Below are 57,671 nucleotides of genomic sequence, written 5' to 3' on the forward strand. Positions count from 1 at the left end.
GAAACAATAACGGCTCTCACGTCCCTTGAATCGACTTGTTCAGACCTTCCTTAACGCTCCCGCAATGGCCGCAGCAGCGCTCATCCCCCCAGGCGGCATCTTCCATCCACTTCACGGCGGATTCCTCCGTGGGGAACATGTCGGCGAGCTCCAGCATTCCGGTTCTACCATTGCGATGCACTGCCTTGCTGGCACAAGCGCAAGCACCTGGAGCACTGGAAGCCAGCGTTGGACACGGCCCGCGAAATCAACCCGGCCAGCACGAAAGCGACACCGGGAGCCAAGGAGTGCCAAGCCTGGTTTCTGAACGGCGATCAGATCCAGTACGGGATTGTCTCCAGGCCCGGAAAAAGATCATATTCGGTCCTCCAGATCACTCCGCCCAGCCAGCGGGGCCGTCCACAGACGATTGTACGAGCACTGGGACGCGGCGGCTTGCCCACCGCGCCGTTCCGCACCGCACCGCCACGCGCTCAGACGATCCAAACCCCTTCCCGGCAGGGATAATTTGGACGGGAGCGACCCCCCAAGGCGATGGCACGGTCAGTGCACATCAGCCTGCCCCGCATTGCCGCTCCGGGAGGCAAAAAGGGGGGGTCGCTCCCGTCCACCTCCGCTTTCCCCGTGCGGGCACGGCGAAGCCGGGAATGTGGCCGTAACGGCATGAGCGACAAAGAGATCGGGGAAATCGGAGGTGTAAGTCAAAAGGCTTCCGGAATGTAACTCGCGTCCTTTGTCTCCCTTACACCTCCCGATCGACACCGGGAAGCCCTTTCGCCTCCCCATGAACCTCGTCGATCCGCAGGTGACGCAGCTGTTGCAGGCGCTGGAGGCGCTGGGCCTTTCCCGGCGGCTGTTCCCGTACCGCCACTATTCCGGCCATGCCCAGGGACGGAGCCGGTACTTCCCCCGCAAGCTCCCCCTGGCCTTGGAGGAGGACCGGGCGACCTTCGTCTACGTCGACCCCGGCCGGGACACCGACTCGGAACTGCTCTCGTGGGAGGCGGAGCACGCCCGGCTCTGGGCCGCGCTATGCGTACAAGACCATCCGGTGCACGTGGTCGCGGTGGCCCGCGACGACCTCCGCCGGGAGCGGGCCGGGAAGGTCCTGCGCCGCTGGGCCAGCCCGGGTCCCGAGGCCGTGTTCCACCTCCGGGGGCCTGTCCGGCGAAGTCCCGGGGTGTGAAACACACATGGGGGGGTGTGTTCCACTCCCGGAGCGGCGAGTGTTGCAAGCTCCCTTTCCGCCATCTTGTTGAGCCCCTTCGGGTTGTCCCCGCCCTTCCGGAGAAGGCGCGCCCGGACGGGGAGTCCGGGGAGGAGAAGTGAGCGACCCCCCTGTTTTCGTGCCTCGCACGTCACGCAAGCGCTGCCAGTGTTCCACTCCGTTGGACACCGGCGCGGCATGCGCGGGGGGGGTCGCTCACTTCTTCATTGATCCCTGCGGGAAGGCCTCTGCGAAGATGGGGAGGGGAGAATTCCAGTCTGTCGTGAGAGAATGCGCCGCATAGGAGAGGACAACGGAAACTTACAATGGGAGGCCAAGCAAGCGTCTCAGGCGCTTGTCGATGGTCACCCCGACGGCGCGACCTGTTGCCAACGGTTCCAACTCGATCACCCGCTTCAGAGCGGGCCTCACCCCACCGTAGGATTCGAGCCGCGTGTGCTGGATCGCTTGCGGAAACGCGAGTAACATCAAGTTGGTGATGCAGAGTTCGCAGACCACAAAACGGACTGCGGCCGTTTGGAGATATCCCCGCTCCGGCAGCGCCTCGCGGTGGATCCTGGACAACGTCCAAGGGCCTATCCCGAACCCTTGGTCCGCCCTCACCAAGCCAACACAGGCGAAATGGCGGGCTTGTTTTTTCGGGAGTTCTCAAAGATTGCGCCTGAGTGGGTTTCAGGCGGCATATCGGCGGACTATGGCTTCGCGTAGACCTTCAAGCTGGCGCTCTACGCACGGCGTATCAATGGAGCCGTCCGGCCGCCGGGTCTCGACTCTCGCCAGCCAGGTAGTCCGCCCAGTCGTCCATAAGTCGGCGCCGGCGTTCGAACAGGTCCGTGCGCCGGTAGGCGGCCTCGATCGGGTTGCGCACCTTGTGCGCCAGCGCCGCCTCCGCCACTTCGCGCGGATGATCCGTCTCCTCCGCCGCCCAGTCCCGGAAACTCGACCGGAAGCCGTGCGGCACGGCCGCGATCCTCAACCTCCGGAGCAACTCCGCCATCGCCGTGTTCCCGACTGGCTTGCCGCGCACGCTCGGAAACACGAATGGGCCGACGCCACCGACCGCCCGCGCCTCCTTGAGGATCTCCAACGCACGGCGACTGAGCGGGACCCGGTGCTCCCGATTCCCCTTCGTGCGTCGGGCAGGGATGGTCCACACCCCTTCGTCCCGATCGATCTCCGTCCAAGCCGCCCTGCGGACCTCGCCGGAGCGTGTCGCCGTCAGCACCAGGAACTCGAAGGCCAGCTTCAACACCGGCCGCGCGTTGGATGCCTGCACCGACTGGAGCGCGGCCGCCACCTTCCGGTGGGGCAACGCCCGCATGTGACGCACCACCTTCCCCTGCGCACCGAGCACCGGGCCGATCCGGTCACAGGGGTTGTCGGGCCGAAGATCCATCGCCACGGCCCACTCCAGGACCGCGCGGATGCGCTGGCGCAGCTTGCGGGCGGTGGAGGCCTTCTCGTGCCAGATCGGAGCGAGGATGCCGATCAGGTCGGCGCTCGTCACCTCCGCAATCGGCATCTTCCCGATATGAGGCAGGACGTGGCGCTCCAGGCTTCCCAGCCAGAGCTGCGCATGCCGGGGGGAGCGCCAGCCCGGACGCAGCTGCTTCCAGACCGTCCGGGTGGCGTCCGCGAAGGTGGGCATCGACTTGGACTCCCGCTTCCCGGCCCGGGGGTCGCCCCCCTCGCGGGCCAGCTTCCGGTTGGCGAACGCCTTCTCGCGCGCTTCCTTGAGCGAGACGAGGGGGAATCCACCGAGTCCGAGTTCGGCTCGGCGGCCACGGATGGTGAGACGTTGAATCCAGCCCCGGCTGCCCGTGGGCCGGACGTCGAGATAAAGGCCCTGGCCGTCGCAGTAGCGTCCGGCCTGATTCACATTGCGGACGAAGACCGGGGTCAGGGCGTTGAGGGGATGCCGCCCGCGCGGCTTGCGTTTCGGGGGACGTTTCACAAGTGTCATACCCACCACTATACCCCCACAATATCGTGGATGCAAGGGGATGGAGCGGATCGGCATGGGACATCAGCAGACGTCAGAAATCCTGGTAAGTCACGGATAAACAGACACTTATGTACAGTACTGGACATATCTGGACGTTATGTCCATCTCACAAACTACAGCCCGGCGGACTGCGTTGCTCCTCGGTCACATATTCCCGATATGCTCCCTCAGAGCGCCTTGTCCGGCGGGCGCAGCCCCGGTCTCGGTGCTCGCGGGACTTTTTCCACGGACTGTTAACCATCAGACCGGCGGAGCTTCTGGTGAAGGGCGCTCACCAGGATTCCCACGAGCAGATTCGCCGCCAAGGCGAATGGTCCGATCCAGATGAAACTCACCGGGTCGTATCCGGTTTCCGGGTCGAATCCGAAGATCGGTCCGGAGTAGGCCACCAGGACCGCCGTCGTGATGCCGGTCACGGTGCCGAAGACCACTCCCAGAGTGGTCGCGAAGCGGACGAAAAAGGCGAAACAAAAGAGACCGAACAGGGGTGTCGAGAGCAACCCCGACGTCTTCTGGCCGACCGCCCAGATGTTTCCCGGCACGTTGTCAATGAGGGAGCCGACCAACACCACGATCGCCCCGACGGAGAACGCAATGATCTTGGCCAAGCGGGTCCGGGCGCGCCGGCTGGCCGGCAATCTCCCGAAACGGTGCAGAAAATCGCGGCTGACCACGGCGGTAATGGAGTTCACGCCCGAGTCGACGCTGGACATGCCGGCGGCGAACATCGCCGACACCACGAGACCCGAGATGCCGGGGGGCAGCACGTAGGCAATGAAATAGGGAAAGACACTGTCGGCGCCTTGACCGACGTTGATGTGGGAAGGAAGCGTCTGGGCCGCCTGCTGCACGTACCCCAGAAGGGCGAGCCCGGTGATCCAGAGAGTGAGGACGACGGCGAGACCCGAAAGAATATTGGCAATCATGGAGCGCCGGGCGGCCTTCAGGCTCCCCGTGGCCATGTATCTCTGGACATGGGTCTGGTCGGAGGCGGCTCCACAGATGCCCTCGAGGGCGACGTAAATCACCGATCCGAAGACGGTGACCCGGACTGCCGGGTCGAGGCTGAACCACGGCTGGTGGTCCCAATGAGGCTGCCAGGAGGTTGGGACCCAGGTGACGCCCCCCAGGTGGTAGGTCACGATCCCGATCACGAGCCAAGCTCCCCCCAGCATGAGGGTCAGTTGGAGGGTGTCCGTAATGACGACGGTTCTCAGACCCCCCACCGACGTGTAGAGCACGGCGACGAATCCCGTGACCAGAATAACGACGGGCACCCACGATTCGTCCACGCCCAGCATGACGACCATGGCCCGGGCGGAGAGGTAGACGAGAAGCGACATCCAGATCAGACGCGAAAAGACGAATATGACGGCTCCCAGGAGCCGGATCCGCAGCCCCAGCCTCTCTTCCAGGTATTCGTAGGCACTGGTGACGCGCCGGCGCATGTAGAGGGGTAGGAAGACGTAGCCGATGACCAGGTAGAGGATGGGATAGACCATGAAGTTGTTGAACATGGCGCCCGGACCCTTGCCGATGGCCTCGCCGGGGACCGCCAGGTAGGAGATGGTGCTCAGGCCGGTGGCGAAGATGGAGAACCCCACCACGATGGAATTCATGCGTCCGCCGCCGGTGAAATACTCCTTGAGGCTGTTCTGACGGCGCCCGTAGAAATATCCCAAGGCGACCGTGCCCAGCGCGTAGAGGACGATGATCGCCCAGTCCACGGCTGCGAGTCCGCCGCCCGGACTATTCATGGAGGTCCTCCTGCTCTCCGGTGGGGGACTCGGGAGCGGCGACGTTCTTGTCGCCGTCTTCGGTGCCGGCTTTCAGGGAGCGGTCCCGCAGGCTGAGACCAACGCCCCCGGCTACGGACGCCAGGAAGGCGCCCAGGATGACCGGTTCCAGAACCGGATCCGGGACCTCCAGGCCGGTCCCTTCCCTGATCAGAAAGCCGATGTAGTTGTGGGGCAGGTTGAGGTCACCCAGCGACCGCCGCACCTGCCAGTGCCAGTCAGTGCAGATGCAGTAGCCCCACCCCCGCCAGTAGCCGAATCCGAACCACGAAATCGTGGTCAGCGCCAGCGCCGCCAGGCACAGGCGGCGGGTCCGGGACCAGATCCAACCCAGGATCACCAGGAGGATCCAGAGGGAGTGGAAGAGGAGGAAGAAGATGTCCAGAAGATGGAGAAGACTCATCGTTTCCTTCCATCCGCAACGCCGCCTCTCGTTCCAGCCAGTTCACCTGGTCGTGGTCGAAAGATACTGTACGGAAGGGCGATTTCCAATCGCCCGGTCTGCGTCGCCAAGTTGTCACACAGGAGTTCGTCGGTTAGGAAACCGCCGCTCCCATCCTCATCCGCGCCTTGAATTCGGCCCGCGAAATGTGGCAAGATTCGCGCCCAAATATGGACGCATTGAAGTGTGATCTTCTGATCGTGGGCGGCGGGGCGGCCGGGCTGCGGGCGGCGGTGGCGGCGGTCGAGGTCCAGCCGGACCTGGATATCGTCGTGGTCTCCAAGGTCTACCCCATGCGCAGCCATACCGTGTCGGCCGAGGGCGGCACGGCAGCCGTGCTGCGCGATTACGACAGCCACGACCTGCATTGTTTCGACACGATTCGCGGAAGCGACTACTTGGCGGACCAGGACGCCGTGGAGCTTTTCGTGGACACCGCTCCGAAAGAGGTCCTTCAACTGGAGCACTGGGGCTGTCCGTGGAGCCGGGACCGGGACGGGCGCATCAGCGTTCGGGCGTTCGGGGGCATGAGCGTCAAGCGGACCGTGTTCGCCTCGGACAAGACCGGGTTCCACATGCTCCACAGCCTCTTCCAGCACTCGCTGCGTTTTGCCAGGATCCGCCGGTACGACGAGTGGTTCGTCACGTCTCTGCTGGTGGACGACGGCGAATGCGTGGGGGTGACCGGCTTGGATCTGGCCACCGGACGGATCCAACCCATCCTGGCCAGGTCCGTCATGCTCTGCACCGGCGGCGGCGGCCGGATCTTCCCCTTCACCACCAACGGCAACATCAAGACCGGCGACGGGATGGCCATGGCCTACCGGGCGGGAGCGCCGTTGAAGGACATGGAGTTCGTCCAATACCATCCCACAGGCCTGCCCGGGACCGGGATCCTGATCACGGAAGCCTCGCGCGGCGAAGGAGGATATCTCTTCAACAGCGAGGGCGAGAGGTTCCTGGAGCGCTATATCCCCGGGAAGATGGAACTGGGACCCAGGGACATCCTCTCTCGCGCCATCATCTCTGAGCGCCAGGCGGGCCGGACCTATGAAGGCCGACACGGCGAGTACGTCCATCTCGATCTCACCCATCTGGGTGAAAAGGTCATCGACGAGAAGCTTCCCTTCGTCCGGGAGCTGGCGTCCAAGTACGTGGGGATCGACCCAGTCTATCAACCCATTCCGGTCCGGCCGGTGGTGCACTATATGATGGGAGGCGTGAGTACCGGAAACGATGGGAGCACACCCCTGCGAGGCCTCTACGCAGCCGGCGAAGTCGCTTGTGTCACCATCAACGGCGCCAATCGTCTGGGGTCGAATTCCCTGACCGAATGCCTGGTCTTCGGCGGATTCGCCGGCGAGGCGGCTGCCCGCCACGCCCAGTCCACCGGCCTCGTCGATCCGAGCCGGGTCCGGGCGGCGGCCCGCAGGGAGGAGCAGCGGATCGAGCAGGGATTCCTCCGTCGGGAAGACGGGACCGAGCGCATCAGCGGTCTGCGGGGCGAGATGCAGACGGCCATGGAAAAGGGTTGCGGGGTCTTCCGCACCCGGGAGAGCCTGCTGGAGACCACCAGGGAGCTGGCGGAGTTGAGAGAGCGATTCGCCGACGTGCGCATCGACGACCGGGGCAAGGTCTTCAACACCGACCTGGTGGCGGCCCTGGAGCTGGACTTCATGCTGGACGTGGCCCGCTGCATTGCCGGCGCCGCCTTGACCCGCGAGGAGTCACGCGGGGCTCAGGCCAGGGTCGACTTTCCCGAGCGCGACGACGAGCGGTTCCTGCATCACCAACTGTCCCTCATCTCCGAGGAAGGTCCAAGGTTGGAGACCCAGCCGGTGCCCATCACCCGTTGGGCGCCCGAGGAGCGGAAATATTGAGCCAGGAGCGAGATTCCGGCATGAAGACCATCGACATCACCGTCACCCGGTACGATCCGGAGAATAGTCCCGTCCCGTACGAGCAGACCTACACCATCCCCTACGACGATGAGATGGTGGTCCTGGACGGCCTCAACTACATCAAGGACCACGTCGACGGGAGCCTGAGCTACCGTTGGTCCTGCCGCATGGGGGTGTGCGGAAGCTGCGGCATGACGGTCAACGGAGTTCCCAAGCTGACCTGCGCCGTCTTCCTGAAGGACTATCCCCAGGGCGTGCGGGTGGGTCCCATGGACCATTTCCCGGTGGTCCGGGATCTGGTCATCGAGATGGACGATTTCATGGACAAGCTCCGGGCGGTGAAGCCCTGGATGATTCGTGAGCAGGAAAAGCCGGTTGAAGAGGGGGAGTATCTCCAGTCTCCCGAGGAGTTGCAGCTCTTTCGGCAGTTCAGCATGTGCATCAATTGCGGTCTCTGCTACGCGGCCTGCCCGGTCTACGCGGCTGACAAGAGCTTCATCGGACCTGCCGCCATCGCTTTGGCGCACCGGTATGACATGGATTCCAGGGAGGAGGGCCAGGACCAGCGGGCCGAGGTCATCGGAAGCCACGAGGGGATCTGGGAATGCTCCTTTGTCGGCGAGTGCTCCGTGGTGTGTCCCAAGCATGTGGACCCGGCGGCGGCGATCCAGCGTTCCAAGGTGCAGTTGACCAAGGACCATATCCTTGGGTTGCTCTGGCCCTGGGGGAAATCGTGAGCGTGACTCCGGCACCAGGTCCGCCCCGCCATCAGCCCCGGCGGTCGTCCCTCTGGTGGCTGAGCAACGGACGGTATTTTCTGTTCATGCTCCGGGAGCTGTCGGCGGTGTTCGTAGCGCTCTACGCGCTCAGTTACCTGGGGGGCCTGTACCGGCTGTCCCAAGGGAAGGACAGCTATGAGGCGTACCTGGCCATGCTCCACCACCCGGCCGTCCTCGTCTTCCTGGGAGTGTCCCTGGCGTTCTGCCTGCTTCACACGGTGACCTGGATCCACCTGACGCCCATCGTGATGGTGGTTCGGATGGGCCGCAAGGTGATCCCTGCCAAGTTGGTGCTGGCGGGGAATTATTTGGTCTGGATCCTGCTTTCCGGGGTCCTCTGGTATCTGGTGGTGAACTGAGATGGGGGTCCGGCTCAAGACAACCGACCCCATCTGGTGGGGACTCTTTTCGGCGGGCGGCACGGTGGCGGCCTTCCTGGTCCCGGTCCACATCCTGGTGACCGGCTTGGGCATCGGCCTGGGCTGGATTCCAATCGAGACGCTTTCCTACGAACGGGTTCGGGAACTCCTGGAGAACCCGTTGGTTCGGCTCTACCTGCTGGTTCTCATTTCATTGCCTCTCTTTCACGCGGCCCACCGTCTCCGGCACATCCTGATCGACCTGGGAGGCGGAGCCGTCAAGACGCCCATTTCGGTCCTCTGTTACGGTTCCGCCATTGCGGGGACGGCGGCTGCCGTCTGGCTGCTCCTGTAGAGAGGGGCGAAATCCCGGTGACCGGGTGGGGGGACGTGCGTGTCCGCCCGTATTCTCTGTTGTTGCGCGATTCGGCGTCCGGGAAGCGTCGAGGGCGGAAGTCGTAAAGGGGGACTGCCGTCCCCCATGATCCCCTTCCGGCGACAAGAAAGTCGCCGCTCCTTCTCCATCGAAACGAAACCTTTTCTGCCGAGAATCCGTCTACTACACAGGACGTCATTCAAGGCAGGTGACCGATATGATGAAATCGAGATTTGGCGCGAATCGTGGCGGCTACGGGAGCGCGGGCTCTGTCTGGCGACGGAATACCGGCTCGAATCCATGGGATCAGGACGGAGTCCTGGGGCGGGCGTCGGATGCGAACCGGGGAAGCCACGGGGACGACACCATCTTTGCCTACCTCAAGGAGATGGGATCGATCCCTCTGTTGACGGCCAGGCAGGAGACCGAGATCGCCAGCCGGTTGGCAAAAGGAAGGGAGCGGCTCGCCGATAGTCTCTACCGTTGTCCGCTGGCCGTCGGAGAACTGATTTCCTGGGGGCCGCGGCTGCAGGTCGGAGAGATGCGGATCCGGGAGATCGCCCGCCCGGATGCCAAGGCCACCTCCGGGGTCAAGGCGGGGGAGTGGTTCCGGATCCAACTGGGGGCCATCGCCCGTTTGGACCAACGCGCCCGGCGGCTCTGGCGCCGATGGCGGCAGGTTGTGCAGGAGGGCGAGCCCGGCTTCCGGGAACTGCTGGGATTGGCCCGCGTCCGCCGCGCCATCGCCGGGCGGATTCGCACTCTGGGACTGAAGGAGGAAGCGAGAGACCGCCTGCTCAAGTCGCTCAAGGCCTCTCTGGAACCGATGCTGGACCTGGTCAACACGAGCGAGCGGCTCCGGGAGAGTCCCGCGGCGGAGGACCAGGGCAGATATCGGCAGGTATGCAGCGAACTGGAGCGGTGGGAGCAGTCCCAGTGCGTGACCCGGGAACAGGCGCGCCGAACCTTCGGCCGCATCTGCGACGCGGAGGCCCGGGCCACCGATGCCAAGCAGGAGCTGGTGCAGTCGAACCTGCGGCTGGTCGTGTCCGTGGCCAAGAAATACCGGGGCCGCGGGCTGGCTTTCCTGGATCTGATCCAGGAGGGGAACATCGGCCTGATGAAGGCGGTCGACCGCTTCAACTACCGTCTGGGCTTCAAGTTCTCCACCTACGCCCACTGGTGGATCCGGCAGGCGATCCAAAGATCCATCTCCGAGAAGGGGAGAACCATTCGACTTCCCGTCCACATCTCCGAAGTCGTCTACAAGTCCGTCCGAACGGCACGCGAGTGGACCCGGATCTATGGCCGCAAGCCCAGTACGGAAGAGCTCGCCGGAGCCGTGGGACTACCGGCGGACCGGGTCCAGCGCATCCTGGAAATCGCGCGAAAACCGGTGTCCCTGGAAGCCCCCATCGGCCGTGACGAGGAGGGTAAGCTGCAGGATATCCTCGAGGACTGCAGCAGCGAGTCTCCTTCCGACGAGTTCCTGCGTCTGAGCCTGGCGGATGAGACTTCAGGCATCCTCAAGAACCTGGATTCCCGGGAGGAGCGAGTGCTGCGCCTGAGGTTCGGGATTGAAGAAGGCCGGGAGCATACGCTGGAGCAGATCGGGCGCGTTTTCTCCCTGACGCGGGAGCGAATCCGGCAGATCGAGGCCTCCGCTCTCCGGAAGTTGCGGCGCGCATACGTCGAGCGGGAGCCGATTCACGCGGATTCGCGATAGTTGGATCCGCCTTCCCCTTCCTGCGGAGGGGAAACCGCCCTATTCGATGGTCACCAGGACAGGGTAAGAGGCGTAGTCGACCGACTCTTCCAGGATTCCCAATCCTCGCATCTTCTCGGTGCGTTCGCTGCGGTGCCGGGTGACGACGTAGATGGGCACGGTCATGGGCTCCAGCGATTCCTCCGCCAGAATATTCAGGATGCGGGAGTGTTCGCCCTTGCTGATGACCAGACCCGCATTGGTGGACCGACCGTCGACGAACAGGCCGGGGGGGCGATTTTTCACTTCGATGCCCACCTCATGAGCGAAGTCATCCGGACAGGCGATCCGGACATGGAGGCGGCCCTGGGAACCCCGCTTCAGGACCAGGTGTTCCGGTTCGACGAGAGGCCGGATGGTGGGGGGAGGGACCACGGTGACCAGGTTCAGCCCACTGTCCGGGTCCACCGCGGCGTGGATTCTCTCCACACCTCCGATTCGGGCGCGCCCTTGGATCTTGAGCCTGTGATCCGGTGGCGCCGGAGGCGCTGAAGCGTCCGCGGTGAAAATCAGCGTCGTCTGGAACTCGTCCCGGCGAATGGCTCCCGGTTCGGACCCGACGCCGGGCGGCAGATCCAGGGCTTCGATCCGGATTTCATCCCGGAACCCGTCCATCCGCAGTGCCGACACCACCAGAGGCACGCTCCCGTCGCGGGGGACGTTGGGGCTCCTGGCGCCTGCTCCCCTCAAGTCCCGCTGTTGCATGAAGCCGTCGTCCAGGTAGAGGCGGAAATCGGGTCTGGCGGGGCGGACCGTGAGGCGGTAGGTATGCCGGAGTCCTCCCGAACCGCTCAGATCCCGCAGGCGAACCAGGTATTCTCCGTCCGCCGGAGGGTCGAACAGTAGATACGAGTCCTTGCCGTAGACGGGACCACCGTCGTCGTTTCGATAGAAGAGGGTCAGGATGGAGGAATCTCCCGGGGCCGGAGCCTCGGGAGGGAGGATTTCCACTTTTCGGGCGTTGTAGTTCTTGGGATGGTTCTGGGGGCTGGTTCCCAACCAGGCCAACCGCTGTCCCATGAGGCCCTGGGCCAGGGAGAAATCGTCCGAGTGGCGGAGCCCCTCTTCCAGGCGGACCAGCTCACGCTCGCTCAGGAGGACGAAGTCTCTTCCCCGAAACGCCGTTCCGTTGGCCAGGTCGAACCGCTGCAGTTGCAGGGAACGGGACGCCAGGGGTTCCAGGTGGCTTCCTTCGAAGACGGTCCTGAGCCGGGCCCGGGGCAGGGAACCTCCCTGGAGGTCCAGGATTTCGATATGGGAATCCAGCGGAGAATCGAGCCGCTGAGCCGCCACCTCCAAGGCCAGAGGCCTCCCCCGGCGAGCCGGAAACCGGAAGACGTCAACGTCCTGCGACGAATCGATCCGGCCGTTGACGATGATGGGAACGGAGACCGGCTGGGCCGTCTCCGGGTCGTCGTTGTGCTCCGACTCCAGGGTCTCGTCATGGTTCCCCACGGCGATCCGGACGGGGTTGAGGGACGGTCCGTGGGCCGTGCGGATTGTCAGGTCCCGAAAGCCGTCCTCCCGGGGTGGCCGATCCCCGCGGAGCCGGATCCGGGTCTGACCTCCCAGATTGAAGCCCTCCAGCCGCGCTTCCACCTCTTCACCCCGGCGCACGCCCGCGGGAAACAGGTGGGTCACATAGGGTACTGCGCCCAACGTCAGGCGGTAGAAGCGTCGCGAGCCGCCACCGCCGGGGAAATCGGTGACCCGGACGGTGTAGCGGCCTGATCGGGGCAGACGCATTCCCAGCATGGCGTCGAGGTTTCGTGGAGAGGCGTTGTTGCTGGTGGCCAGGACGCGCCCATCCGGTCCCATGAGCGTGAGAGCCGCGTCCATCCGGGACCCCAAGGGGTGGGCTTGTAGTTGGAGCACCAGCTCTTCACCCTGGCGCCCATCCAATTGGAAGTAGTCTTCCTCTCCTCCCTTGGCGATCCGGCCGTTCACCGTCACGGGAAGGGTGACGGATTGGGCTTCGGAAACGGTGTGGTTGCCGTCGGACTCGCGGATCTCGGGGAACCGCCCGACGGCGAAGGGAATCCAGTTGCTGGCTCCGTGCCCGGTCTTGACTCGAAATCCGTAGATAGCGGGAGGCGTATCCTTGTGAACTTCGACTTCCAGTCGCAACCGCTCCAGCGGGGTCTGGAACCGCCCGTTGGGACCGTCCCATTCCTCGAGGATGCTCGCCGAAATGTTCGAGGAGTTAAAAACTATATTATCCGACCCTTTGAGATGTATTCCCTCCAAATTCACTTCAACTGTGGATCCGGCCCGGGCTCCGTTGGGGTCGGCGAAGTAGATCACCGGAACAAAAGGATAGTAGGTCGTGGCCATGCCCCACGAAAGGGTTCCGAGAAGGATGAGGATCAGAGTTGCGGGTTTCGCCTGCATCAGTGATTGAAGAGGAATTCCTTGCTCATCATCACGCCCGCCCAGAAATCCTCCAGGAGTTCCCGGCGGACCCGATCACCGGAGGAGGCCGAGCCTCCATCCGGGCCGAACATTTCCAGGACCTCCGCCTCTTCGCTCGGGGACGGCGGCCGGGAAAGCGAACTCCAGAAGATCCGGCGGACGATCTCCCGATCCGTGAACCCCTGGTCGAGCATCCGCTGAAGGTTTCCTTCGGGGGAGCGTAGCTTGGCGCTCAGGAGCTCCCCGTTGAGGAGGTGCAGGACCTGGGGAACCGTGGAGCTTCGGACCCGCTCCGAGTAGGCGTTGATTTCTCTGGAAGGGCGTCCGAAGAGGGTCAGGGCATAGGAGCTCACGCGGGAGTCGGGCAGTTGCAGGGCCCGGACGCCCTCAGGATGCCCGGCGAAGCTCTCGGGCACCCCCAGGGCCTGGGACACCACGTCCAGCAGGACCTCGGCGGGGAGTCTCCGGATCAGATAGTGGGAGTAATACTTCCGGTCATGGCTGTTGTCCTGGGGCCGGGAGCTCCTCTGGTAGGCGGCCGAGTTCACTATGGTTCGGATCAGAGACTTGAGATCGAATCCGCTCCGCACGAACTCGCGCCCCAGGGCGTCCAGGAGGCGCGGGTTGGAGGCCACATTGGTTTCCCGCATGTCGTCGGCGGGATGGACGAGGCCCCGGCCCATTAAGTGATGCCAGACGCGGTTCACGACCGCACGGACGAAGTAGCGATTCTCGCCCGATGTGAGCCACTGGGCGAGAGGGAGGCGCCGGTCTCTCCCCGGCCGGTCGCTGATCGTCTCCGCCGACTCCAGAGGACGGGGAGGCAGGGGCCGGCCCAAGAGCGGGTGGATCACCTCGCCGCGGCTGGCGGTGAAAATGGTGGTCTCCTTCAAAGAGTTGGGATTGTCGGTAAAACCGTAGCCCAGGTCGTTCTTGCGGCCGACTCGGGAAAAGAAGCTGGAGAGGTGGTAGTAGTCGTCCTGCGTCCATTTGTCCAGGGGGTGGTTGTGGCACCGGGCGCAGTTGATGGCGATCCCCATGAAGGTGAGGGTCATGTTCTCCGCCAGCACGGTGGGCCCGTCGTGAAGCAGGTAGTAGTTGGCGGCGCCGTTGGTCAAATTGCTTCCGGAGGCGGTGATGATCTCCCGGACGAAGCGGTCCCAGGGCTTGTTTTCGGCGACCGCCTGTCGAATCCAACCATGGAAGGTGCGGGTCGCGGCCGGAGTGAGCTTGGAACTGGAGACGAGAAGGAGGTCGGACCACTTGTAGGCCCAGAGGTCCACGAACTCGGACCGTTCCAGCAACGCGTCCACAAGACGGCGTCGTTTTCCAGGGTCCGGATCGGCCGCGAACCGTTTCGCTTCTTCGCCGCTGGGCAGGATTCCCGCCGCGTCCAGGTAGGCTCGCCGGAGAAACTCCGAATCGGTGCAGAGCTCCGACGGGGGAATCCTCATCTGTTGCAGCTTCTCCAGGACCAGGTCGTCGATGAAGTTGTGGCGTGCCGCCTTGCGGAAGACCTGCTCCCGAAGCCGGGCCGGAAAGGGAACGGAAACTCTCGCCGTGGCGATCCGATCCAGGTACCAAACTGAAAGGTTGGCCTCGCCGTGACCCGATGTCTCCACCATTCCATCCGGCCCAACCTTGGCCACGGAGGCGTCGCTGCTGGTGTACTTGCCCCAGCGGGTGACGTCCTCGGTCCGTCCGTCGGAATAGAACGCCCGGACCACCAGCCGGTGCCGGACCCCGGGCCGCAGCATCGCCTGCGAAGGGTAGACCTCCAACCGCTCGACCCTGGGATCGTCGGGAGCGGGACCCTTGGCTCCGCCCGCGATCCAGTCGGCCATGATTCGATAGTCGAGGGAGTCCGGTTCCAGCAGCTTTCCGCCCCCGTGGGAGACGGCCAGGGTGGGTTTCAGCAGGACCAGACTCCGCGACGGCTCCCGGCGGGAGATTCTGCGGCCCCCGGCTTCCCGGGTCAGGGCTCGGAAGTCCTCCTGCAGGGAATAGCCTCTCAGCGAGAGCTTGAAGAAGTTCTGTCCCGCTCCCGCGCCGTGGCAGGGTCCCGAGTTGCAACCCGACTTGGTCATGACCGAGCGGACCTGGTTCCGAAAGTCCCGGCGCGGCGGTTGGCCGGCCGATTTTACCTGGACAAGGACGGATGTCTGGCGGCCGTCGGGCAGCCGGGCGGTGATTCGGGCCTCTCCGTCGCCCACCGCCCGCACCACCCCTTGAGCGTCCACTCGGACGACGCCGGGAGAAGAAGAGGTAAAAGCCGCTTCCGGGGTCATGTCGGCCTCGGAGCCGCGTTGGGGCGTCCGCTGGATCAGGATGAGCCGCTGTGTCGCATCCTGTCCCTCAAGCGTGATGTCGGATGGGATCAGCGCCAGCGGACCGGCTCCGGAAACCGTGAGAGTGGACGCGGCCAGCAGCAGAGTCGCGATCATGCGGTGCCGAATAGCTCCCGGATCGGCTCCACACCGATCTCCACCACGGGAACGGGCCGGTTGCCCGGTCCGTCCAGTTCGGTGTGAACGCTGATGCCGAGGGCCTGATACAGGCTGGCGAGAATTTCCATGGGTTCGACGGGACGGTCCCTGGGTTCGCTGGCCGTGCGGTCGGAGGAACCGATGACCTGCCCCCCCACGACGCCTCCGCCGGCGAGGATGAGCGTGCCGCAGGCCGGCCAGTGATCCCGGCCGCCCGCGGGGTTGATCTTGGGAGACCGGCCGAACTCTCCCATGGCCACCACCAGGGTCTGTTCCAACAGGCCGCGCTGCTGGAGGTCTTCGAGCAGGGAAGAGAAGGCGTGGTCGAACATGGGCCCCAGCGTGTCGAGTGCGCTCAGGGAGGTGAAAGGCGACTGGCCATGGATGTCCCAGGACCCGGCCAGATCGTCGAACATGTTGACGGTCACGAAGCGGACGCCGCGCTCCACGAGGCGGCGGGCCAGGAGGCAACTCTGCCCGAATCGGTTCATGCCATAGCTTCGCCGAAGCGGCTCCGGCTCGCCGGTCAGATCGAAGGACTGGCGGGCCTGACGTGAGGAGACGATCCGGTAGGCCTGGGAGAAATTGGCGTCCAGGAGCCGGCTCTCGGCACAGTTCTCCTCGAAATCGCGGAAGCTCCGGTCGATGAGCCGGCGGAAGGAAATCCGTCTCCCGGCTCGAACCGCCGAAACGTAATCGGGTGGCCGGAGGTCCCGGACCCGAAAGGAAGGGTCGGAAGGGTCGGAGTCGATGACGAACGGCTCGTGGGTCTTGCCCAGGAAACCGGGCCCCTGACCGTCGTCCGGCCGGTAGGGGAGAAGGACGTGCGCGGGCAGGTCGCCCCGGGCTCCCTTCAGCTTGTCGACGACGCATCCCGGATGAGGGTACTGAATTCCGGGGAGCGGAGGCCGTCCGGTTTGCATCCAGGTCTTGGCCTGGGGATGGGCCGGATTGGTGTGGTAGTAGGAGCGGATCAACGCGAACTTGTCGGCGTGGCGGGCCATGCGGGGAAACAGTTCGGTGATCCGTACCCCGGCCACGTTGGTGGGAATCGGCTTGTAGGGTCCCCGAATCTCGGCCGGTGCATCCGGCTTCGGGTCCCAGGTGTCCATTTGGGGGGCGCCCCCCTCCAGGAACAGGAGGATGCAGTTCACGTCCTTGTCGGAGCTGGTCCGGCCCGCGGCCTTGAGCTCCAGGAAGCCGGGCAGGGTGAGGCCCAGGAACGCCAGAGAGCCGGCGTGAAGGAAGTCCCTGCGGTGGACTGCCTGGCAAAGATGGGGCGATGTCGGGCCGTCGAGACGAAGCATGGATCCGGATCCCAAGTTTAGCAGTCCATGGCAAATGTCGGGAGGGGCGATTTCCAATCGCCCGCTCTTCGGTCACCGGATTGGTAGAGGGGGGACTGCCGTCCCCCATACCCCCCCCTCATCGGCGGTAGGAAAACCGCCGCTCCAGTCGGCGACAGGAGAGTCGCCGCTCCATGACCTGCGTGTTATGATCCCCGCCGGGAGTGACGGCATGAGATTGAATTCCACCCTATGCTCGGCAATTTTCCTGGGAGGCGTCCTGTTGCCCGGAGTCTCCTGCGCTCCGGGTCCCGCGGCGGATCCTCCCATTCGGCTGGACGATCGGGTCCAACTGTTCGCGGATGACCTGCTCGTCGAACGGATGGACCGGGTCTGGCGGAGTCTGGGGCGGGGAGGAAAGGTAGCCGGGAACCCCCTGATCCGGTCCGACCGTCCCTGGGAAGGTTATCTGATACTTCAACCGGGGAGTGTTATCTACTCTCCGGAAAAGAAAATTTTCGAGATGTGGTACAACACGTTGCCGCGAACCGGAGAATCCGGCATCGATCAGTTCGTCTGTTACGCCACCTCCGAGGACGGGATCCGGTGGGAGAAGCCGGAGTTGAACCACCTGGAGTTCCGCGGCTCCAAGGCCAACAACATTGTCCTGCGTTGGAACAATTGGAACCATTCGGTGATCCTGGACCCGGAGGACCCGGACCCCTCCCGCCGCTACAAGATGGGCTACTGGCAGACCCGGGACCGGGAACGGTGCGGCATCTGGGCCGCCTTCTCACCTGACGGCATCCGCTGGACCGACTACGAAAAGAATCCGGTGGTGCCCTGCTGGGCCACGGGAGACACCTTCGCGGTGATGCGGGATCCCGTTTCCCGGCAGTACTGGCTCTATCACAAGACCAATCCCGGAGGTCCCCGGAAGGTGTCACGGCTGGTCAGCGACGACTTCATCCACTGGACCGACGATCGCCTGGTGCTGGAGCCGGATGCCCATGACCGTCCCGGGACCGAGTTCTACGGGCTTTCGGCCTTCCCCTACGGCAGCCAGACCCTGGGTCTGCTCTGGGTCTTTCACACCAACATCCAGACCATGGACGTCCAGTTGGTCTCCAGCCGGGATGGCATCAAGTGGGATCGGAGCGTCTACCGGCGGCCGCTGATCTACCTCGGCTACCAGAGAAACGAGTATTCGGGCAAGAGCTTCGACAGCGGGATGATCTGGCCCATCACGGCTCCCGTGGTCAAGGATGGAATGGTCTGGATCTACTACTCCGGGTTCGACAACCTCCACAACGCCCCGTCGGAGGACCACACGGGAGAGATCGGATTGGCCCGCATGCGGCAGGACGGCTTCGTTGCCCTCGACGCCACTGCCGAGGGCTCGGTTCTAACCAAGCCGCTGCAGTTCTCGGGGAGCACACTCCAAGTGAACGCCCGCCTGCTCCGGCGGGAGGGGGACGCGTCGGAGGCGCCGGGGGAGGTGACCTTCAACGACAGCCCCAACCAGGAAGGCTATCTGAAGGTGGAGATCCAGGACGCGGCAGGGAACCCCATTCCCGGGTACGAAGCCGATGCTTCCAGTCTGGCACCGGCAGACGGGGTCTATTCCAAGGTCTCGTGGGAGGGGAAGGAGAGCCTGGAAGAGCTTCAAGATCGACCGGTTCGTTTGAAGTTTATTCTGAGCAGAACCCGTCTATATTCCTTCCAAATCAACTGAATTGAGGGGGGCGTTCCTGGCGGCGAAAGTAACATTCTCCCTGGTGCTCATGATCCTGGCGGCCCTGGCCCGGGCCGGTGCGGAGCCGGCTGGCCGCGAGTGCTCGGTGGAGCTTCGCATCACCTCGTCCCTCCCCTTTGCCCAGATCCCCGTCGACCCCTGGATCGATTTCGCCTCCCTGGCTGCGGACGCCGGAATCGAAGGCGTTCTCGATCCCAACTCGATTCAGGTCGTGGATGCGGTATCGGGGGGTCCTGTGCCTCATGCGCTGAGCCGCGACTTCCACCACGGACATCAGGGACGGGTCCAGTGGGTCGTGGAGGACCCGGAGCGACGAGATTACCGAATCCGGTTTCGGACGGATCCCGTCCGGCCGCCTCTGAACCCCCGCCCGTACATCCCCATGATCGGTACCGGCGATCTGCTTCGCTACAACGCGGGGAAACCGAAACCCATTTCACTCCCCATTCTGGGCGCCTTGGTGGACTTGACGGGGGACGGCAAGCGGGACTTGGTGGGAACGGTGATCTACACGTATTCGCCTGACCGTCCGCCTGGAGGAATCGTTTGCTATCCCCGGGTCGGCGGTGTCGACGAGTTCCAGTTCGGAGAACCGGTCGCCATTCGCTACCTGGAAGAAGCCGGCTCGCCGGAGCCGCGTCACCTGCGGGCCGGTTATCTCCATCTGGACGCGGGAGACCTGAACGGCGACGGCCTGGTGGACCTCGTCTATTCCTCGCCTGCCGACGGCTCACATCAGAATCCCCGCAGCGCCGAAGGTTGGATCGTCTTCCTCATCAACACCGGGCGCCGGGACGATGGAGGACTTCCCCTCTTCCGGGACCACGGCCGCATTTCCCGTCCGCCGGACTGGTGGGGTCCAGTGAGAATCGTGGACCTGGACCAGGACGGAACCCAGGACCTGTTCGTCGGATCCATGTTTCGAGGTCAGGACATTCCACCTGACGGCCGGGGTTACTTCATTAGAAATAGGAATCCCGAGGGCTGGCCCTTTCGGCCGGGGTCTCCTGTACGAATCGATCCGGGAGTCCGGGCCAGTTTCTACGACGTGGACCAGGACGGCCGTCCGGACAGCGTCTGCCTGGTCACCGATCCCGACGCCGAGAGGAAGAAACATTTCTACCGGGTGGCGTGGCGCCGGAACCAGGGTGGAACGGTTCCAAGGTTTGGTTCGCCTCGCCTGTTGGAACAGATCGGAGCCCGGGCCGCCTATTTCACCGCGTCCGTCCCGTCGGGCCGCCGCCAGGGGTTGCTGGTGGCCTACGACCACCTCCGAAAGTTGGCCTTCTTCGAACATCTTCAGGATGATGCCGAAAAGGAACCGGCTTTCCGCCGCCACGAGGCACTGTCGTTGTCTGCGCATGCGATTCTGGGAGAACAATCGACGCCTTATCCCTGCGACTGGGACGGAGACGGGGACTGGGATCTGCTGGCCGGCGACGGATTCGGCTTCGTCCGCGTCCTGATCAACCAAGGCACCGAGTCCCGGCCGGTATTCGTCCGGGAAGAGCCGGTCCGGTCCCAGGGGGAACCGATCCGCCTCTTCATGAGCCAGGTCTTTCCCGGGCTGGAGGACTACGGGCACAATATGGGCTACACGCACCCGGTCTACGTCGACTGGGACGGAGACCGGCTGCCGGACCTGTTGTTGCCCAACCTCACCAACCGGATCTACTGGTACCGGAACATCGGCACCCGGAGCCGCCCCAGGTTCGGTCCCCGGCTCCAGGTTTTGTGCGAGGGGTATCCGGACGGAAAGGACCTCTTGCGCGCGACGGCCAAATTGTTGGGGGCCGGAACCGGCCAGTGGAGGAAACGGGTTCCCAACCGCCATCAGCCGTTTCGCTGGAGGGCCCGGGCCGCCTTTGCCGACCTTACCGGTGACGGTCTCACCGATCTCGTGACGGCTGCGTCCGTCACTTGGGATACCCGCCTGTTCCGAAGGTTCCGGGACGGGGAGGGGAGGCTTCGGCTCCGGGACGACGGACCCTTTCGCCTTCCCGGAGGCGAAACCATCCAGGCAGTCGATCTCCAGCCGAGCCAGTTCTTCCTGGTGGACTGGAACGGGGACGGACTGCTGGACCTCTTCTTCAACGAATGTTGGCGAAGGACGGCGGAGTGGGACCACAATCCAACCCGGCCTCTGATCTATCCCAACATCGGCACCCCCACGGAACCGCGCTTCGGACGCCCGCAGGTTCTGTCCCTCTTCGGAAAACCGTTGGAAGGGCTTGGCTCGCACGGTCCCTACTACGGATTTCGGGACCTGGACGGCGACGCAAAACCGGACATCCTGGCCTCGCCGGAAATGGGAACCTACTACTTCTACCGGCACACGGCGCTGGAACTGGACGAACGCCCCGCCGTCCGCCTGGGCCGCACCGTGGTGTCGGATCGCTAAGCACGGATGCAGGTTCCCGAGAGACGCCCGTTCGCATCACGAAGGGTGAGGGCCGCCGCCCGCACCATCATCCGAACGTTGCTGTTGGCCCTTCTCACCGGCTCGGCGGCGGAGTCTGCATCGCCGCCACGGCCGAACATCATCCTGATCATGGCGGACGATCTGGGCTACTCGGACCTGGGCTGCTACGGGGGGGAGATCCGGACGCCGAATCTGGACCGCCTGGCCCGCGACGGGCTCCGTTTCTCGCAGTTCTACAACAACGCCATCTGTCCGGCCAGCCGGGCGTCGTTGCTCAGCGGACTCTATTCCCAACAGGTGGGAGATCGGCGTTTCCTGGGATGCGTCACCTTGGCGGAAGCACTCAAGGCCGCCGGCTACCGGACCCTCATGTCGGGCAAGTGGCACCTGGACGGCCATCCGTTGAAACGGGGGTTCGAGCGTTACTACGGACTCCTGACGGGAACCTGCAATCACTTCAATCCGGGCCGGAGACGATCCGGTGAGCCGGAGCCGGGCAAGAAGTTTGCCGGCGACGAGCAACCCTTCTCCATCGAAGGGAAGGTCTTTCGCCCCTACACGCCGGACGACCGCCGGTTCTACAGCACCGACGCCTTCACCGACCACGCCATCGGCTATCTGAAGCAGTACGGCCGGGAGAAACGCCCCTTCTTTCTCTACCTCGCCTACACCGTTCCCCATTATCCGCTGCATGCCTGGCCGGAAGACATTGCCCGCTACCGGGGCCGTTTCATGGCGGGTTGGGACACTCTCCGCCGGGAACGCCACCGGCGTCTGGTCCGCGAAGGTTTGATCTCCGACCAATCGGAACTGCCTCCTCGCAGCCCCCACGCGCCGGCCTGGGACGAGGTGCCGGACAAGGAAGCCTGGGACCTGAAGATGGCGGTCTACGCCGCCATGGTGGACCGAATGGACCAGAACATCGGCCGCCTCATGGAGACCGTGCGGTCGCTGGGCAAGGAGAGGAACACTCTGGTTCTGTTTCTGTCCGACAACGGCGCCAGCGACGAGGACCGGACCCGGACGCCCGGCCTGCGGCCGGGTCCGGTGGAATCCTACCGATCTGTGGACCTCCCATGGGCCAATCTCAGCAACACGCCATTCCGCCAGTTCAAGCGATGGAACCACGAAGGCGGCATCGCCACGCCCCTGGTGGCGTACTGGCCCCGGGGAATTGCGCGGCCGGGAAGGATCAGCCCGGAACTCGGCCACCTCATCGACATCATGGCCACCTGCCTGGAGGTCGCCGGAGCCGACTATCCGTCAGAGGTGAACGGGATGAAGATCCCGCCGTTGGAGGGCCGGAGCCTGCTTCCCATCTTCCAGGGAAGCACTCGGGAGGGCCACGAGGCGCTCTTCTGGAATCAACGGGGTCTCTGGCGGGCGGTGCGGCAGGGGAGGTGGAAGCTGGTTTCGCCCGACCACTGGATTCGCTACCAGCCTTGGCGGCCTTCGGGGACAGACTGGACCGTTCCTCCCGCCCCGGAAGATGCGGAAAGCCTGTGGCAGCTCTTCGACATGGACGCGGACCGAACCGAGAAGCGAAACCTTGCGTCCCGGCATCCAAAGCGGGTGAAGGCGATGGGCCGCCTCTATCAGGCTTGGAAACAGAGGGTTTCGAAAGATGGAGAATCGGCCCTGGAAGGAGAAATGAGGGGGGAGGAGTGAGGAGTTCCCCGCCTCCTTTCTTGAGATTTGGAATTTGTGATTTTCCCCGGATGGAGGGCGTATGTTTCCCATATTCATGAGTCCTTACGGAATACATACTAAGAATGTTTCGAGAAGTCTGATCGGAACCGTGTGCCCTCTCGTGTCCGTCCTCGCGCTGGGGACCGGCCTGTTTGCGGAGATTCGGATCGAGCCCGAAGCGCCGCGCTGGGGTCAAGACTTTGTCGTTCGGGTCACTCCGGATTTCCCGCGGGGACGGCTTTTCCCGAATGATCGTGTATTCATCAACATGTCGACTTGGCATCAGGATGTCCTTTCCACATTCAATGAGAAGGCCGTTTGGAACGGAGAGGAGTTCATCGCTCGGCTGACGTTGCCCGGCAACTGCGAATGGGCGTCGGTCAGGGTCCGGACGCCGGAAAAGATTTTTCGTGGCAAGGGTTTTGCGCCTCGGGCGGATAGTGGAGAAATGCCGCTCGGAACCCAGGTCTTGGCGTCATGCAGGCCGCGTACGGACCTCTCGACGTGCAATGAGTCCATCGTTAGCGCACTCGCTGAACATCCGAATCTTTGGTGGCTCTATCCCAAGATCTGGGGGCTGAGACAAAGGCTGTTGAAGAATCTCGACAGCGATGAAGTCATTTCACAGCTTCGCAAGATGGAACTCCACGAAACGGGACCGTCGTTGCTTCGGACCCTGTCCATGGGCTATTGGCTTGCAGATCGGTCCGGTCGCGCGTTTGAGAATTTGACCGAACTCTGCACTCGGTTTCCTGAATCGAGATACTCAGTGCAGGCCCTCAACGAAGCCATGTTCTGGATATCGACTCAGGGACTGGACCACTTGAACTCTCCGCTGGAAATGCTGCAAGCGAAGGTCGTAAGCGACGCACCGGCCAATTCACGACTGTGGAAGGACAGGAAATCCGTCCTCTGGCTCACGAGCAACACAAAGATGAGCCTGGAGGCCACTCGCCACCTTTTTGCCGTATGGGTCGACGAGGACCCGGCAGACCCCCATCCCTATCTTCTGCTGGCAAATGCGCTGTACCGGGAAGGGAACTCGGACGAAGAGGCTGAGCGGCTCATCGACCGGTCGCTTGAGCTCTACTACACGCCGCAAGCCTTTGTTTCCGACAAGCGCCTGAGGGATCAGGCCTTCAGGATTCGCGCCCGGCTTCGGCTCCGGAACGGGAATGCTGAAGGGGCCCTGGCCGACGTCAAGATGGCTCAAGCGGACGCACGAGGGCGATCGACGGAGGACCTGGAAATCGAGGCGGCAATCTGGACGAACGTCGGCCACCTCCGCCGCGCCGAGGAGATTCTCGTAGAAGCCTATCGAATGGGATCCGCGACGGCCGCGGAGATGTTAAAGAACGCCTTCGTTGCCCGCACCGGAGACAGCCGCGGTTTTGACGATTACCTCATGACCCGGTTGACCGGTGAATCTCCGGAACTGGAACCTGCCCCGCAGATCCGAGGGACGACACTGGAGGGCGTCCGGCTGACGCCCGAGTTGTTGAGGGGAAAGCCGGTGGTGGTGAACTTCTGGTTCACCAGTTGCGGGCCGTGCATCAAGGAAATCCCCGAGTTGAACGCTTTGGCGACCGAGTTTTCGGGCAAGGCCAGATTTCTGGCCTTCGCCACGGATGACGCGGAACCGATCAAGGAGTTCCTGAAGCGCCGGGAGTTCCGCTACGAGATCATTCCATCCTCCAGCCGGCTGGCACGGGCATTCGGGGTTGAGGCCTACCCGAGCCACTACATCATCGACGGCGAAGGCAACATCGTCTGGAGTGCCCTCGGTGCCGCTCCGAAAACCGTGGAGATTCTGGGAAACATCCTGCAAAGGCTCTTGAGCGATAAGCCGTTTCCGGTGAAAGGGTTGAGGAAACGGCAAGGGTAGCCGCCATTTCGTTGCCGCCGCCCCGAAGCAGGAGGACCCGGCGAGCGCATCTCCGAACGGCCTTTCAAGCACAGATGTCACGGTGAATTCTCGACGTGATTTCAAAAATCCCGATTTCCGGTTGAAATAAGGTATCTACCGTACTAGTATATACGTATGTCCAAATCCTTAAGTCGGCAGGAACTGGAGATCATGAAGCTGATCTGGCGTCTGGACAAGGAAGAGGTCACCGTCCGAGACGTCTACGAGGAGCTGCGCCTGCGGCGCCGGATCGCCTACACGTCCGTCATGGGCACCATGCAGAGCCTGGATCGGAAAGGGTTTCTCCGGAAGTGGAGAGAGGGCCGGGCACACATCTATCAACCCACCCGTCCCCGGGAAGAAGTGATTCGTGAGGTGGTGGCGGATCTGGTGGAGCGGGTATTCGGAGGGTCCAGCGAGGCGCTCATGCTGCACCTGGTCGAGCGGCACGACATCTCCAAGGAGAAGCTTCGAGAACTGGAAGAAATGATCGAGGAGGGGTAATGAGCCTGGAACTGTCGTTATCCAATCTCTGGTTCTACAGCCTGCAGACCGGAATCCTGATTCTGGCGGCTGGCCTCCTGGTCCGATTCCTTCGACTTCGAGAGCCCCGCAGTTTGTACCTTTTCTGGAGGGTTCTGCTGGCAGTCTGTCTGCTTCTGGGTTTCCAACCTGGAGTACCGGACCCCTTGTCCGATCCCGTACCGGTACCTCCGGCCGAAGAACTGACGCTTCCTGTTTCTCCGGTGACGGTGAGTGAGACGGACCAAGCTGCTGACGTATTTCCGGTGTTGGGGGTCCTTTTCGTCGCCGGCATTCTACTCCGCCTGATCTGGCTGGGGAACGGCTTCTACAGGCTCCACCGCTTGAGGCGGAGAACTCGACGGCTGGTCCTGCCCCCGCATCTTCAACCGCTGACCGGGGAGATGAGAGTTTCTAGCCGGTTTCGTGTGTCATCCGAGGTCACCGGGCCCGTTACCTTTGGTTGGTTCCGCCCGGTCATCATCTTCCCTGATTCGTTTGCCGAACTGGACCCGGCAATGCAGAAGGCCGTCGCTTGCCATGAGTTGCTGCACGTGAAGAGGAGGGACTGGGTCTGGAATACATTCGAGGAGTTGGTGCGGACCGTGTTCTGGTTCCATCCGGGTTTCTACTGGCTGATCGGCCGAATTCAGTTGACCCGGGAGCAAGTCGTGGATGAACAGGCGGTCGGGCTGCTGGGCTCGAGGAAGACCTACCTCCATTCATTGGTGGAGATCGCAAGGTGGAAGAATTCCGCCGCATCCGTCCCCGCTCCCCTTTTTCTCCGGGAATGCCAGTTCAGCCGCCGGGTGCGGCACTTGATCCAATTGCGGGAGGTACGTATGTCCAAGAATAAATCGACCGTTTTTTGGAGCTTCTGCGTCGCGCTGCTCTTGGCAACCGGATGGTGGAGCCTGGCTGCACTGCCTTTGACGGCCACTCCGCCGGCTCGGATGCCGCAAGAGGAACCAGCTGCCGGGCAGCCGGTTCGAGTCGGTAGCCGGGTCATGGCGAACAAGCTGGTCCACCAGGTTGATCCGGAGATCCCTGGGCAACCGGGGAGTTCCCGCCCGTTGATTCAGTTCATATTGTCCATCGTCATCGACAAAAACGGAGAAGTTCAGCGGGTTGAAGTCTTGCAAGGCGATGAAGCCCATCCCCCCTCGAATTCCGCCGTAGCGGATGCGGTGAAACAGTGGCGCTATGAGCCGTTTCTCCTGGACGGGAAGCCCGTTCCGGTGAGAACCACCGTGTTTCTTCTCTTGCCGCGCGCTGAACCAGTGGGAACCACCGGTTCCCACGCATCGCCGCACCCGGAACCAGCTTTCGATGAGCCTATTCATGTGGGCACCAATATCATGGCGGACAAGCTGATCCACCGGGTCGATCCCGAGATCCCATCGGGCCTGGAAGGCGACGGCCCACTGGGCCTGATCATCTTGTCCGTCGTGGTTGGCAAGAATGGCAAAGTTCAGCAGGTGACTGTCGTTCGGGGTGACAAGGGCGATCCCCGCCTGGATTCTGCCGCTGTGAAGGCCGTAAAGCAGTGGCGTTATGAACCGTATGTCTACCAGGGGAAACCTATAACCGTGAGAACGACCATCCTGCTTCGGATGCCCAAACCAGAATCAGCCGTCGAGGAGCCGGTTCGAGTGGGAGGACGGGTCATGGAGAGCCACCTGATCCACCGGGTTGATCCTGAGTTTTCGACAGAGCTCAAAGAAGCCCGTCCATCGGGTCAGGTCATACTGTCCATCGTGATCGGCAAGAATGGAGAGGTTCAGCAGGTGGAGGTCCTGAAAGGAGACGAGGGAGATCCCGGCTTGAACTCCGCGGCTGCGAACGCCGTCAGCCAATGGCGCTATAAACCCTTTCTCTTGAACGGCATACCCGTTCCCGTAAAAGCCACCGTAGTCGTCCGCTTCCTGCGCGATGCGTCCGTTCCGCAATCGGTCAATCTCAATAATGAGACCCGGAGCCAGATCCGGCACAGGCTTGACAGTGCGTTGAAGGAAGTGGACCGTGCCACAAATGAAATGAGAGCAATCGACATGACGGAGTTCCGGAGCCAGCTTGGGAGCGCTCGGAAAGAATTGGAGCGTGCCAGAAGCAAGTTGGCGGGGATCGACATGAAGGAGCTCCGGCACCGATTTGAAATGGCGCAGAAGAAACTAGAGCGCGCCAGAAGCGAGATGGCAGAAATCGACGTGAGAGAGTTCCGGAGAAAGCTTCAGGAACTGGAGAAAATGATCGAGAGAGAAGAATGAGCCTTGAACTGTGGGTGTCCAACCTCTGGTTCTTCAGCCTTCAGACTGGAATTCTGATTCTGGTCGGGGGAATTCTTCCCTGGGTCTTTCGTTTGCGGGCACCTGGCATCCTGCATCTCTACTGGCGGCTACTCATGGTCGCCTGCCTGCTATTGGCGCTCCAGCCGCTGGCGCCAATACCCGTGCCGGAACCAATTTCCGTTCCATTGGTCGAGGAACTGGTTGCTACCGCCAATCCGTCGCCGGCGGTCCAGGGCAGCACCTCTGCCAATCCGTACGCGTGGCTGGCTGGCCTACTGGTCACCGGCATGCTGCTGCGTCTCATCTGGCTCGGAGTCGGGTTCTACCGGCTCCACCGCCTACAGCGTAGAACCACGCGCCAATCTCTACCGCCGCATCTACACGCTCTTGCGGAAGAGCTGGGAGTCTCCGCGGAATACCGCATGTCGGGCGAAGTTGCCGGGCCCGTCACGTTCGGCTGGTTGCGGCCGGTGATCATCCTCCCCGAATCGTTCGGCCAATTGGAGCAGGGGATGCAGAGAGCCGTGGTCTGCCATGAGCTGTTGCATGTGAAGAGAAGGGACTGGCTTTGGAATACGGTGGACGAATTGGTGCGGTCCCTTTTCTGGTTTCATCCAGCCTTTCACTGGTTGATGGCCCGGATTCAGTTGACCCGGGAGCAGGTGGTGGACGAACAGGCTGTGAGGCTCCTGGGGGCCAGAAAGACCTATCTTCAATCGTTGGTGGAGATTGTTAAGCGGGGAAATAGCGCGTCCTCGTTGCCGGCTCCACTTTTTCTCAAGGAATCTCAGTTCAGCCATCGCGTACGGTTGCTGCTCCAGCTCCGGGAGGTGAAATTGTCCAAGACGAAAACCATCGTTTCTCTGGCCATGTGTTTCGGGTTGCTTGCCGTGGCTGGATGGTGGAGCGTCTTGGCATTGCCGCTGGCACGTCCATCCGTGGGCCGTCTCGCGCAAGCGGAATCTGAGGAAAAAGTGGTCGACCAGATTCTTTTGTTAGGCCATGTCATGGCCAACAGATTGCTTCATCGGGACGAACCCGAATATCCGCTGGCCGCCAAAGAGGCCGGTGTCGAAGGAGTTGTCGTATTGCGGGTCCTCATCGGCAGGAGCGGTGCAATGCAGGAGGCAGAAGTGGTTCGAGGTCACCCCGCGTTGCGGAATGCGGCTTTGGAAGCATTGAAGAGTTGGCACTGGGAGCCGATCAAGGTCGATGGGGAAGCCGTCCCGGTAAGCACAACCGTCGCTATCAATTTTGTCCTCAGGCCAGGCGCTCGAGAGCCGCAGCTCTGGCTCTGGATCGACGCTTCCGGAACCCTCTGGGACGGACAGCGGGAATTGGACGTGGAACTCATTGTCCAGCGGGCCAAGGATTTTGGAAATGTGGTGTTGCTCTGGCCAGGTCCTGACGTTCCCAGGACCCTTCTCGTGGACACGGTCGAGCGTCTGAAGCAGTCGGGAATCGACCATGTCTTTGTACCCAGCGCCACGATGGAGCATTGATCCGACTTCCTGGCATGCCTTGAATTGACAATCGGATCGTAAGGCGGAGGCAAGAGCATGAACAGTTTGATTTTGTTTTCGGCGTTCTTGGGCCTGCTCGGGGCGGAGTACACCGTCGAAGAAGTGCAACAGGAATATAGAGAAATTTTCCGGATCAAGGTCGGGGATCACCCGGAATTCGGCCCGTATATGAATAGTGAAACCAGCAAATTGCCCCGGGGTCACTTCCTTCATGATTTTGTCGAAGAAAATTATTGGTTAATTCACTACCTACAACAGAACAGACCAAAGGTTGACCACGAAAAGCTCGACGAATTGAGGGACGAGCCGGCTACGCTCGCGGAGTTTCACCACCGCTCGTTGGTAGAGGATGAGACCTTTAATACTTCTCTTCTCGCTCTCGTCGGCAGGTACCTTGGAAACCATGGGTTGGAACTGGTTGGCCATGCGGATGCAGCCAGAGAAACGGTCACTGCCGAGCGTTTGACCGGGATCGCAGTGCGTTTCTTTTTTCCGACCACGATCATGGAAGACGGGAGGATCAAAGCATCGGTTTGTGCCGGACTTCACGGTCTGAAGGACTTCGAGGGCGAACGCGATTTGATGCTGGAAGCGTTCTGCTACGAAGCCATCTTCAACGAGTTTGGATCCCGTCAGTACGGCATGATGGACGAGTTCACATCGATCCTGGGCCGAGTCAGAGGTCTTCAACTGTCCACGGACAAGGAGATGAAACTCACCCGTGCTCAAGGGGCAGTGTGGGCACTGCTTGCTTCCAATGAGACGCTCCGGGAAGTGCTTTCAAACGCGTACAAATCGAAGAAAGGGATTTTGCCCTTTGTGGTCGAAGGCCTGGCGCCTTGAACGAGAAGTGCCTCCGAGGCCGGCTTGGCACCTTATCCCCCGTAGTCGTCGCGGTACGTGACCTTCAGGGCGTTGTTGAACAGGTTCAACAGATTGATCAGACCAATCAGGAACGTGAGCTCCACGATCTCCTCGTCCGAGAATTCCTGCCGGAGCCGATCGAAGAAGTCTTCCCCGATACCGTTGGCATCCCGGATCGCTCGCGTCGTATAGTCCAGCGCCAACGCCTCCCTGCGGCTCAGATGCTCCGGCGCGTCCAGGTTCTCGATCTGCGCGTCCGGGATGCCGATCATCCGCATGATGGCCCGGTGGGAGTTGATGCAGAACTGGCATTCGTTGTGGAGCGAGGCATTCAGAATCACCTTCTCCTTGAGCTCCCGCTCCAGAATCCCGCCGGGGTAGACCCCTTCGCCGGTGGCTCCGAACGCCTTCAGGATCTCGGGCCGCAACGACATGGCCTGAAGCATCTCGACCGGAAGCCCGCCGGCCTCGGCGAGGGCCCGGCTCTCCTGGAACGCGGACGAGCCGCTCAATTCGTGGAAGACCTGTCTGACTCGATCGGGATCGACACGGACTCGCATGGACGCCTCCCATTGAACGGTCCCCTCATCGGGACCGGAGCACTGGAATTCTCTCAGTTTCGGATCTAGCATTCATACGAGGCGACGGTACAGTCCTTTTTTCCGGTCCGCACAGCCGAGGAGGTGAGCAGATGTCCCCTACGAATCGTCGAGCGTTCTTGAAGGAATCGAGCCTGGGCCTGACGGCGGCGGCCGTGGGATTGACTCCCGCGGTGGGCAGCGTTCTCGGGGCCAACGACCGTCTCAACGTCGGAGTCATCGGCTGCGGAGGCCGGGGACGCCGCCTGGGCGAGAATTTCGCCGCTCTGGAAGGATGCCGGGTGACCTACGTCTGCGATCCGGACTCCGAGCGCGTCGCCCAAGCCATCGAGCAGACCGGCGCGGAGCGCGGCGTCGCGGATCTCCGGTACATCCTCGACGACCCGGAGGTGGACGCGGTGGTGATCGCTACTTGCGATCACTGGCATGCTCCGGCCGCCATTCTGGCCTGCCAGGCGGGCAAGCACGTCTACGTCGAAAAGCCCTGCTCCCACAACGTCCGGGAAGGACGGCAGATGATCGATGCCGCGCGCCGGCACGGGCGGGTCATGCAGCATGGCACCCAGAGCCGGTCGAGCGACGGCGTGATCCGGGCCATCGGCATGCTCCGGGAAGGGGTGATCGGCGACGTTCTGGTGGCCAAGCACGTAAACAGCCAGAAACGGCGCAATATCGGGCACGTCGAGCCGTCCGCGCCACCGGCCAACCTGGAATACGACCTTTGGGTCGGCCCCGCCGAATGGGCGGACTACCAGTCCAACTACGTCCACTACCATTGGCATTGGTTCTACAACTTCGGCACCGGGGACATCGGCAACGACGGGGTCCACGGCATCGACCTCGCCCGCTGGGGACTGGGGGTAAAGACCCATCCCAGCCTGGTGACCGGCTACGGGTCCAAGCTCTTCTTCGACGACGATCAGGAGTTTCCCGACACCTACACGGTGACGTTCGTCTATCCCGGAGGCACCGGCGACTCGGGGCAACGATTGCTGGTCTACGAGCAGCGCATCTGGTCGCCCTATCGAAACGACGCTCAGGGAAACAATCTCTACTTCTACGGAACCGAGGGGATGATGACGCTGGGAGGGCAGGGAATCCGGATCTACGGCAAGAAGAACGAGTTGATCCGCCAGGAGGGGCGGTACGAGCTCACCAGGGGAGTCCACCAGAAGGACTTCGTAGACGCCATTCGATCCGGGGGACGCCCGGTAGCGGACATCGAGGTGGGCCACCTCTCCTCCACTCTCCCCCATCTGGGGAACATCGTGGCCCGGACGAATCGAAGCGTCCGGTTCGACGCGGACCGGGAGCAGATCGTGGGAGACGAGGAGGCCAATACCCTGCTGGGCCGCCGTTACCGGCCGGGCCACTGGGCCGTGCCCAGTTGAGGCCCAGGATCACCGAATCTATGTAGAAAATGGGTACGCTATGGACTACGACGCGATCGCGCGTGAATACCACGAGAACGGATTCGGGGTCGTTCCCGGATTCTTCTCGCCGGAGGAGCTGGCAGAGGTGGATCGGCAACTCGGCCGGTACCTGCAGCAGTCCCTTTCCGATCTGGAACCGGGCGAAGCCTACTACGAGGATGGCGGCGGTGGCGCGGTGCGGTGCGTTTTCAGGATCAACCAGCGCTCCGGTTATTTTGCGGGGTTGATGCGGGATCCTCGTCTGATGGCGCTGGTCGAAGCGCTCTATCCCGGCGCGGCGGCCGAGGCGGATGGCGTGATGCTCATCGACAAGGCCCCCTTCGCCGCCTACGAGTTCCCCTATCATCAGGACAACGCCTACCAGTTCTGGAATCCGGCGGAGGCCGTAGCCGTCACCCTGGCCCTGGATGCAGCCAATGACGACAACGGGACCATCGTCTGCCTGAAGGGCTCGCACCGCGCTCCGATCCTGCCGCACCAGCCTTCAGGCGTCACCGGGGCGAGCCTGGGCCTTCTGGAGAAGCCGGACCTCAGCCGTTACCCGGAGGTGGCGCTCGACCTGAAGCCCGGGGATCTTTCGCTGCACCACGTCAACGTGATCCATCGAACCGGACCGAATCGCACTGCCCATCACCGGCGCAACCTCGGCTTCGCCTACCATTCTTCCCGGGCGCGGCGGGACCCGGAGGCCCACGCCCGCTACCAGGAACATCTGGGCCGGGTCAACTCGTCGATCGGACAAGCGAACTAGGATGCCAGAGACCTCTCCCGACGCCGCGTCCACGCCTCAAACCATCACCAGGAGCCGCCTGACGCGGGATCTCACTCGGCTCGGGGTGCGAAACGGGGACTGCGTCATGCTGCACAGTTCCCTGAGCCGCCTGGGATGGGTCGAGGGTGGCGCGGCCACGGTGGTGGAGGCCTTCCTGGACGCCATGGGACCGGAGGGGACGTTGCTGACACCGGCCTTCACGGGAGGCGCCTGGACCGAGCATATGGCCCTCCCGGACTGCCGCGGGGTCTGCCCGCAGGACTTCTGCCCCAGCCGGTGGGCCAGCCGGGAGGGGGCGATCCCCAACGCCGCGCTCCAACGCCCCGGCCGTCTGCGAGGCTGCCATCCCACCCACTCCTGGATCGCCAACGGGGCTCGGCGGAGGGATGCCCTGCGGGGACAGCGGGAGTGCCCGACGCCGTGCGGCCCGGGGAACCCCTTTGAGAAGGTGGTGGAGTGGGACGGTTGCATCGTCATCCTGGGAGTCGGAGTCGACACCATCACGCTCTGGCACTATTACGAGGACCTCCTGGAGGTGGGCTACCTGGGCTACTACCATCCGGAGGCCCGCCATCTTTCCTACTGCGCCACGGGAAAGCGGATCCAGTACGATTTTCCCGGGATCATGCAGGACGTGGTCCGGGCCTCGGGGATCATGACCACCGGCAAGGTCGGACGCAGCGAGTCAGGGTTGATCCGGGCCCGCGTCTTCCGCCGGTTCATGGCCACCATCATGGCCGACGATCCCGATTGCTTCGTGTTGCGGCCGGCGGATGCCGCGAATGGCGATCTGGCCGTCGATGCCCTGGCCAAGGGAGCCGGCATGCTGCGGGCCTGGCGCCGGGGACCGGCGGAACTGCCCGAGCGCATCGATCTTCCACAGGACGGTGACGGCGTGGTCCGGGAGGACTGTCCATCGTTTGCCGGCTACCACGAGGCGGACGGCCGGAGATGGCCTCTCTGCCGGGCCAACGACCGGCATCCGGAACTGCACCACCACGGCGGAATCTTCGATCGTCTGGGCAAGACCTGCTGTGGCCGGTGTTCCTGGCATCTTCGCTTTCCCGAAGAGCCGGCTCAGACGGGGGATTGACGCGAATTCCTCACCGGGCGGTGAAACGAAAGGCGAAGAGGTCCGCGTCCTTCAGAACGAAGCGAAGACGCACGGTTTGACCCGCCAGGCCGCCGACGTCCGGACCCTGCTTCCAGCGGACCTCCCGCTCCAGCTTGTCGCCGAACGTGGGAGGGCAATCCTCCAGGCCGTAGCCCTCCAGGGGTCTTCCCGCGGCGTCCTGGATCTCGACCCTCAGGCTTCCTGCCGCCGATGTGGAGAAGTTCAGCAACAGGCGGTCTCCCTGGAAGCGAATGGGGCGAGTGACCATCTCTCCGCCTGACATGGGCGCGGAAACGGCCACGAAACCGTCGAGCCGAAGGGTGAAACGCCGCAGGTTGAGACTCTTGCCTCTCCAATAGCCCTCGGTGGCGTACATGGAGATCTCGTTGGGAGCCCCCCGGATGTGGCTGGGGTTTCCACCAGGCCCCAGTTCTGGACGTTGTCCCCGTAGGTCCAGTTGTCCACCGGTCTCAGGCCGGGCCGGATGAAGGCCTCCGGCCAGCGGTGGAATCGGACCCGGTCGCGGCTTGCCATCAGGAGGCCCTCGGTCAATGCGGTGCCGTATCGGAGACTGACACCAGCCCGCAGCCGGCGGTGCTCGAAACCCGGGAGGGCTCTCATGGAGTCGGACCATCCCCGTTCGATGTAGCGGTTGGGAAACCCCAACAGGATGTGGGGGGCCCGGTAGTACGGGATGATCTGGTTGGTGTAGAGCTGCACGTCGGCGGAGCCCCGATAGCAGAGCCAGACCGGGTCGGTCCAATTCAGAAAGTCCTGGGAGGTTCCGGTCATGACGTCCCGGATGCCCTTGGTCCTCGGCTGATTCTCCGCGGTCGGCCGGAAGTCGCGGTGGTATTCGCGGTACTCGTTCCGGAACGAATCCCAGAACGCCAGGTTCTGGGAGTCGAAGTAGCCCTGGGTGATGACCAGGCGGTCCGCCATCAGCTCCCAATGGATGGCGTCGGCCGACTTCCACGCGTAGAGCCCCCGGAGCCGGCTCCAGGAGAGGGCCTTGTAGCGTGCGTCGGGCGAGGCGGCCGGATTGGGGTCCTTGAAGGGGACGAAGTTGCGGATGATGTCGCCGTCTGCAAGCCGATCCATGAGGATGTTGTTCCGCTTGGATCCCTCGAACTCCACCAGGCCCAGTTGGGGCCGGTACCAGTGGATCCCGTCCAGGCTCTCGGCATAGCAGGTCACCTGCCGGCGTGGAAATTCGAGCCTCTTCCCGGTCTCGAAGTGCCAGCCCCGGTAGTACATCCGGTAGCGGTTTCCGTCCTGGAAGATGGTGAAGGTGAAGCAGGCGTTCCCCTCCCAGGGCCGGTCGGTCACCAGGACCGCCTCCCTGCGAATCGGACGCTGCAGTTGGAGCCGGGCCTCGCCCCGAAGCTCTTCCACCAGGGAAGGTTCCACGAACAACTCCAGCCGCAAACCGACATCCAGGACCTCCGAGTGGAGGCTCCAGCAGAACGTGGGGAAGAGAAGCGCCAGAACCGGGGGCCTCATGAGGATCGGCGTCCACCTGCGTTTCATTCCACGAACTCCTGGTTTGATCGCTCCCGAGTCCGGGCGGGACAAATTCGGGACAGGACCAGCGCCGATCCGAACGTGATCAGCGAGGAGACCGGGATCACCCACATCCAGGCCAACCGCGGGAGCCCGAAGAGCCAGTGGCCCTGGGCCCAGACCAGGCCCGCCGACATCCCCGCAAGCGCGGACACGATGACCGCTCGGCCGCTGGCCGGGACCTTCAGGATGGCCAGAAACATCATCGCCCCCAGGGTGCCCACCAGGAAGCTGCTGATTCGGCCCGTCAGGTCGAAGAGGTTTCCACGCTGATCGTCGGGGATGGAATCCAACAGGAAACAGATCATGATGGCTGCGACTCCCGCGGCGACGGTCACGGCCCGGGCCAGCTTCAACTCGCCGCGGGGGGTGACGGCCACGGTCCGGAGACGCCGGTAGTAGTCGGTGATGATCACTGAGGAGATGGAGTTGATCCCCGAATCCAGGCTCGACATGGCGGCGGAGAAGAGAGCCGCCACCACCAGCCCGGCCAGGCCCCGGGGGAGGACGTGACCGATGAAGTGCGGGAAGACGCTGTCCGTGTCTGCGGGGAGATGGGTCTGGTAGTAGGAATAGAGCGCCATTCCGCACAGGCTCAGAAGGAGAGTGATGACGACGCTCGCCGTCAGGTTGCAGGCGAACGAGCGCCGTGCCGACGCTTCCGAGCCGGTGCTGAGATAGCGCTGGACGGCCACCTGGTCTCCGGCCGCGGTGCAGATCCACCAGAAGAGGGTCCATAGGATCATGCCGAACCAGGTCAACCGGACCGTCGGGTCGAGGCTGAAGAGAGGCTGGGGCTCCATGTCCGCCGCCGCCATCTGGCCGTACCAGGTGAGCGGTCCGGTCCCGGCGTCAAGGGCGACATACGCGATGGTGAAGAGGGCGCCGGCCAGGAGGATGAAGAACTGGACCACGTCGGTCCAGATCACGGCCCGGATCCCGCCCAGGGTCGTATAGACGGTGCCCACGGCCGCTACCCCCAGGACCACCGTGGCGAAGGGGAGGCCGCTGATGGTGGCCAGGGCGCCGGCTGCCGTGAAGACGATGGTCCCCATCCACGCCAGCCGGATCAGGACGAAGATGGTGGCCCCGAAGAGGCGTGTGGAGAGGTCGAATTGCCGCTCCAGGCACTCGTAGGCCGAGGTGATTTTCAGCCGCATCAGGAAGGGAACCACCAGGTACCCCACCAGAAGGAAGACGATGGGATAGGAGAGCAACTGGGAGTTGGCGCCCAGCCCGTGCTTGATGATCTCGCCGGGGTGGGAGAGATAGGTGATGGTGGAGAGGATGGAGGCCAGCAGGCTCAGCCCCACGGCGAACCAGGGCATGTTCCGCCCCGCCAGGAAGTACTCCTCGGTGTCGCTCTGGCGCCGGCTGAAGGTGTAGCCGAGTAGGACGACTGCGGCCAGGTAGAGGAGGATGGCCGCGTAGTCGACGCCGTGGAGCCCCTCGAATCGGCCCGGCGGACCGCCCATGGCCAGAAACGGCGTCATCGCCAGGTTCCCCTCAAGAAGCCGCAACGCAGCGGAGTGCCAGTTGAATCGCCGCTGGCCGGCGCAGTAGCCTGACCGCACGCGGCAACTTCCGTGACGGATTTTGCCTTCGGCACGTTAGGGTAAGTGGTGACCGCCAACTGCATGGAAGAGGACCATGGGAGAAATTCGACATCAGGAAATGCCTGAATCAGCGTTTGTCGACAACCGGGTCGAAGAGGACGTAGATGTCCTCGACGAAGCAGATGAGGTCATTCCGTATACCCATAGCATCACGTTCTATGGTGCGGACTGCCCTGTGGATTCCCTCGTAAAACAACTTGATCGCGGCGACATCATTGTACCGACATTTGACTGGGTTTCCGAAGAAGACAGCAGGATCGTCGGATTTCAACGCGAATACGTATGGCCGAAGCCGAAGGCGGACAAGTTCATTGAGTCCCTCCTCCTTGGTCTGCCTGTTCCCGGTATTTTTCTGGTCAGGGAAGCGTCGGGTCGCTTACTGGTGCTCGATGGACACCAACGGCTCCACACCCTCCACCGGTATTACAAAGGACTGATCAACGGTCGGGAATACCGCCTCGAAAACGTACAAAGGCGTTTCGTGGGAATGCGTTTCACGGATCTGGATATGGAGGACCGTCGAAGACTCGACGACAGTATCATTCACGCCACCGTCGTCAGGCAGGACGAGCCGAGTCAGGACCATTTACATTATTTTCGAGCGCCTGAATGCCGGAGGCGTCAATCTCCAGCCCCAGGAGATCCGTGTGGCGCTCTATCATGGCCAACTGGTGCGGGTTCTGAAGAGCCTCAACGAAGAGCGGGCATGGCGAGAACTGTACGGCAAAAAATCCCGGCGTCTGAAGGACATGGAGATGATCCTCCGATTCTTTGCCTTCTACTATCGCTTCGATCAGTATCGCAGCCCGATGAAGGATTTCCTGAATCGGTACATGGCTGAGAACCGGAACCTTGCCAGGCAGTCAGAGGCAGAACTGCGACAGGTTTTCTGTAAGACCACTTCGGTATTGAACCGCATTCTGGGGCGGCGAGCATTCCGACCCAAGAGAGCTGTGAACGCCGCTGTCGTGGACTCCTTGATGACGGGAGTTGCCAAACGTCTCAGGTCTGGAGAGATAGGGGATGCCGAGCAATTCCTGCGCCGGTACCGGTCGTTGCTCAGTAGTCACGAGTACCTCGCAGCGACTGACAAGGGGACTTCGCAAGAGGCCAATGTCCGGACTCGAATGAAGCTCGCGAAGGATATCTTTGTGGATGTCAGATGACAGGCCGTGCTGAGGTTTCCATGATGAAGCAGCGGCTTGACGCGACCTTCAACCGAGCGAACGTCGTCGGGCCAGACCTCAAGTTGCAGGCGGACTTCGCCAGATACCTTTGTGTTTTGGTTTCGGGCTATATCGAGAAGGCTGTGGTTGCGTTTGTACTGGAACATGCGCGGCAAAAGGGCGGGCCGACACTGCAACGATTTGTCGAGCTGCGAACGAAGAGATTCACGAACGCGAAGGCCTCGCGCGTCCAACAGCTCTTGGGCAGTTTCGACCCGAATTGGCAGCAGGAACTGGAGGAATTCCTGGTCGAAGAACGTAAGGTGGCGGTCGACAGTATCGTGAGCCTGCGCAATGTCATCGCTCACGGAGGTTCCGTCGGACTGACCTATAGCCGCATCCGTGAGTATTACGAGCATGCCCAGCGTGTAGTTGATCGCGTGGGGGACCTTTGCGTTCCCGGTGCCGATGGTGCCTGAGGCAACGACCTCCGACAGCAAACATGAGAGCCGATTTGTGGAAGGTGCGGTGCCATTAGCCTACTCCTCGTTGGCCCGGAGCACGCGCAGAAAATTCCCGCTCAGGATCTTGACGATATCCTCCTCCGGGTATCCCCGTTCCAGCAGCCCGCCGACGAACTGCTGGTAGAGCCACGTGTAGTCTTCCCGCCCGATGTCCGTGTCGGTTCCGATGCTCACGTGGTCGATGCCCACCAGTTTCACGATGTAGTCGATGTGGTCCAGGGTGCCTTCCACGGTCGCCCCTTGGGTGATGACTCCCGACCGGGGCCGGACTCTGTGGAGGGAAGACAGAGGTTCCAGATCCAAGGCCTGGCGAGCTGCCTGCTTCTCCGCCGGGTTGCGGATGGCCGCAGCCAGCCGGAAGGGGTCCGGATAGCGTTCCAACAGATAGTTGTTGACCTTGGCCATCGTGATCCACGCACCCGTCTTGCGGATCGGTTCCAGGTGTTTGGGGTCGTACATGGCGCCGACGGCGATCAATCCGCCCTTTTGGGCCAGTGCCTTGATCTGGTCGTCGGTGAGGTTGCGAACCGCGTCGACGACGCCACGGGCCCCTGAATGGGACGCGATGACCGGTTTCCCGGAGGCCTCGATGGCCTCGTCCATGGTCTGGTCCGAGGAATGGGACAGATCCACCAGGATTCCCAGGCGGTTGCACTCCCGCACCACCTCCAGACCGAAGTCGTTCAGTCCCAGGTCGTCGTCGTCCAGGATTCCGGAGCAGGCATCGGCCCAGGAGGCGGGGAAGGCGTGAGCCAGTTCCAGGCGCCTGAGGCCCAGCTTGTGGTAGACGCGAAGCGTGGCCAGGTCCTCGACCACGATGCCGCTGTCCACGCCCAGCATGAGGGAGAGCTTGCCTTCGGCACGGTGACGTTCCAGATCATCCGCGGTGAGAGCCACCTCCACCTCGGGATGGGCAGTGGCGGTTTCGTGGACGGCATCGATTTCCCAGAGGAAACGTTTGACGGCATCGGCGCCGGTGAAGACGCTGTGAGCGATGACGTACCCCGGCGGGGGAGAGGTGTACCAATAGTCACTCAGGTCTCCTATCAGGAGCGCCTCGGTGACGGTGCCGACGCCCAAAACGGCCACGTCGATCCCTTCCGCCAGCAATGCCGACGGATCGAAGGAGGTCTCCGGTTCCTCGGGAAAGCGAAAAAACCGCGTGGTGACCGCCGGATCGATCACCATGTGCCGCTGGAGAATCTCGGCGACCGGGTCCGCATCCGGCGCCTCGGGAGGGGGTCCGGCGCAGGCTGCGCACAGCAGAACGATGGAAAACGCGGTTCGAAAAGGGACGGAAACCCGGATTCTGTTCAGGTGCATGGGAAAGTCGTCTCCTTGATTGATGAGAAGAATGCGGCGCTGATTACCCCTCGTTGGCCCGGAGCACGCGCAGGAAGTTCCCGCCCAGGATCTTGGCGATCTCCTCCACCGAATAACCTCGCTCCAGGAGGCCGCCCGCGAACTGCCGGTAGAGCCAGGTGTAGTCTTCCCGGTTCATGTCGATGTCGGTCCCGATGCCCACGTGGTCGATCCCGACCAGCTTGACGATGTGATCGATGTGGTCCAGGGTGCCTTCCACGTTGGAGCCGTGAGTGATGAGTCCCGAGTAGGGTTGGACGGTCAGCAGGGGAGTCAGAGGAGGCAGGCCCAGGACCTTGAGAGCCTTCTGCTTCTCGGCGGGGTCGCGGATGGCAGCGGCCAGGCGGTAGGGATCCGGATATTGTTGGGCCAGGTAGTTTCCGATCCGGGCCTGAGCGGTCCAGGTTCCCACCGTCCGGATCGCTTCCAGGTGTTGGGGGTCGTAGTAGGCTCCGACGGCGATCAATCCGCCTTTTCGGGCCAACGCCTTGATCAGATCGTCGGTGAGGTTTCGGACCGCATCGACCAGGGCCCGGGCTCCCGAATGGGACGCGATGACCGGTTTCTCGGACGCCTCGATGGCCTCTTTCATGGTCTGGTCCGAGGAATGGGAGAGGTCCACCAGGATCCCCAGGCGATTGCACTCCCGCACCACCTCCAGCCCGAAGTCGTTCAGTCCCAGGTCGTCGTCGTCCAGGATTCCGGAGCAGGCATCGGCCCAGGAGGCGGGGAAGGCGTGAGCCAGTTCCAGGCGCCGGAGTCCCAGCTTGTGGTAGACGCGCAGGGTGGCCAGGTCCTCCACCACGATTCCGCTGTCCACGCCCAGCATGAGGGAGAGCTTGCCTTCCGCGCGGAAACGTTCCAGGTCATCCGCGGTAAGAGCCAGGCCCACGTTGGGGTGGGCGGCGGCCGTCTCGTGAACGGCGTCCACTTCCCAGAGGAAACGCTTGACGGCGTCGGCGCCAGTGAAGACACTTCGAGCCAGGACATGCCCCGGTTCGGGGGACGTGTAGATGTAGGGGGTGAAGTCTCCCACGATGAGCGCCTCGGTGACCGTCCCGATGCCCAAGACGGCGACGTCGATCCCTTCCGCCAGCAGGGCCGCCGGATCGAACGGGGTTTCCGGCTCCTTGGGAAAGCGGAAAAACCGCGTGGTGACGGCAGGGTCGACGACCATGTTCTGCCGGAGGATTTTCGTGACCGGGTCCGTCTCCGGGGCTTTGGTTGCGGGACCGGCGCAGGCCGCGCACAACAACAGCACCGGCAGGATGGAGCGTAGGAAATCGGAAAACGCCGCAGGTTTCTGTTTCATGGGTGAATCGCCTCCCGTCTTGCCGAAGGGAAGTGTAGCGGAATCGTACGTGAACGAGGAGAGAGAACAATGATTCATGTCGGATCGCTGGAGGAAGTTCGGTCCAGGAGTCCCCTGGTGGTGTCCAAGGGTCCGGTCCCCATCGTGATCTTCGACCACGACGGAGAGCTGCGCGCCGTCGACAACCGCTGTCCGCACATGGGTTTTCCACTGCACCGCGGCACCGTGGAGGACGGCATCCTCACCTGCTACTGGCACCATGCGCGCTTCGACCTGGTGAGCGGATGCACCTTCAACCTGTTCGCGGACGACGTGGATTCCTTCCGTGTGGAGGTCCGGGGCGGCGAGGTCTACCTGGACGTCACGCCGCCGCCGGTCGATCCGGTCCAGCGCTGGAGCCAGCGGCTCCAGGAGGGAATGGAGCAGAACCTCAGCTTGATCATGGGCAAGTCGGTGGTGGGACTGCACCACAGCGGCGTCTCCCACCATAAGGTCGCACGGCAGGGCGCGCTCTACGGCGTCCGGCATCGCCGGGACTGGAGTTCCGGCCTCACCATCCTCAGCGCCATGGCCAACGTCTGCGACCTCCTGGAGGGGACGGAGCGGATCCCGCCCCTGTACCATGGCCTGGTCCACATCGCCCGGGACTGCGCCGGCCGCACCCCCAAATTCGAGATCCCGCCCCTTCGAAATCAGGAAATCCCGGCAGAGCATCTCAAACGCTGGTTCCGCTACTTCGTGGAGGTCCGCAGCACCGAGGGCGCCGAGCGTTGCCTTCTGACCGCCGTCCACAAGGGGATGACGAGCGCGCAACTGACCGACCTGGTCGGGGCCGCGGCTACGGACCACGTCTACCTGGATGGGGGTCACGTCGTCGACTTCGTGAACAAGGCTTTCGAACTGCTGGACCGCATCGGCTGGGAACATGCCGGCCGGTTGCTGCCCGCCCTGATCCAGCCTCTGTGCCTGGCGGTTCGAAGCGAGGAGAGGAACCCGTGGCGGCACCCCATCGATCTGGTGCCGGTGCTGCGCCAGGCCGTGGCTCAGATTCCCGAGGCTCTGGAATCGGGGCAGGGGAAGATCTGGACCAAGCCGCCGGACTTCACCGAAACCCTTTTCAGCGACGATCCTCACGCCCCGATCGAGGCACTGCTGGGGGCGTTGCGTGGGGGCGCCCAGCCGGTGGAGTTGGCCCAGGCGGTGGCCTATGCCGCGGCGCTGCGCATCGTCCACTTTCACGTCCAGAACGAGTTGGCCGACTGGATCGCCGTCCTTCACACCTTCACCTATTCCAATGCCCTGCATCAACTGCTTAAACGCAACCAGTCGCCGGACCTGACAAGGGGCGTGTTTCACGGAGCCATGCGGGTCTACCTGGACCGTTTCTTCAACATCCCGCCCGCAAGACTGCCTTCAAGCCAAGGCTCGGCTGGCGCGGAATCGGGGAAGAATTCGATTCGGTCCCGCCTTCTGACACTCATGAACCACCAGCAGGAGACGGACCGGGCCGGACAGATGGTCTGGACCTACCTGGAGGGCGGCGGGTCCGGAGGCTCGCTCATCTCGGCCCTGACCGAGAGCCTGATGCGCGAAGACGCCAACTTCCACACCTTCCAGATGCTGGAGGCGGCCGTTCGCCAATACGGTGAGACCGAGGATCGGGAGGAAAGGAATCTGGTGATGGTCGGAGCGGCCCGTTATCTGGCGGCTCACGCTCCGACGCAAAGGGCCATGAACCAGACCCTCCGTGTGGCCATCCGCCTTCATCGGGGCGACCCCGTCTACGAACCGGAAACGGATGGAGCAGCGGCTTTCTAGCCGCCGAGGGGGTGGCGACATCCTGTCGCCGAACAGGGCGGATAGGGGGACGGAATCCCGCTATACACATTCACTTACGACCCATCGCATCCAGTTGCGACAGTAAGGAATGGGGGACTGACAGTCCCCCCTCCTACGGACCCAGGTTCCGCCACCAGCGCAGCTCCAGACCCCTCTCGTTCACCGCGACGACGTCGGACCACCCGTTGCCGTCCATGTCGGCCACGATAACGGTGGCGCCCAGGATCCAGTGCTCCTTCAGCGGGTGCTTCTTCCAGGGATCTTTGGGATCTCCGGAATTCTCGAACCAGACAATCTGCCCCTTCTGGCCGAAGCTGGTGGCCACCACGTCCAGATCGCCGTCCTTGTCCAGATCGTGGGGGACACCCTCGAAGCCGGACCAGAAACCTTCCTGGATGTTGTGCATGCGCCAGCGGTGACCCCGGCCGGGTTCGCCGGTGTTCTCGTACCAGACCAGGTAGTGGCGCTCCGGAGCATCTCTCCCCAGCAGCCCGCCCGCCATGATCAGATCCAGGTCGCCGTCCCGGTCGAGGTCGACAGGCGTGCCATGCATGGGCAGGTGGCGGAGGCTGATGACGTGCCGCCGCCAGGGACCGGCGGCCGGATGACCGCTGTTCTCGTACCAGAGGACCATGCCGGCCACCCGGGCCGAACCCACCAGGTCGATCAGTCCATCTCCGTTGAAGTCGCCCGCGCGGATCATCCGGGTCTCGAATCGGCCTTCGTCCACGACGTGGGCGGGCCATTCTTCGTGCTGCCACGGACCGGGATTCCGATACCAGGTGAACTTGTTCCCGAGCCGCCAACTGGAGGCGGCCACGTCCGGGCGGCCGTCCCCGTCCAGATCGGCCACGTCCACGTCGTAGGCTCCCATGAGGCCGCCGCTGGTGATGGAGTGTCTCTTCCATGAATCGGTCTGCGCCGGGTTGCCCGGGTTCTCGAACCAGAAGACGTCGCCGTAAAAATTGTCGATCCCCACCAGATCGATATGCCCGTCCTGGTCGATGTCCGCCAGCCGGTGCCGTTCGTAACGGCCTTGCCAGTCCTCGTTGGCGATGTAATGGCGCCGGAACTTGCCGGATCCGTCGTTCTCGTACCAATAGAAGGCGTTGTGGATGCGGGATCCCTTGGTCCCGCAATCGGAGCTGGAAAGATCCAGGTCGCCGTCGCCGTCCAGGTCGGCCGCGGCCACGGCATAGGCGTAGGTGTAGTCGTTGGAGATGAGGTGTTCCTCGAACTTCAGGTCCCTGGCCTGGAGGGCCAGGCTCGCGGTGGCGAGTCCGAGAAAAATTCCATAGGAACTCCGATATCCGGTCCAGTTCATGGCGCCTCCCGTTGTCTTGCAGCTCACCCGGATTATCGTCCGGATCGCTGAGCACATGATGCAAGAGATCATCTCAAGTCTGAAGTTTGAATCAAGTATTTCGACGAACGAATGCAACTTTCGCCGGCCTTCGGGGTTTCCTATATGACGATGATTCCGCGGACGCCGGAGAGTAATGGTCGACAACAGCGCGTTTGAGACGTTCGTCTACGAGCACCAGGATCGGGTCTTCGGCATCGCCGTGCGGTTGCTGGGGAACGAGACCGAAGCCGAAGACGTGTCCCAGACGGTGTTTCTGAGGGCGTTCGAACACTTCGACCGGCTGGGCGGCAACCCCGCTGCGGGAGGTTGGCTGCGAACCGTGACCACGAACCTGTGCCTGAACCATCTCTCCCGGTATCGGGCTCGCTGGCGATTGTTCAGTCAGCGTTCGACCGCCGGAGCCGCGGCCGGACGGAGTTACGAAGAGAGGATGGTGGCGCCGGGATCGCAGGCCGAAGACTTGGAACGTGCCGGCGAGCAGGCGCGGTTGGAGCAGGGAATTCGTGGGTTGCCGCCTCACCAGCGGGTGCCTCTGGTGCTGTTTCATTTCGAGGATCGAAGCTATAAGGAAATCGCCGGAATCCTGGACGTTACCCTGGCCAAGGTCAAGACCGATATTCACCGGGGCCGCCAGGCTCTCCGCCGCTTGATGGAGACGGATGATGAAGCACGATGATTTGGAGTCCCTGACCCATCGAAGGCTGGCCGAACTCCAGCCGCCGCGGGCGCCGCGAACGCTCGCTCCGCGGGTGATGGCTCAGATTCGGAGACGGCAGCAGAGTCCTTGGTATGGCCAGCCCTGGATCGCATGGCCCTGGGTGTGCCAGATGGTGTCGGTTACCTTGCTTTTGGGACTCGCCGGTTTGGCTTGGTACTTGCTGAATTGGAGGGCTGGCGTTTCCGATGTCTTGGGAACCGGAAGAGTGGAGACGAGCATAGTGGCCGTCACCGATGCGGTTGTGACGCTGGCGGAGAGTGGGCGCGTCCTGCAGCGTGTGATTCTGCAACCGATTGCCGGACATCTCATGTTCGTGATGGCATTTTTGGGTATGGCGAGCGCGTTGCTCTGTGCGGCGCTGGCCCGTTTGCTCCAGGAAAGGGAGGCTGGACAATGAAGATCGCTTGGGGAGTTTCGGGACTTTTGGTGGTGGCGCTGGTGGGTTTTTCTGCTGGCTGTGGCGACGATTCCAGCGGCCCTGACTCGCCGCCGATTCCAGGGGTGCTCGAGATCGGCGGTGATGACGGTGAAGTCGTCAAGATCGGAGGGAACTACGTTCTTCGAAGCGACCAGGAGGTCGGAGAGCTCGTCGTGATCTCGGGTATGGCGCGGATCGAAGGGACGGTCAGAGATGAAATGGTGGTCATTGCCGGCGGAGCGACACTCGCCGGCAGCGCCCGCGTCCAAGGCGACGCAGTAGTCTTGGGAGGAACGGTCAAGGTGGAGGAAGGAGCCACCGTAGAAGGAGATTTGGTGGTTCTCGGCGGCGGTGTGGATGTGCCCCCGAACTTCGAACCGGGTGGGGAGCAGGTCTCTGTCGGGACGATCCCAGCGGGCGGGATATTGGCAGAATTGATTCCCTGGTTCACCCACGGACTGTTGATTGGCCGCCCGATCGTGCCGAGTCTTCTCTGGATCTGGGTTGTGGTCGGGGTTCTGGCAGTCTTGTACCTGCTGATCAATTTTATTTTCCCGGGTCCGGTCCACGCCTGCGCACAGGCTCTGGAGGACAAACCGCTGAGTGTGGGTCTGGTGGGAATGTTGGTGGTGCTGCTGATCGCGCCCGTCTCGCTGATGCTGACAGTGACCGTCATCGGGCTGGTGCTGATCCCATTCCTTTGGGTTTTGCTTCTGGTCGGCGGACTCGTCGGTAGCGTCGGCGTTGCCCGCTGGATCGGAGCCCGAATTCTGGCCGAGGAGTCTCCGGAGAACCGGGTCGAGGCGGCGCGGTCGCTGCTTATCGGATTTGCCTTGATCACTCTGGTCTACATGGTTCCGGTTCTCGGCTTCGTGGCATGGTCCGTGTTGGGCGTGTTGGCGTTGGGCGCTGCGGCAACCGAATCCTTTGCAGGGTTGCGGAAAGAGCATCCGGCTGCTCCGTCCCCAGCCCCACCGTCCCCGCCTCCGGCCGGCATTGAAACGGCTGGTGTCGGAACAGCGGGGCCTCCAGATAATACGGCACTTCCAGACGAACCCGCACCGGCGGTAGACCTCTCGGCGTTTCGCCGTGCGAGATTCCTTACCCGGGTCGGAGCGCTCCTGATCGATCTCGCCATGGTGGCCTTCGTCACCTACCTGCTGGAGATTCATGGCGGGAAAACGATTCTGCTGTTGTTGATCTACCGCGTCGCTCACTGGAGTTTGAGGGGAACGACTGTCGGCGGCATCATCTGCCGTTTGCGCGTCGTGCGCACCGATGGAGCGCCGATCCGCTTCGCCGAGGCGGCGGTGCGTGGACTTGCCACCATCCTTTCGACGTTGGTCGTGGGACTGGGTTGGCTCTGGATCCTCTGGGATCCGGAGCGGCAGGCGTGGCACGACAAGATCGCAGGAACCGCCGTAGTCCAGGTCCCGTCCGATTGGCCCCGGTAGAACCCGAAATGATACCAACGAACTGTCCGGAATCGGACAATCTGTCCGATTCCGGACACCTGCAACGGACTCGGTATGGGGTCAGGCATTCCGGCACTCATCGTCTTCCTGTTCCCGAACAGCTGACGTGAATTCATGAACGGTATGTCATGGTAGAGTTAATGGTAGAATATATGCCATGAAATCAACCATAGATAAAGCTGGTCGCATCGTGATTCCAAAGCCGATTCGAGACGCGGCGCGGCTGAAGCCGGGTACGAGGGTTGGCTTTCGGGTCATTTCCGGACGTGTGGAGATTGAGCCGGTTCCGCTTGAAGTTACGCTTGAGCAACGCGGCCCACTAGTTGTCGCCGTTCCAAGTCAGCAGCAGCCAGTCTTGAAGGCGTCCACGGTCGAGCGCACGATAGATGTGGTCCGTGATCGCGGAACCGCGAAGGGGGCTCCTGATTGAGCCGGTATCTATGCGACACCAGTTGTCTCGTCGCAGCGGTCTGCACCTGGCACGAACACCATGCCCGCACCCGTGCCGAGATAGAGAGCCGCAGCCGCGATCATGAAGACATGGTCCTTGCAGCCCATACGCTCGCGGAAACCTATGCGGTCCTCACTCGGCTCCCTCCGCTTCATCGACTGAGAGCCGCCGACGCCCTTTCCCTGATTGAAATGAATTGGGGTGGTGCACCCGTCATTCAACTGACGGACTCGGACACATGGCGAGCGCTACGAGAAGCGCCGCAATTCGGAATCGCTGGCGGTCAGACGTACGACGCGCTTGTTGTGGCTGCTGCGATCAAGGCCGGCGCGTCGGTGCTTCTTACCTGGAACCTGCGCAACTTCTCTCAGTTTTCGGGGAGAATCAGCATCTGTGCGCCGGTTTGAATTGTCTACGCGTATTCCAATCGAAATACTTGCCGGAAGCTGCCAATTGCAGGCAACTTCAGCGGGCGTGTCTCTCGGCTCGTTCTCACGGCTACGAAGTCCGGGGTGATTCCGGAGGTGCGGAACCTGTCCTGTACCAGTCCACGCGCCGGGTGGCGTACATGATGGCCGCGAGGATGCCGAAGAGGCCGAGGGATCCGATAAGCAGGGCAAAGTCCTCGTTCACGAGGAGGACGTACAGGTAGGCGTAAAGGGAGGTGACGCCGGCGGCGACAAGCAAAGCGGGCCGCAAGCGGCGCAGCACCGCGGCCGAGTACGCGGCTACCAACCCGATGATCGAAATACTGGCCAGGGAGTAGGCAAGTGGGAAGCCGATGTGCTCGGACAGCGAGAGCTCCAGAAGGTAGAAGAGGCAGAGAGCACCTCCCAGCATGAGGTATTGGATCGGATGGACGCGAACGCCTACCAGGACTTCGATCAGCCAGACGAAGGCGAAAGGGAGGAGGGCAAAGAGGAAGGCGTACTTTAGGCTGCGTTCCGCCATACGGTAGTGATCGACCGGATGGACCAGCTCGACACCGAAACGTGAGCCGTCGACGGATTCATTCATCCTGTCCTCAGCCCTCCACGCCTGCGGATAGTTTCGGCCCAGAGACGGGATCGACCACTTGGCCTGAAAGTCCGAGGCCGACACGGAGCGCTCGGCTGGGAGCCAATTTCCCTGAAAGCTGGGATGGCCGTAATCCGACCGGAGTTCGATGACAGTCTGCTGTCCGAAGGGAGTGAGGTAGAGACCGAGGCTGCCATTCAGGGAGAGCGGGAAAGAGAATCTGAACCGCTCAGTTGCGTCCGCCGCTCCGACCACCGCGTGGATCCCCGCGACCCCGCCCAGGAAGGCTCCGGTTCCGGGAAGGAAAGACGCGGGCCGGCCATTCCACGATACGGAGGTTTCTTCCTGGATTGCGCGCGCGTCCGATATTCCGACGGCCAGATAGGCTCGATCCCAGTTGACCGCCTCGGGCTCGACATCGAACTCGGCGAAGCCGGGACGTGCAAACTCGCCCTCGACCGTCAGGCTGACGCGGTAGACCGGGATCGAGAAGATCCCCCGAAAGCGGGTCTCGGTGTCGATGGAGCCGCGAGAGTGGAGGCGCTCGGGGAGGAATACGGCGTGTCGGACCTCGGCTCGGGTGACTTCCTGGCCGCCGGTTGCGACCTCGGTCCAACGATGAGTGTAGGGCACGACCAGCGCCGGACCGGTGATGATCTGGTCGTTTCCCCACTTTGACGAAACCTCGGCCACCGCCTCCCGGCGCCTCTCCTGGCGCTCCGAGACCAGCTCCGCGATCATCTCGATGGGAATCTGAAGCAGTAAGGCCAGGAACCCGACCAGGAGGAGGCGCAGCATCTGCGAGCTTCGAAGCGAAGATGTCAACCGCTCGAGAGAATCTTGCATCGAGTGCGCTCCATCGATTGGGAGATTCCCGAAACATAGCAGGAACACGGGTTCCTTGTAACCGATCCGGTTTTCATCGGACAATCTGTTAGAAATCGAAAACTGGAGATGGATCCCCATGAGACGATTCACGATTCTGCTGTTTCCGGCGTCCCTTGCGGTTCTCTTCGGCACCGCCGATGACACCTGTGCGGAGGGAGGCGAGAACTCCCTCAAGCCGTCTCCGGACGCCGCCCTCTACGCCTACGGCTACCATCAGCGCCCCTACCCGCTGGAACCGGGACCCCATCTCTTCGTGGATTGGCGCTACGTCAATCCGGGCCATGTGACCTACAGGTACCGGGGGCGGCGGATCCAGCGGGATCGGCCCGAAGAATACGGCCCGGAGATCAACTCCGAGGTCCAGGGCCTTCCCCGGGAGGTTCCCACCGGAATCCGGATCGAGGTGCAGACGGCGGGCAAGCTGGGACCCGTGATCAGCAACGACCGGCCCTGGGAGTACTTCACGCCCTACGTCAACCTGATCCACCATGACGGGAAGTACATTCTCTTTTACAACACCACCACCTACCGGCTCGGCCGGAGCTCGGAAGGCTACATGGTCTGCTATGCCGAGTCCGAAGACGGCCTGAACTACCGCAAGCCGCCGCTGGGGCAGGTGGAGTTCCAGGGAAGCCGCGAGAACAACATCGTCCTGGGGCCGGGGGTCTGCAGGTACGGGATTCACGGTCCGGCCATCTTCGTGGATCCCACCGCCGAGCCCGACGAGCGATTCAAGGCCGTCTACCAGGCCGCCGTCGACCAGGCGACCGTCGAGCGGATGCAGGCCGCCCATCCCGAATCGGTGACTCCCGCCTCGAAAGACGGGACGGCTCTCATGGGGGCGGTCTCTCCGGACGGCATCCGGTGGCGGGAACTGGAGGAGCCGTTGATGGGCCACGTCAGCGACACCGGAACCACGGCCTACTGGGACGAACGTCTGGGCCGCTACGTGGGTTACTTCCGGATGGGGGTCTGGGGCCGGCGCATGATCGGCCGGGCCGAAACCACCGATTTCCGGCGCTGGCCCCGCCCGGAGATGGTTCTGGCCCCCGACCCTTCAGAGTCGGCGTGGGTCGACTACTACACCAACGGCAGGGCGTTCTACCCGGGCACCAGCACCATGCACCTCATGTTTCCCATGATCTACCACCGCAACCTGGACACCAGCACAGTGCGGGTCGCCGCCAGCCTGGCTGGACGGATCTGGAACTTCCTTCCGGGAGGACCGGTCCTGGAGCCCGGTTCGGAAGGGTCGTTCGACGCCGGATGCCTCTTCCCCGGCGCCGGTCTGGCCGAAATCTCCGGAAACCGGGTCATCCTGCCCTACGTCGGATTCGCCGTCCCTCACAAGTTTCCCCGGCTGAGCCCCCTGGGAGAGATTGCTTTCGCCGTCTGGCCCAAGCAGCGGCTCAGCGCCCTGGTGGCGGACGAGGAGGGGAGGTTCGTCACGAACCCCCTCTCCAGCCGTGGAAAGTCCCTCTGGCTTAATTTCGACACGGGCCGGAACGGATCCGTGCAAGTGGAGGTGGTTGGCGTGGAGGGCAGAAGCCTGGCCGAGTGCGATATCCTGTCTGGTGACCGGCTCTCGAAGCAGGTGACCTGGAAGGGGCGTCCGGATCTGGGAGTCGATCCGGGTCAAGCCTTTCGCCTGCGGTTCCAACTGCGAGGCGCCAAGCTCTTCGCCTTCGAGATGCGTTGAGCCCGGCGGTTGTTCGGAAACCCTGGAGGTTGAATTCCATGAAGACACTGGCCCTCATGATCTCTCTGGCCCTGGTCTGGCCCGGCGTCGCCTTCCCTGCGAAGAGCGCCGACGGCTCCATGGCGTCTCAGATCGACATCCCCTTCGAGAAGTTCGTCCTGCCCAACGGCCTCACCCTCATCGTCCACGAGGACCACAAGGCGCCCATCGTGGGCGTGAACGTCTGGTACCACGTGGGGTCCAAGAACGAGAAGCCGGGACGGACGGGCTTTGCCCACCTCTTCGAGCACCTCATGTTCAACGGGACGGAACACTGGCCCGGCGAGTTCTTCGAGCCTCTTGAGGAGGTTGGCGCCACCGGAATGAACGGCACCACCAACGCCGATCGCACCAACTACTTCGAGAACGTCCCCAAGAACGCCCTGGACCTGGCCCTGTGGCTGGAGTCGGACCGCATGGGGCACATGCTGGGCGCCATCTCCAAGGAGAAGCTGGACGAGCAGCGCGGGGTGGTCCAGAACGAGAAGCGCCAAGGGGAGAATCAACCGTACGGCCGGGCCTGGACCCTCCTGACCGAGAATACCTACCCGGCGGGTCATCCCTATTCCTGGACCACCATCGGCTCCATGGAGGATCTGGATGCCGCCGAGCTGGACGACGTCAAGGAATGGTTCAAGACCTACTACGGCGCCGCCAACGCCGTGCTGTCCATCGCCGGCGACGTGGACGCCCAGGAGGTGAAGAAGAAGGTCGAGCACTACTTCGGAGACATTCCCTCCGGTCCTCCGGTGGACAAACAGGAAGCCTGGATCGCCAAGATGACGGGGACCCACCGGCAGCAGATGCAGGACCGCGTGCCCCAGGCACGAATCTACCGGGCCTGGAACGTTCCTCAGTGGGGAACCCGGGAAGCGGCTCTCCTGGACCTGGTGGCCGATATTCTGGGCGGAGGCAAGACCTCACGGTTCTACAAACGGCTGGTCTACCAGGACCAGATCGCCACGGACGCGTCCAGTTTCCTCTACGCCCGGGAATTGAGCGGCCGATTCCAGGTGATGTCCACGGCTCACCCGTCGAAGACACTGGGTGAAGTGGAGCGGGCCCTGGCCGAAGAGTTGGAGAAACTCATCCAGGAGGGGCCCACCCAAGCCGAATTGGATCTGGCCAGAACGCAGACGTTTGCCAGTTTCGTAAGGGGCCTGGAACGGGTCGGCGGGTTCGGCGGCAAGTCCGATATCCTGGCGTCCAACGAGGTCTACGGCGGTTCTCCCGATACCTACAAGAAATATTTCCGGTACCTGGAGGAAGCGACTCCGGAGGCCCTCCGCGACGTGGCTCGCGACTGGCTGTCCGACGGCGACTTCATCCTGGAAGTCCACCCGTTCCCCAAATACTCGACGGCTGATTCGGGAGCCGATCGGGACCGGTTGCCCGACGTGGGCGAGCCGCCGCCCGCCGAGTTTCCCCGCCTCCGGAAGGCGACCCTCTCCAACGGTCTGAAGGTGATTCTGGCCGAGCGTCACGCGGTGCCCGTCATCAACTTCAGGTTGCTCATGGATGCCGGCTATGCCGCCGATCTGGGCGGACTGGCGGGGACAGCCGACCTGGCGGCGGACATGATGGACGAAGGGACCTCGACCCGGAGCGCGCTTGAGATCAGCGAGGAAGCGGCCCGTCTTGGGGCCAATATCGGCAGCACCGCTTCCCTCGACGACTCGACGGTTTCACTGTCGGCGCTCAAATCGAATCTCGCCGGGTCGCTGGATCTCTATGCCGACGTTGTTTTGAATCCCTCCTTCCCGGAGAAAGAGCTGGAGCGGCTCCGGCGCCAGCTCCTGGCCCGGATCCAACGGGAAAAGGTCAGTCCCGTTCCCATGGCTCTGCGGGTGATGCCCAAGCTGATTTACGGACCCGATCACGCCTACGGGAACCCGCTGACCGGATCCGGAACCGAAGAGTCGGCGAAGGCCATCACCCGGGACCAGCTCAAGGATTTCCACGCCACCTGGTACCGGCCCAACAACGCCACCCTGATCGTGGTGGGGGACACGACCTTGGCCGAGATCCAGCCTCATTTGGAGCGGGTCTTCAAGGCTTGGAAAAGCGGACCGGTTCCGGAAAAGAAGGTCGGGCGAGTGGACCACCACACCCGGTCCCAGGTCTACCTCATGGACCGGCCCGGATCTCAACAGTCGCTGATCTTCGCCGGGCACGTGGCGCCGCCCACCAACAATCCCGACGAGATCTCCCACATCACCATGAACCGCATCATCGGCGGCAGCTTCACCTCCCGCATCAACATGAACCTGCGGGAAGAAAAGCACTGGTCGTACGGGGCACGGACTCTCCTTTACGGCGCCCGGGGCCAGCGGCCCTTCATCGTCTACGCGCCGGTTCAGACGGACAAGACCAAGGAATCTGCAGCGGAGATTGATCGGGAGCTACGGGAGTACCGGGGAGAGCGGCCCGCCACGGCGGAGGAGCTGGACCGGGCCAAGAAGGCCCAGACGCTCAGCCTTCCCGGACGGTGGGAGACCTCGGGTGCGGTGGGAAGGACCATCGCCGAGATCGTCCGCTACGGGCTGGCCGACGACTACTACCGGACCTACCCCGGCAAGGTCCGGGCGCTTGACATCCCGGCCATCCTGGCGTCGGCCACCGAGGTGATTCGGCCGGACCAGTTGGTGTGGGTCATCGTCGGCGACCTTTCGAAGATCGAGGAGGGGGTCCGGGAGCTCAATCTCGGGGACGTGAAACGACTCGACCAGGACGGAAACTTGATCGACGCTGCCGGGTCGTAGCCGCGGATGGGGGAGAGTCTATGAAAATCGGAATTCTGGCGGCTTTACTGCTCATCTCCATCGGGTGCGGGGGGATGGAATCGATGCCGACGACCACGGAGCGGATCAACACTTTCGACGCCGGCCGGGAGAGTTGGCAGATCTACGACTACAACGGCGGAAGCGGCAACGAGAACGTCTTTTTCCTGACCAGTTGGGAAGAGGCCGGTGGAGTGGGGAATTCCGGCTATGTCTGGGGGGACGACTCCCGGTGGCGGATCGATACTCCGGAGGACCCCCATTCGATTCTGCCTCTGATCCTCTATCACCGGTGGATTGCCGAGGACCTCGAGGAAGGGCCGAGTACGACTCCCCGGCCCACGGGATTTCGCCAGGAGGAAGCCCTCGACCTGCGGGGCGCCCGGGTGTCGGTTCACCTTCGAGGCGACGACCTGGATCTGAAGGGCGCCCGGTGCTTCTTCTGGGTCCACTCCGGCGGCACCAGGTGGCACTACACGGGCCGGCCTCTCAAGATCCAGCAGGGGGAATGGGGCCCGCCCGAGCACTTCGTCCTGGTCAACGACGAATCTCTTTGGCACCGGAGCTGGGCCCCGTCCAAGACCTCCCTGAACGATCTTCTCAAGAACAGCGCCAGCTACGGGTTTTCTTTCGTAGGGTTCTCGGAAGAGGTGACGGGTAAGCTCTCCATGGACCAGTTCGAGATCCATCTGGCGTCCCAATAACCGCGACTGTCCAGCCGCCGAAGTCAAAGGCCACAAGCGTAAGCCACTGTCGTGATGGGTAAAGCAATCTATGAGATACTTGTATCACACAAACCACGCGAAGGAGGATCCTCATGGCTCCTGTCTCTCTACGCTTGCCGGATGAAGTCTCGCAACGCCTGCAACGGTTGGCCGACCTTACAGGGCGCAGCAAGACCTTCTACATGATCGAGGCCATTCGGGAACACTTGGACGACCTCGAGGATTTATACCTTGCCGAACAACGGCTGATCGCCCTTCGATCCGGACAGTCTCGGACCGTGTCGCTGGAAGAAGTAATGCAGCGCTATGGGTTGGAGGATTGAACTGGATCGGGAGGCGGTCCGCGACTTGGAAAAGTTGGATCGGCCTGCGGCACGGCGGATTCTTGCCTTTTTGCATAGTCGTGTTGGGGCTTTGGATGACCCACGCCGCATTGGAAAGGCCCTCAAGGGAGCCAAAATGGGCGATTTCTGGAGGTGCCGGGTTGGCAAATTCCGCATCGTCGCCCACCTTGAGGACGGCGTGTTCCGCGTGCTGGTGGTGAGGATCGGTCGCCGGGACAAGGTGTACCGGTGACGTGAGAATGCCGCCAACCATTCACGGACTACACTGGACGGGCCCACCGAAAGAGATCAGGGTCGAGAATCCATGCCCATCACCTGCCGATTCCTCATCATTTCTTGTTGCGAATCGATTCCTGCATCCGCTTCCCGAAGTCTTTCTGGCCTCCGGCGGGGTTGGACTGGTGGCGCGGATGTGGGGGAACCCCCATCGCCGGCTCGTTGGAGTCGCGGCCCCAGTGACCGGACCGGTGAGTGATCACGTCCAGCCAGCGGGCGTTGGCCTGGCGCCGGGCCAGATCGCCGTCGGGATCGGGCAGCGTGTAGGTGTAGGAGTAGAGCTTCGCCCGCTTGAGATACAGTTTGAGGCAGACCCCGCCGTACTGTTCCACGCTCAGATCGTAGGGAGACCGTCCGCTTTTCCAGGTCAGCTTCTGGGCGTTTCCGTCTGACGTCAATGGAACCGAATCGGCCCGGGTGAAGTCCTGGATCGGTTCCCCGTAGGGCGTGACCAGCTCCGCCTCGATGGAGCCGCCCTCGGCGTCGGCGTTCACCAGGATCTCGTAGGCCGGACCCCACGGCTTGGTCATCAACCAGCCCTCTTCCTCTCCGGCGTCCAGGGAGATCCAGTGGTCCTCGGGCATGCGGGCCACCATCAGCACGCACAGGTCACGGGTCCCTTGGGACAGGTCGTAGGAGAGCCAGTCCCACCAGGTGTGGTTCAGGCGGCTGGCCGTGTAATAGATCCAGGTCTCGCCGTCGCGCACCAGGGGGTTCTCGGCCGGGTAGAGCATGCCGCCGTCCTGGTCGCCCGGCTTACCCACAGGCACCACCGGCGAGCGGTCGTCGGGACGATGCCAGGTTCTGCCGTCGCGGCTGTAGGCCAGGGAGATTTCCAACTGGCCCACCTTGCCCCGGGGGTAGTCGGGCGGCTTGTGGTAGGCGCCGTAGGTGGGGGCGAAGGGGTGAACGTAGTAGGGATTGATGATGCCCAGGAAGAAGTTCTCGTAGCGGAAGACCGGCATGTCGTAGATGTTGTAGAGCTCCGGCGGGTCCAGATCGTCGCCGGCCACCAGGACGCGGCCCGTGTCCTCCCAGTTGACCAGGTCGTAGCTCTCGTACTGCGAGATGTCCCGCGGAGCGTTGGGTACCCGCCTGGTCATTAGAACGTATTTCCGGCGGTCCGGGTCGTAGAAGAGGGTGCAGTTGTCGTCGCTGATGCCACGTATTACCGGGTTGACGTGGCGGGGACGCTGCCAGTGCAGTCCGTCGTGGGAATAGGCCAGGTTCAGCGCCGAGTGGTGCCGGGCCCAGAGCGACTCTTCACCGAAGGTGTTGAAGATCATCTTGTAGCGGCGGGCGGCGATGTCGCTGGGGTCTTTGATGATGGAGTAGACGAATGTCCGCTTGAAGTCGATGACCATGTTGTGCTCGCGCGAACCGTTCACCTCCACCAGGCCCAGTTTCGGTTTCTCCCAGGTGAGTCCATCCCGGCTGACGGCGTAGGCCACGCCCCGGGGACCGTCGGACGTCTCTCCCTGCCAGCGCATGAGCGTGTACCACATCTTGAAGATCTGCTCTTCCTCGTCGTACATCACCGAGACGTAGTTGAGCATGTCCCGTTCCGTCTCCCAGGGGGCGTCGAGACGCAACACCGGCTCCTTGTGCTTGGCCGCCTGATTCACCTTGCGGCGCAAGTTGTGGTGCTCCACCAGGGGGTCGTCGTCGATGAGGAGAAACTTGTAGCGGGCGAACTGCCGGTCCGGGCTCGCAGCCGTTTCAGCGGTAGCCGTGTTTCCGCCAAGGAACGCCGCCGAGACCAGAATCGAGAGCACACTGCGACGGATTCGGGAGAGTGGGAGCATGGAGTGGTCCTCCTTCGTTCTGTTTGAAAATGATGATTCGAGTCAGAAGTAAAACTTCAGGGCCAACTGGATCTGCCGGGCGGCCAGCGTCTGGGCCAGGACGCCAAATCCGGCGGTTCCGTAGAGGAGAGTCTGCTGTCTTGAGTTGACCACAAAGTTGGGCCGGTTGGTGGCGTTGAAGGCTTCCACCCGGGCCTCCAGCCGTTGAGTCTCGGCCAGACGGAAGGTCCGGCGCAGGGAGATGTCCAGGTTGAAGAGGCCGGGGGCCTCGACGACGCCGCGGCCGGAGTTTCCATATTCAAACGCTGCCGGCAGAGCGAACGCGCTGGTGTCGAACCAGCGGGCGGGAGTCCGCTCGTGGCCGGGCAGATTCGCGTCCCGGATGCGGTCCGGCCACTGGGACGCTTCCGACCCGGCGTCCAAGGGGTCGCCGGGCAGAGAGACCGTGCGCCAGCCGCCCTCCTGGAAATTGGCGATGGCCCGGATCGACCATCCCCTCAACAACTGTGAGGCCAAGCCGCTCTGGAGCAGAGTCCGGTTAGGGCCAAAGGGCAGATCGAATCCG

At 62.9% G+C, this 57,671-nt stretch carries 48 protein-coding genes (1 of these 48 running past the window's edge); 30 read left to right on the plus strand and 18 right to left on the minus strand.

Going from position 1 to position 57,671, the window contains the following annotated elements:
• Window positions 1-16: 16 nt before the first annotated feature.
• On the minus strand, window positions 17-157 hold the full coding sequence (locus OXT71_15495; GenBank protein ID MDE2927798.1) for a hypothetical protein: 141 nt from the start codon (window positions 155-157) through the stop codon (window positions 17-19).
• A 627-nt stretch (window positions 158-784) separates the two neighbouring features.
• Here OXT71_15495 and OXT71_15500 point away from each other — a divergent pair.
• Window positions 785-1,186 carry a hypothetical protein gene (locus tag OXT71_15500; protein ID MDE2927799.1) on the plus strand — a complete coding sequence of 134 codons (402 nt, stop codon included), beginning with the start codon at window positions 785-787 and terminating at the stop codon, window positions 1,184-1,186.
• A 342-nt stretch (window positions 1,187-1,528) separates the two neighbouring features.
• Here the strand turns inward: OXT71_15500 and OXT71_15505 are convergent, their stop codons facing one another.
• From OXT71_15505 to OXT71_15520, 4 genes are all read right to left on the minus strand, one after another.
• Window positions 1,529-1,792: a hypothetical protein gene (locus tag OXT71_15505; GenBank protein ID MDE2927800.1), complete on the minus strand. Its 264-nt coding sequence runs from the start codon at window positions 1,790-1,792 to the stop codon at window positions 1,529-1,531.
• A gap of 175 nt (window positions 1,793-1,967) precedes the next feature.
• Window positions 1,968-3,191 carry a tyrosine-type recombinase/integrase gene (locus OXT71_15510; GenBank protein MDE2927801.1) on the minus strand — a complete coding sequence of 408 codons (1,224 nt, stop codon included), beginning with the start codon at window positions 3,189-3,191 and terminating at the stop codon, window positions 1,968-1,970.
• 275 nt (window positions 3,192-3,466) lie between these two features.
• Complete coding sequence (locus OXT71_15515; protein MDE2927802.1) at window positions 3,467-4,990, minus strand: sodium/solute symporter; 1,524 nt, start codon at window positions 4,988-4,990, stop codon at window positions 3,467-3,469.
• Window positions 4,983-5,432, minus strand: coding sequence for a DUF2784 family protein (locus OXT71_15520; GenBank protein MDE2927803.1), 450 nt, complete (start codon window positions 5,430-5,432; stop codon window positions 4,983-4,985). Before OXT71_15520 ends, OXT71_15515 begins: the two co-directional genes overlap by 8 nt.
• Before the next feature lie 209 nt (window positions 5,433-5,641).
• On the opposite strand from OXT71_15520, the gene OXT71_15525 reads away from it, so the two are divergent.
• The 5 genes from OXT71_15525 to OXT71_15545 all read left to right on the plus strand — a co-directional run bounded on the left by OXT71_15525 (window position 5,642) and on the right by OXT71_15545 (window position 10,612).
• A complete protein-coding gene (locus OXT71_15525; GenBank protein MDE2927804.1) occupies window positions 5,642-7,351 on the plus strand; it encodes an FAD-binding protein in 1,710 nt (569 codons plus the stop codon).
• Between the two features lie 20 nt (window positions 7,352-7,371).
• Window positions 7,372-8,109, plus strand: coding sequence for a succinate dehydrogenase/fumarate reductase iron-sulfur subunit (locus OXT71_15530; GenBank protein MDE2927805.1), 738 nt, complete (start codon window positions 7,372-7,374; stop codon window positions 8,107-8,109).
• Between the two features lie 2 nt (window positions 8,110-8,111).
• Window positions 8,112-8,510 (plus strand): hypothetical protein, encoded by a 399-nt coding sequence (locus OXT71_15535; protein MDE2927806.1) that lies wholly within the window; start codon window positions 8,112-8,114, stop codon window positions 8,508-8,510.
• A gap of 1 nt (window position 8,511) precedes the next feature.
• Window positions 8,512-8,865 (plus strand): fumarate reductase subunit D, encoded by a 354-nt coding sequence (locus tag OXT71_15540; GenBank protein MDE2927807.1) that lies wholly within the window; start codon window positions 8,512-8,514, stop codon window positions 8,863-8,865.
• A 238-nt stretch (window positions 8,866-9,103) separates the two neighbouring features.
• Window positions 9,104-10,612, plus strand: coding sequence for a sigma-70 family RNA polymerase sigma factor (locus tag OXT71_15545; GenBank protein MDE2927808.1), 1,509 nt, complete (start codon window positions 9,104-9,106; stop codon window positions 10,610-10,612).
• Between the two features lie 39 nt (window positions 10,613-10,651).
• Here the strand turns inward: OXT71_15545 and OXT71_15550 are convergent, their stop codons facing one another.
• Genes OXT71_15550 through OXT71_15560 form a run of 3 tightly spaced genes read right to left on the minus strand, consistent with a single transcriptional unit; the run spans window position 10,652 to window position 16,856 of the window.
• A complete protein-coding gene (locus OXT71_15550; protein MDE2927809.1) occupies window positions 10,652-13,042 on the minus strand; it encodes a hypothetical protein in 2,391 nt (796 codons plus the stop codon).
• Entirely contained in the window at window positions 13,042-15,507 is a 2,466-nt protein-coding gene (locus tag OXT71_15555; GenBank protein MDE2927810.1) for a DUF1549 and DUF1553 domain-containing protein, read from the minus strand. Before OXT71_15555 ends, OXT71_15550 begins: the two co-directional genes overlap by 1 nt.
• Entirely contained in the window at window positions 15,504-16,856 is a 1,353-nt protein-coding gene (locus OXT71_15560; protein ID MDE2927811.1) for a DUF1501 domain-containing protein, read from the minus strand. The genes OXT71_15555 and OXT71_15560 overlap by 4 nt, the downstream gene beginning before the upstream one ends.
• Window positions 16,857-17,067: 211 nt before the next feature.
• Here OXT71_15560 and OXT71_15565 point away from each other — a divergent pair, with 211 nt between their 5' ends.
• From OXT71_15565 to OXT71_15600, 8 genes are all read left to right on the plus strand, one after another.
• Entirely contained in the window at window positions 17,068-18,570 is a 1,503-nt protein-coding gene (locus tag OXT71_15565; GenBank protein ID MDE2927812.1) for a hypothetical protein, read from the plus strand.
• A 49-nt stretch (window positions 18,571-18,619) separates the two neighbouring features.
• Complete coding sequence (locus OXT71_15570; GenBank protein ID MDE2927813.1) at window positions 18,620-20,992, plus strand: VCBS repeat-containing protein; 2,373 nt, start codon at window positions 18,620-18,622, stop codon at window positions 20,990-20,992.
• 45 nt (window positions 20,993-21,037) lie between these two features.
• The gene (locus OXT71_15575; protein ID MDE2927814.1) at window positions 21,038-22,681 is read left to right on the plus strand and encodes an arylsulfatase; all 1,644 of its coding nucleotides are present in this window, start codon (window positions 21,038-21,040) and stop codon (window positions 22,679-22,681) included.
• A gap of 790 nt (window positions 22,682-23,471) precedes the next feature.
• A complete protein-coding gene (locus OXT71_15580; protein MDE2927815.1) occupies window positions 23,472-24,587 on the plus strand; it encodes a TlpA disulfide reductase family protein in 1,116 nt (371 codons plus the stop codon).
• A 156-nt stretch (window positions 24,588-24,743) separates the two neighbouring features.
• Complete coding sequence (locus OXT71_15585; GenBank protein ID MDE2927816.1) at window positions 24,744-25,112, plus strand: BlaI/MecI/CopY family transcriptional regulator; 369 nt, start codon at window positions 24,744-24,746, stop codon at window positions 25,110-25,112.
• Window positions 25,112-27,397 (plus strand): TonB family protein, encoded by a 2,286-nt coding sequence (locus tag OXT71_15590; GenBank protein ID MDE2927817.1) that lies wholly within the window; start codon window positions 25,112-25,114, stop codon window positions 27,395-27,397. Before OXT71_15585 ends, OXT71_15590 begins: the two co-directional genes overlap by 1 nt.
• Window positions 27,394-28,920: a M56 family metallopeptidase gene (locus OXT71_15595; protein MDE2927818.1), complete on the plus strand. Its 1,527-nt coding sequence runs from the start codon at window positions 27,394-27,396 to the stop codon at window positions 28,918-28,920. The genes OXT71_15590 and OXT71_15595 overlap by 4 nt, the downstream gene beginning before the upstream one ends.
• A 57-nt stretch (window positions 28,921-28,977) precedes the next feature.
• Window positions 28,978-29,784, plus strand: a complete 807-nt coding sequence (locus OXT71_15600; protein MDE2927819.1) for a hypothetical protein — start codon at window positions 28,978-28,980, stop codon at window positions 29,782-29,784.
• A gap of 32 nt (window positions 29,785-29,816) precedes the next feature.
• On the opposite strand, the gene OXT71_15605 is transcribed toward OXT71_15600, so the two are convergent.
• On the minus strand, window positions 29,817-30,365 hold the full coding sequence (locus OXT71_15605) for a carboxymuconolactone decarboxylase family protein (protein ID MDE2927820.1): 549 nt from the start codon (window positions 30,363-30,365) through the stop codon (window positions 29,817-29,819).
• Window positions 30,366-30,496: 131 nt separating this feature from the next.
• Between OXT71_15605 and OXT71_15610 the strand changes: the two genes are divergently transcribed.
• From OXT71_15610 to OXT71_15620, 3 genes are read left to right on the plus strand one after another with little or no spacing between them, the layout of a single operon-like run.
• The gene (locus OXT71_15610) at window positions 30,497-31,795 is read left to right on the plus strand and encodes a Gfo/Idh/MocA family oxidoreductase (GenBank protein MDE2927821.1); all 1,299 of its coding nucleotides are present in this window, start codon (window positions 30,497-30,499) and stop codon (window positions 31,793-31,795) included.
• Between the two features lie 40 nt (window positions 31,796-31,835).
• On the plus strand, window positions 31,836-32,588 hold the full coding sequence (locus OXT71_15615) for a phytanoyl-CoA dioxygenase family protein (GenBank protein ID MDE2927822.1): 753 nt from the start codon (window positions 31,836-31,838) through the stop codon (window positions 32,586-32,588).
• 1 nt (window position 32,589) lies between these two features.
• Window positions 32,590-33,702, plus strand: a complete 1,113-nt coding sequence (locus OXT71_15620; GenBank protein ID MDE2927823.1) for an AAC(3) family N-acetyltransferase — start codon at window positions 32,590-32,592, stop codon at window positions 33,700-33,702.
• A 10-nt stretch (window positions 33,703-33,712) separates the two neighbouring features.
• Here OXT71_15620 and OXT71_15625 read toward each other — a convergent pair whose 3' ends face one another.
• The 3 genes from OXT71_15625 to OXT71_15635 are packed head-to-tail and all read right to left on the minus strand — an operon-like array spanning window position 33,713 to window position 36,860.
• Window positions 33,713-33,991 (minus strand): hypothetical protein, encoded by a 279-nt coding sequence (locus OXT71_15625; protein MDE2927824.1) that lies wholly within the window; start codon window positions 33,989-33,991, stop codon window positions 33,713-33,715.
• Window positions 33,946-35,253: a hypothetical protein gene (locus OXT71_15630; protein MDE2927825.1), complete on the minus strand. Its 1,308-nt coding sequence runs from the start codon at window positions 35,251-35,253 to the stop codon at window positions 33,946-33,948. The genes OXT71_15625 and OXT71_15630 overlap by 46 nt, the downstream gene beginning before the upstream one ends.
• Complete coding sequence (locus OXT71_15635; protein MDE2927826.1) at window positions 35,250-36,860, minus strand: sodium/solute symporter; 1,611 nt, start codon at window positions 36,858-36,860, stop codon at window positions 35,250-35,252. The genes OXT71_15630 and OXT71_15635 overlap by 4 nt, the downstream gene beginning before the upstream one ends.
• Before the next feature lie 76 nt (window positions 36,861-36,936).
• On the opposite strand from OXT71_15635, the gene OXT71_15640 reads away from it, so the two are divergent.
• Window positions 36,937-37,743 carry a DUF262 domain-containing protein gene (locus OXT71_15640; protein ID MDE2927827.1) on the plus strand — a complete coding sequence of 269 codons (807 nt, stop codon included), beginning with the start codon at window positions 36,937-36,939 and terminating at the stop codon, window positions 37,741-37,743.
• A 345-nt stretch (window positions 37,744-38,088) separates the two neighbouring features.
• Window positions 38,089-38,547, plus strand: a complete 459-nt coding sequence (locus tag OXT71_15645) for a HEPN domain-containing protein (protein MDE2927828.1) — start codon at window positions 38,089-38,091, stop codon at window positions 38,545-38,547.
• A gap of 60 nt (window positions 38,548-38,607) precedes the next feature.
• On the opposite strand, the gene OXT71_15650 is transcribed toward OXT71_15645, so the two are convergent.
• Together OXT71_15650 and OXT71_15655 are read right to left on the minus strand one after the other, a co-directional pair.
• Window positions 38,608-39,915 carry a membrane dipeptidase gene (locus OXT71_15650; protein MDE2927829.1) on the minus strand — a complete coding sequence of 436 codons (1,308 nt, stop codon included), beginning with the start codon at window positions 39,913-39,915 and terminating at the stop codon, window positions 38,608-38,610.
• Window positions 39,916-39,958: 43 nt separating this feature from the next.
• Window positions 39,959-41,266: a membrane dipeptidase gene (locus OXT71_15655; GenBank protein MDE2927830.1), complete on the minus strand. Its 1,308-nt coding sequence runs from the start codon at window positions 41,264-41,266 to the stop codon at window positions 39,959-39,961.
• Between the two features lie 69 nt (window positions 41,267-41,335).
• On the opposite strand from OXT71_15655, the gene OXT71_15660 reads away from it, so the two are divergent.
• Window positions 41,336-43,084, plus strand: a complete 1,749-nt coding sequence (locus OXT71_15660; protein MDE2927831.1) for a Rieske (2Fe-2S) protein — start codon at window positions 41,336-41,338, stop codon at window positions 43,082-43,084.
• A gap of 133 nt (window positions 43,085-43,217) precedes the next feature.
• Here the strand turns inward: OXT71_15660 and OXT71_15665 are convergent, their stop codons facing one another.
• Window positions 43,218-44,429: a VCBS repeat-containing protein gene (locus OXT71_15665; protein MDE2927832.1), complete on the minus strand. Its 1,212-nt coding sequence runs from the start codon at window positions 44,427-44,429 to the stop codon at window positions 43,218-43,220.
• Between the two features lie 175 nt (window positions 44,430-44,604).
• On the opposite strand from OXT71_15665, the gene OXT71_15670 reads away from it, so the two are divergent.
• From OXT71_15670 to OXT71_15690, 5 genes are all read left to right on the plus strand, one after another.
• Window positions 44,605-45,147 (plus strand): sigma-70 family RNA polymerase sigma factor, encoded by a 543-nt coding sequence (locus OXT71_15670; protein ID MDE2927833.1) that lies wholly within the window; start codon window positions 44,605-44,607, stop codon window positions 45,145-45,147.
• Window positions 45,131-45,586: a hypothetical protein gene (locus OXT71_15675; GenBank protein MDE2927834.1), complete on the plus strand. Its 456-nt coding sequence runs from the start codon at window positions 45,131-45,133 to the stop codon at window positions 45,584-45,586. The genes OXT71_15670 and OXT71_15675 overlap by 17 nt, the downstream gene beginning before the upstream one ends.
• The gene (locus OXT71_15680; protein ID MDE2927835.1) at window positions 45,583-47,061 is read left to right on the plus strand and encodes an RDD family protein; all 1,479 of its coding nucleotides are present in this window, start codon (window positions 45,583-45,585) and stop codon (window positions 47,059-47,061) included. Before OXT71_15675 ends, OXT71_15680 begins: the two co-directional genes overlap by 4 nt.
• Before the next feature lie 178 nt (window positions 47,062-47,239).
• A complete protein-coding gene (locus OXT71_15685; protein ID MDE2927836.1) occupies window positions 47,240-47,512 on the plus strand; it encodes an AbrB/MazE/SpoVT family DNA-binding domain-containing protein in 273 nt (90 codons plus the stop codon).
• Window positions 47,509-47,940, plus strand: coding sequence for a PIN domain-containing protein (locus tag OXT71_15690; protein MDE2927837.1), 432 nt, complete (start codon window positions 47,509-47,511; stop codon window positions 47,938-47,940). Before OXT71_15685 ends, OXT71_15690 begins: the two co-directional genes overlap by 4 nt.
• Window positions 47,941-48,031: 91 nt before the next feature.
• Here OXT71_15690 and creD read toward each other — a convergent pair whose 3' ends face one another.
• Complete coding sequence (gene creD, locus OXT71_15695; protein MDE2927838.1) at window positions 48,032-49,396, minus strand: cell envelope integrity protein CreD; 1,365 nt, start codon at window positions 49,394-49,396, stop codon at window positions 48,032-48,034.
• 118 nt (window positions 49,397-49,514) lie between these two features.
• Here creD and OXT71_15700 point away from each other — a divergent pair, with 118 nt between their 5' ends.
• The 5 genes from OXT71_15700 to OXT71_15720 all read left to right on the plus strand — a co-directional run bounded on the left by OXT71_15700 (window position 49,515) and on the right by OXT71_15720 (window position 55,257).
• Window positions 49,515-51,137 (plus strand): hypothetical protein, encoded by a 1,623-nt coding sequence (locus tag OXT71_15700; GenBank protein MDE2927839.1) that lies wholly within the window; start codon window positions 49,515-49,517, stop codon window positions 51,135-51,137.
• A 38-nt stretch (window positions 51,138-51,175) separates the two neighbouring features.
• Window positions 51,176-53,938: a pitrilysin family protein gene (locus OXT71_15705; protein MDE2927840.1), complete on the plus strand. Its 2,763-nt coding sequence runs from the start codon at window positions 51,176-51,178 to the stop codon at window positions 53,936-53,938.
• Between the two features lie 20 nt (window positions 53,939-53,958).
• The gene (locus OXT71_15710) at window positions 53,959-54,660 is read left to right on the plus strand and encodes a hypothetical protein (GenBank protein MDE2927841.1); all 702 of its coding nucleotides are present in this window, start codon (window positions 53,959-53,961) and stop codon (window positions 54,658-54,660) included.
• Between the two features lie 113 nt (window positions 54,661-54,773).
• Window positions 54,774-55,004 (plus strand): DUF6290 family protein, encoded by a 231-nt coding sequence (locus OXT71_15715; GenBank protein MDE2927842.1) that lies wholly within the window; start codon window positions 54,774-54,776, stop codon window positions 55,002-55,004.
• A complete protein-coding gene (locus OXT71_15720) occupies window positions 54,988-55,257 on the plus strand; it encodes a type II toxin-antitoxin system RelE/ParE family toxin (protein ID MDE2927843.1) in 270 nt (89 codons plus the stop codon). Before OXT71_15715 ends, OXT71_15720 begins: the two co-directional genes overlap by 17 nt.
• Before the next feature lie 97 nt (window positions 55,258-55,354).
• On the opposite strand, the gene OXT71_15725 is transcribed toward OXT71_15720, so the two are convergent.
• A complete protein-coding gene (locus OXT71_15725) occupies window positions 55,355-57,106 on the minus strand; it encodes a hypothetical protein (GenBank protein MDE2927844.1) in 1,752 nt (583 codons plus the stop codon).
• Between the two features lie 42 nt (window positions 57,107-57,148).
• A protein-coding gene (locus OXT71_15730; GenBank protein ID MDE2927845.1) for a TonB-dependent receptor crosses the window boundary here: on the minus strand, window positions 57,149-57,671 show its end. It continues 2,693 nt past the right edge of the window; 523 of the gene's 3,216 nt are visible here — the last part of the coding sequence; the start codon falls outside the window, past its right edge — the gene reads right to left on this strand; it ends in the stop codon at window positions 57,149-57,151.

This window comes from Acidobacteriota bacterium (genome assembly GCA_028874215.1).
GTDB lineage: Bacteria > Acidobacteriota > UBA6911 > RPQK01 > JAJDTT01 > JAJDTT01.

What these genes read in the sequence shown, in the direction of transcription:
- OXT71_15495 (MDE2927798.1), bottom strand. Translation starts at nt 157, where the DNA reads ATGCTGGAGCTCGCCGACATGTTCCCCACGGAGGAATCCGCCGTGAAG.
- OXT71_15500 (MDE2927799.1), top strand. Translation starts at nt 785, where the DNA reads ATGAACCTCGTCGATCCGCAGGTGACGCAGCTGTTGCAGGCGCTGGAG.
- OXT71_15510 (MDE2927801.1), bottom strand. Translation starts at nt 3,191, where the DNA reads ATGACACTTGTGAAACGTCCCCCGAAACGCAAGCCGCGCGGGCGGCAT.
- OXT71_15515 (MDE2927802.1), bottom strand. Translation starts at nt 4,990, where the DNA reads ATGAATAGTCCGGGCGGCGGACTCGCAGCCGTGGACTGGGCGATCATC.
- OXT71_15520 (MDE2927803.1), bottom strand. Translation starts at nt 5,432, where the DNA reads ATGAGTCTTCTCCATCTTCTGGACATCTTCTTCCTCCTCTTCCACTCC.
- OXT71_15525 (MDE2927804.1), top strand. Translation starts at nt 5,642, where the DNA reads ATGGACGCATTGAAGTGTGATCTTCTGATCGTGGGCGGCGGGGCGGCC.
- OXT71_15530 (MDE2927805.1), top strand. Translation starts at nt 7,372, where the DNA reads ATGAAGACCATCGACATCACCGTCACCCGGTACGATCCGGAGAATAGT.
- OXT71_15540 (MDE2927807.1), top strand. Translation starts at nt 8,512, where the DNA reads ATGGGGGTCCGGCTCAAGACAACCGACCCCATCTGGTGGGGACTCTTT.
- OXT71_15545 (MDE2927808.1), top strand. Translation starts at nt 9,104, where the DNA reads ATGATGAAATCGAGATTTGGCGCGAATCGTGGCGGCTACGGGAGCGCG.
- OXT71_15550 (MDE2927809.1), bottom strand. Translation starts at nt 13,042, where the DNA reads ATGCAGGCGAAACCCGCAACTCTGATCCTCATCCTTCTCGGAACCCTT.
- OXT71_15555 (MDE2927810.1), bottom strand. Translation starts at nt 15,507, where the DNA reads ATGATCGCGACTCTGCTGCTGGCCGCGTCCACTCTCACGGTTTCCGGA.
- OXT71_15560 (MDE2927811.1), bottom strand. Translation starts at nt 16,856, where the DNA reads ATGCTTCGTCTCGACGGCCCGACATCGCCCCATCTTTGCCAGGCAGTC.
- OXT71_15565 (MDE2927812.1), top strand. Translation starts at nt 17,068, where the DNA reads ATGAGATTGAATTCCACCCTATGCTCGGCAATTTTCCTGGGAGGCGTC.
- OXT71_15570 (MDE2927813.1), top strand. Translation starts at nt 18,620, where the DNA reads ATGATCCTGGCGGCCCTGGCCCGGGCCGGTGCGGAGCCGGCTGGCCGC.
- OXT71_15585 (MDE2927816.1), top strand. Translation starts at nt 24,744, where the DNA reads ATGTCCAAATCCTTAAGTCGGCAGGAACTGGAGATCATGAAGCTGATC.
- OXT71_15590 (MDE2927817.1), top strand. Translation starts at nt 25,112, where the DNA reads ATGAGCCTGGAACTGTCGTTATCCAATCTCTGGTTCTACAGCCTGCAG.
- OXT71_15595 (MDE2927818.1), top strand. Translation starts at nt 27,394, where the DNA reads ATGAGCCTTGAACTGTGGGTGTCCAACCTCTGGTTCTTCAGCCTTCAG.
- OXT71_15600 (MDE2927819.1), top strand. Translation starts at nt 28,978, where the DNA reads ATGAACAGTTTGATTTTGTTTTCGGCGTTCTTGGGCCTGCTCGGGGCG.
- OXT71_15605 (MDE2927820.1), bottom strand. Translation starts at nt 30,365, where the DNA reads ATGCGAGTCCGTGTCGATCCCGATCGAGTCAGACAGGTCTTCCACGAA.
- OXT71_15610 (MDE2927821.1), top strand. Translation starts at nt 30,497, where the DNA reads ATGTCCCCTACGAATCGTCGAGCGTTCTTGAAGGAATCGAGCCTGGGC.
- OXT71_15615 (MDE2927822.1), top strand. Translation starts at nt 31,836, where the DNA reads ATGGACTACGACGCGATCGCGCGTGAATACCACGAGAACGGATTCGGG.
- OXT71_15620 (MDE2927823.1), top strand. Translation starts at nt 32,590, where the DNA reads ATGCCAGAGACCTCTCCCGACGCCGCGTCCACGCCTCAAACCATCACC.
- OXT71_15625 (MDE2927824.1), bottom strand. Translation starts at nt 33,991, where the DNA reads ATGGTCACTCGCCCCATTCGCTTCCAGGGAGACCGCCTGTTGCTGAAC.
- OXT71_15630 (MDE2927825.1), bottom strand. Translation starts at nt 35,253, where the DNA reads ATGAAACGCAGGTGGACGCCGATCCTCATGAGGCCCCCGGTTCTGGCG.
- OXT71_15640 (MDE2927827.1), top strand. Translation starts at nt 36,937, where the DNA reads ATGGGAGAAATTCGACATCAGGAAATGCCTGAATCAGCGTTTGTCGAC.
- OXT71_15645 (MDE2927828.1), top strand. Translation starts at nt 38,089, where the DNA reads ATGATGAAGCAGCGGCTTGACGCGACCTTCAACCGAGCGAACGTCGTC.
- OXT71_15650 (MDE2927829.1), bottom strand. Translation starts at nt 39,915, where the DNA reads ATGCACCTGAACAGAATCCGGGTTTCCGTCCCTTTTCGAACCGCGTTT.
- OXT71_15655 (MDE2927830.1), bottom strand. Translation starts at nt 41,266, where the DNA reads ATGAAACAGAAACCTGCGGCGTTTTCCGATTTCCTACGCTCCATCCTG.
- OXT71_15660 (MDE2927831.1), top strand. Translation starts at nt 41,336, where the DNA reads ATGATTCATGTCGGATCGCTGGAGGAAGTTCGGTCCAGGAGTCCCCTG.
- OXT71_15665 (MDE2927832.1), bottom strand. Translation starts at nt 44,429, where the DNA reads ATGAACTGGACCGGATATCGGAGTTCCTATGGAATTTTTCTCGGACTC.
- OXT71_15670 (MDE2927833.1), top strand. Translation starts at nt 44,605, where the DNA reads ATGGTCGACAACAGCGCGTTTGAGACGTTCGTCTACGAGCACCAGGAT.
- OXT71_15675 (MDE2927834.1), top strand. Translation starts at nt 45,131, where the DNA reads ATGATGAAGCACGATGATTTGGAGTCCCTGACCCATCGAAGGCTGGCC.
- OXT71_15680 (MDE2927835.1), top strand. Translation starts at nt 45,583, where the DNA reads ATGAAGATCGCTTGGGGAGTTTCGGGACTTTTGGTGGTGGCGCTGGTG.
- OXT71_15685 (MDE2927836.1), top strand. Translation starts at nt 47,240, where the DNA reads ATGAAATCAACCATAGATAAAGCTGGTCGCATCGTGATTCCAAAGCCG.
- creD (MDE2927838.1), bottom strand. Translation starts at nt 49,396, where the DNA reads ATGCAAGATTCTCTCGAGCGGTTGACATCTTCGCTTCGAAGCTCGCAG.
- OXT71_15700 (MDE2927839.1), top strand. Translation starts at nt 49,515, where the DNA reads ATGAGACGATTCACGATTCTGCTGTTTCCGGCGTCCCTTGCGGTTCTC.
- OXT71_15705 (MDE2927840.1), top strand. Translation starts at nt 51,176, where the DNA reads ATGAAGACACTGGCCCTCATGATCTCTCTGGCCCTGGTCTGGCCCGGC.
- OXT71_15710 (MDE2927841.1), top strand. Translation starts at nt 53,959, where the DNA reads ATGAAAATCGGAATTCTGGCGGCTTTACTGCTCATCTCCATCGGGTGC.
- OXT71_15715 (MDE2927842.1), top strand. Translation starts at nt 54,774, where the DNA reads ATGGCTCCTGTCTCTCTACGCTTGCCGGATGAAGTCTCGCAACGCCTG.
- OXT71_15720 (MDE2927843.1), top strand. Translation starts at nt 54,988, where the DNA reads ATGGGTTGGAGGATTGAACTGGATCGGGAGGCGGTCCGCGACTTGGAA.
- OXT71_15725 (MDE2927844.1), bottom strand. Translation starts at nt 57,106, where the DNA reads ATGCTCCCACTCTCCCGAATCCGTCGCAGTGTGCTCTCGATTCTGGTC.